The following is a 57,671-nucleotide window of genomic DNA, read 5'->3' on the forward strand; positions in this document are numbered from 1 at the left end:
ATCAATGTTCGTTGTTGTTATTTCCAACAGCTTGTATATTTTATCATATCTTCAAGTCGTTGTCAACAACTTTTTTATTTTTTCTTTGTTGTCGTTCTTTCGCGGCAACTCTGATATCTTATCACGTCTGTCGCTTTTTGTCAACAACTTTTTCTCGGCAATTTATTCTGTCGGAGCTCAATATCACTTGGCTTTATCCGATCAGAACTGCTCTGCACGAGTCAGCTTTGTTATAATACCACCCAGCTCGAATTTTGTCAATCAGAAATTACAAATTAAATTATATTCAGACAATTTATGTTGTATTCTAAAATTGTTATATCATGCTTTTTATTTTTCACACAATACAAGAAATTCATATAACATAGCCTATGCCTGAATTGCATCCAGTGCCTCCCTGACATTTGCCACCCCGATCAGCTTCATTGCATACTTCTTCCCTACAGAAGGAAGGGATACTTTTGGCAGAATGCATACTTCAAAACCAAGTTTGGCTGCCTCTGCCACACGTTGTTCTGCCATGCTTACACCACGCACTTCCCCGCTTAATCCCACCTCGCCAAAACAGATGGTCTTCTCATCAATCGTCAGATCCAGTTTGCTTGACATAATGGCAAGCACAATTCCCAGATCAATTGCCGGTTCATTCATACGGATTCCGCCCGCGATATTTACATAAGCATCACAATCCGACAACTGCATTCCAATACGTTTTTCCAAAACTGCCATCAGCAGATTCACGCGGTTAAAGTCCGTTCCGGTCGCAGTTCTCCTCGGATTGTTGAAATAGCTGTGACAGATCAGCGCCTGAATTTCCAAAAGAATCGGACGGGTACCCTCGATGGAACATGCCACGACAGAACCGGAAGCATCCTTTGGTTTGCCGCTGAGCATATACTCGGACGGATTCTCCACCTCAACCAGTCCCTCTGTGCGCATCTCAAAAACACCGATCTCGTTCGTGGAGCCAAAACGGTTCTTCACGCCACGCAGAATCCGGTAGCTTTCATGACGGTCTCCTTCAAAATAAAGAACCGTATCCACCATATGTTCCAGTACACGTGGACCTGCCACGACCCCTTCCTTTGTCACATGCCCGACAATAAAGATCGAGATATCCATTCCTTTTGCGATCTGCATAAGAACACCTGTAGACTCACGCACCTGTGACACGCTGCCAGGCGCCGAGGAAACGTTTTCGTTATACATGGTCTGGATACTGTCGATCACCACAATCTGTGGCTTATTCCGTTCAATTACCGTGCGTATGGTGTCCAGACTGGTCTCACACAACAGTTCCAGATGATCACTGAATGTGCCAATCCGCTCTGCACGCAGTTTGATCTGCTGCAGGGACTCTTCCCCGGACACATACAGTACCGAAAGATTCTGCCCGGACAGATTCCGGCAGACTTGTAATAAAAGCGTTGATTTACCGATTCCCGGATCTCCTCCAACCAGAACGAGGGAGCCTTTTACAACTCCCCCGCCCAATACACGATCCAGCTCCGGCATGGATGTGGAAATCCGCTCCTCATCCGATGTCTTTATTGCAGAAAGCGGAACAGGTTTCGCTTCTGTCACCGGTTTTATTTTTCCGGAAGTACTGAGTGCTTTCCGGTCCACCAGTTCCTCTACGAACGTGTTCCACTCTCTGCATGCCGGACACTGGCCCATCCATTTGGATGATTCATATCCGCAATTCTGGCAAAAAAACGCACTGGTTTTTGCTTTTGCCATATATTATCTCTTTTCTACGCGGATTGCTACCGCATCTGCTCCTTCTAATTCTACGCTCAGGCTTAATTTGCCTCCAAGATTGGTCTTCATTGTTCCTGCAGACTTGCCATTGATATCAATCTCGTACTCTGTCTCTTCTGCCAGCTCCAATGTGATCTGTGCATCTTCCGGTCCCTCTACCGTAAAGCTGACAGTATTCTCATCCTCTGTAAAATTGGTGACAGCTGTACCCGGTACAGATTCATATACAAACAGTCCGTTACGCTCCAGCTTTGTAATCTCCTTGAACGTTTTTACTTTGTATTTATCTCCATGAAATTCGTAGTTATCAAGCTTTGCTTTCGCTCCCAGAGTGTAATCGCCGAAACTAAGGGTTCCGTTTCCTTCCGTACGAATTAATTCACTGATTGCAGCCATGATTTTTCCTCCTGTGTGGTTGATTATTTGGTTCTTAAATTATATCACTTTTTATCTTTTGATACAATGATTTCCTTGTTCTTCGTCGTCACGATCACACGGTCTTTCGCATGGATTTCTCCACGGATCAGTGCGTCTGCCAAACGGTCTTCCACCTCATCCTGCAGCTTTCTGCGCAGAGGTCTGGCACCGTATTTGCGGTCATACGCTTTTTCAACAATAAATTCCTTTGCAGCTTCCCGTACCACCAGATCAATCTGCAGCTGTTCCTTACAGCGTTTCTGTAAATCACGCACCATAATGCCGATGATTTTTTTCATATCGTCTTTGTTCAGCGCACGGAATACAATTGTCTCATCAATACGGTTTAAAAACTCCGGTTTAAAAATACGTTTGACTTCTTCCATCACGCTGGCTTTCATCCGCTCGTGATCCTGCTTTTCATCTTCTTTTGCACCAAAGCCAAGCTTCTTCGGCTCGATGATCGACTGTGCGCCCGCATTACTGGTCATGATGATAATGGCATTCTTGAAATCTACTTTGCGTCCCTGGGAATCTGTAATATGCCCGTCATCCAGCACCTGAAGTAAGATGTTAAACACATCCGGATGGGCTTTTTCAATTTCATCAAACAAAATCACAGAAAACGGATTTCTGCGGACTTTTTCCGAAAGCTGGCCCCCATCCTCATGGCCCACATATCCTGGCGGGGAGCCAATCATTTTGGATACACTGTGCTTTTCCATATACTCCGACATATCCACCCGGATCATGGATTCCTCGTTGCCAAACACAGCCTCTGCCAGTGCTTTGGAAACTTCCGTCTTTCCGACACCGGTTGGTCCCAAAAACAGGAACGAACCGATCGGACGCTTCGGGTCTTTGAGTCCCACGCGACCACGGCGGACAGCCTTGGAAACTGCAGATACTGCTTCTTCCTGTCCAATCACGCGCTTGTGCAGTGTTTCTTCCAGTTTCTGCAGACGGGATGCCTCGCTTTCTGTCAGACGGCTGACCGGAATCTTTGTCCATCCAGCCACCACATCGGCAATCTCATTTTCGCCCACCACCGGAACTTTGTTTTTGGATACGCGGCGGTTCTTTTTTTCGAGTTTTTCCCTGGATGCCTGCAGGTTCTCCCGTGTCTCTTTCAATGTGCGGGCTTTCTCGATATCTCCCTCCTGCAGCGCATGTTCCATATCCAGTTCCGTCTGATGAATCTCACGGTTTAACTGCATCATCTCATCCGATCCATGCATCATTCCAAGCCGTGCTTTTGCAGCTGCCTCATCCATCAGATCAATCGCCTTATCCGGCAGAAAACGGTCATTGACATAACGGGCAGATAAACGCACGGATGCTTCCACTCCCTCATCCGTAATCTGCACATGATGATGCTTTTCATACAGCTTTCGCAGCCCTTTTAAAATCTCAATGGATTCTTCCTCTGTCGGTTCCTCCACCTGTACCGGCTGGAACCGCCGCTCGAGTGCTGCGTCTTTTTCAATATACTTGCGATACTCTTCGATCGTGGTTGCACCGATCACCTGCACATCTCCGCGTGCAAGTGCCGGTTTTAAAATATTAGACGCATCCAGTGCACCTTCTGCTCCACCTGCGCCAATAATCGTGTGCAGTTCATCAATAAACAGCAGCACGTTCCCAGCCGTTTCCACTTCATTTATCACTTTTTTAATACGGTCTTCAAATTCCCCGCGGTATTTGGATTTTGCAACGAGTCCGGACATGTCCAGAGATACCAGACGTTTATCTGCCACAATATCCGGTACGTTTCCGTTTACCAGACTCTGTGCAATTCCTTCAACGATCGCTGTCTTACCGACACCCGGCTCTCCGATCAGACACGGATTATTTTTGCCTCTGCGGCACAGGATCTGGATCACCCGTTCGGTTTCCTTTTCCCTGCCAATTACCGGGTCTAACCGTCCGGCCCGCGCCATAGCTGTCAGATCGCGGGAATACTGATCGAGCGTAGGGGTAAGTGTTGCCTCCTCATTTCTTCCACGCTGGATTTCTTCCCGGTACTGTGCCGGGTCCTCTCCCATCGCAGCAAGAATATCCACAAAAAGTTTCTGTGGGTTGGCTCCCATTGTATTTAAAAGCCGGGAAGCTGCACAATCCCCCTCTTTTATGATGGCAAGCAGCAGGTGTTCGGTTCCGATCCGTTCACTGTCAAAACGGTCTGCCATCTCCCTGGCACGATCCAGAACCATCTGGGTACGCGGAGAATATCCGTCACGGTCTGCCACCGTCACCTCCTCACCTGCCGCAACCAGTTCATCAATCAGCTTAAGCAGCGCTTCCAGTTCCACATTATTGGCTGTCAGTACTTCTGCTGCTACACCGGTTCCTTCCTTGAGCAGTCCCGCCAGAATATGTTCGGTTCCGACATAGTTGCAGCCGGACGAACGGGAAAGGCGGTTCGCATAATTCAGAGCTTTTTTCGCCTTATCTGTATATGGAATCAAAATTTATACCTCCTGTTACAATTCTACAAATCAATAAATTCGATATCGTCATCGGTATCTTTTTTGGTTGTTTTCTTCTTTCTTCCGAGCATGGAGCTTCGAACTTCTTCTGCCAGTTCTTTCTGCAGCATGATATCTTCATCATCTGCATCCCGGTAATGGTCCTCCCGCTTCTCCCGCTCTTTTTCCCTGTCATCGGTATCTTCTTCCGGATCATCCAGGTCATCCTCCAGATCATCCTCAATACCCTCTAACAGTTTATGCATAAATCCGCCTTTTCTGCGGAATGTTTCCTTTCCGTAACGCTTGGATATCCCGGTGTCATCCGGATCATCCGTTTCATACAGTTTTTCATCGTCCGGATCATCGTAATCCTCATCGTCGTCATCATCATCGTCATAAAAATCATCATAAGGATCGTCATCATCTTTTTTTCTTTTGACGATCAGAACCACTATGATAATCAGAAGAATCAGTACAACCACAACGAACGCACAGAGAATCAGCCGCATCTGGCTTTCCGTACTCTGGAACAGGCCCGTTTCCCCTTCCTGGGTAGAAGCTTCTGCAGATGTTGTCTCTTCTATGGTATGCTTATACTGGTTATAGTTCATACATACAAACGGATAAATTTCTTCCGGATCATCCAGATCCAGCATATACAAAGCACCGTTTTGTCCGTTTTCATCCACCAGATACAAAAGTCTCAGCGGTGTGTCTATTCCGTCTTTGCGCATGCACGGATATTTATTTTCCCACAAAGTCACTGTATCTTTGACAAAGCCATCCAAAACATAGCGATCCGGAATACTGTCTGTCAGATAGAGATTTGTTCCGTCAATCGTAAAATACTGCTGCCCGTCTGCCGGAGCCTGTGTCTCTCCTTTTTGCTGTGTATCCTGTGATTCCTGCTGCGCAGCTCCTCTGGTCACCTGAATGGTATAGGTCTTTTTCACACCATTTTCCGCCTGCACGACGATCTGTACTTTATTTACACCGGTTTTCAGTTTGTCTGCCCCACTGACCGAGATCACAGATGCCTTAGCATCATTTGGCTGTGCGCTGACTGCCAGCGATGTCACCTGATCTCCCACTTTTGCCTGATATTCGGTAACTTTCGACTGAAATTCCGGAGAAAGGGTTCCTTCGGAAATCGTCAGGGATGCCAGCGTATTATCTTTTGATTTGTCATCTGCTGCCGCTGCCGAATTTTCAACAGCTACAGATACACTTGCACCTCCCACATCCACGCGGTCCCCTTCCTGATTGCCCGCAGATGGTGCGGATGCGGCAAAACTTGCAGTTCCCGCCGCATCTGCTTTAAATTTAACAGTTCCGCTTGCACGTTTGTTTCCGGAACCGTAACTTCCCAGAGTCATAGAAACCGTGCCTGCATTTACACTGGTTTCCGCTGTTGCTGACTGATAAGTAAAAAGATCTTTGGAATATGTCAGATTTACCGTTCCCGTCACCCCTGCCGGAAGTGTCACTGTCACTGCCAGAGTATCTCCTATTTTCACGGATCTGGCGCTTAAAGCAATGATCATGCTCTCCGCCTGTGCATGCACATCCGGTGTCATGATACAACTGATCAGAAATACCAGTGCCAGTACCACTCCCAGTATCCGTTTTCCTTTTGCTTTGCTTTTTTGTCTCATATGTTCTGCCTTTCTTTTACTGCTGAATGGTGATCTTCCCCTGAAGATGTTTGTTCAGATATACCAGATCAAGCACATTGACCCCGTCTTTTTTGCGGTTTGTATCTGCGGCCTTAAGATAACATCCGGTAAGCTTTTGGGTACCATTCAGATGCCTGTTCAAACGGTTCAGATCTGTTTTGTTGATCTTTCCATCTCCGTTTACATCTCCATAAATCACAAGCGTATAGGAAGAAACTTTCTTGTTTTTGCTGTCATACACCTGCAGAACATTGCCGGTTGAAACGATTCCGGTAACACTCTTTTTGGATGCACTGAACAGTTTGACCGTTCCCGCGGTCACTTTAAGTTTTTTCAAAAATGTTGCCGCCTTTGTTCCCGGCGCAATCCCCGTAACCATTTTGTTTTTCAACTGATATGTTTTCGAAGTCACGGAAGTCTTCTCGGTCTCTGCCGCTGCACCAGCTTTCTTTACAATGGTAAGCGTATAGGTTTTGGATGCTCCGCTCTCCGATTTGCAGGTAACTTTACACGTATTGGTTCCCGTCTGAAGTTTTTTGGTGCCGGTTCCCGTCACAGAAGATTTCGCAGCTACCGGTGATGCACTTATGGTAACGGAGGAAACTTTGCTGTCCACGACGAGGGAATACGAAGTAGTATCTCCGCGAAATACCGGTGTCAGTGTCTGTCCGGTTACGCTGAGCGATTTCAGATAGTTATTCGGATTTCCACTGGCTGTAAATGTCACTGCAGATGCCGGCATACCGGAATAAACCGGAATACGGAATACAAATGCCTGCTGCTTGTCCGCATACCCCTGTCCTAGCTTTCTGCCCTCGTTGTAAGCAGCCGCAAGGTTTGCCATATACTGGTGGCTGTACAGATTCTTCTGATTCACTACATTAAACTTCTGGAAATACAACGTATCCTGGCCCACGCCAATATAGTTTTTCGCCAGAATTTTCGCTCCTCCTTCGAGCGCTGCATAACGGGTATTCCATCCCGCTTTTTTTGCATATGCCAGTCCGTTTTTGATGACCAGTGTGGAGGTAATGCCCGCTGCCCCCACATTAAAATAGTTATAGTAACCCTCATAACCGCTATAAGTTCCGGAAATCAGGGAACTGGTTCCTTTTAACCCCTGCTCCTGACGCACTCTCGATGCAAGATGATACGGGCTGACCCCGGTTTCCTCACCGATATCCATAAATGCCTGCGCATAATCCAGCTCAGATCCGTCGCTGTCCTCAACCATATTCTCCATAAAGGTTCCTTTCAGGATAGAAGAAACTCCCTGTCTGGTCTGCACCTTGCTGAAACTTAAACTTTCAAATTGAAAAATATCGGTTTCATTGAGAAAATTCCGTGGGTCTAAATAATAAGCGATATAGTCTGCATCAGCACCGACCCACGAAGATCCGTCATAGACCGTCCACACATTGGTGGTCCAGTCATATGCACCGTCTGCGGTGGATTTGGTTGCGTCATTTCCAGTCTTCGGAACAAGATTGACTCCGTTTACGCTCTCTTTGCTGACCACGGTATTCCAGTCAAGCCCGGTCTTAACCGCCTGAAACTGCCACTGCGGATATGCTGTGTGAAGCGCGGAAAGTGCACGGATGTAACTATCCGGAAATCCTGCCGCACGCAGCTGCACGGCATAACTGCTGGCTGCTGCATCTGTACGCACACTGACTCCGGCAAGTGTTCCTGTTATAAGAATTACCCCACAAAGCAGGGCACTCAAAAAGCGTTTTATCTTTCGCATATTCTTCCTCACCTGTTATGATCTGACTGCGCGGCATCCCAAATGCAGTGCAGTCTTTCTGTATCATTATATAGAAAAAGCATATCTGCGTCAATTCTGTGCGTTGTTCTTTTTGTTCCGGGTACAGTTACTCTCCTTTATGATATAATGCGGACGTCTTTTGACTTCCATATAGGTTTTTGCAATATACTGTCCCATAATTCCCATACAAAACAGCTGGATTCCGCCAATGCATGTCACGATACATACCAGCGACGGCCAGCCGGCAACCGGATCCCCGAATACCAATGCGCGTACGATTTCCGCGATGATTGCAATAAAAGAAACCACGGTGAGCACCAGCCCCAGATACGAGGAAATCTTCAGCGGAATATCCGAAAAATTGATAATCCCATCAAACGAATAACGCACAAGTTTCCAGAAACTCCACTTGGTTTCTCCCGCAGACCGTTCTACATTTTGAAATTCCAGCCATTTGGTATCATATCCGACCCAGGCAAAGATTCCCTTGGAAAACCGGTTGTATTCGCTGACGGAAAGAATGGAATCTACCATTGCACGGTTCATCAGACGGTAATCCCTTGCCCCATCTGCAATCTCAATGTGGGAAAGTTTCCGCATAACTTTATAAAACATGCGTGCAAAAAACGAACGGATCTTCGGCTCTCCCTGCCGGTTCACCCGCCGGGTTGCCACATTGTCACAGTCTCCGGCTTCTAACATCGCAGCCATCTGTGGCAAAAGAGTGGGCGGATCCTGCAGATCCGCATCCATCGTCGTCACATAATCCCCCTTTGCATAGGACAATCCTGCCAGCAGCGCCGCTTCTTTTCCAAAATTGCGGGAAAAAGAAAGATAGTGCACGCGCTCATCTTCTGCTGCAAGTTCCCGGATCTTTTGCAGTGTTGCATCCTTCGATCCGTCATTGACAAATAAATATTCAAAATCATAATCGCCCATTTCCCGTGTCACGCGGTTTAATTCCCGGTACAAAATCTGCAGAGATTCCTGCTCATTGTACATCGGTACGACGATACTGATGCATTTTTTCCCCATGTTTCCCCCTTGTTTTATATCTTATCCACATACTAAACAGGAATAATAAAAGTGCTGCTATGCTGATGACAGCTCCGATCTGTACGCCCGGTGTGGTATAACGCAGCTCGATTTTGTGCGTTCCTTCTTTTAAGTGTACACCAATAAGTGCATCCGCGAAAGGCTTTATTTTCGTCTTTTTCCCATCCACATACAACGTCCATCCCTCATCTGCCGGCACTGACAGAATCAGTCTTCCCGCCTGCCCGACATCGATACTTCCAACAATCCTGCGATCTGTCATTTTTTCGAGTGACATGGTCTGTTCACTGAGCGTCTCATACGCGGTGCACATGGCCTTGAAATTCAGGCGGTACACATGATATTCAATCGTTTCCGCATTCAGATTGGTAATATGGACCTTTGTTCCGGCTTTGCACTCTCCCAGATCCAGCAGATAGCGGTGGGTGGTCTTTCCATACTGCTGCGTCCATCCGTCATCTCTTGATACTGTCAGGGAATCCGCATTGCAGGTCACATAATCCGCATAATAATATCCATCCTCGGAAATATCAATTGTCGTATCCCCGGCTGCCTGCGACTGTGTACAGGTTGCCGGATAAAGCATGTCTCCTTTTGCTCCCAGCTGCTGTGCCAGGGAATTCAGGGAACCGATCCTATCAAGCATGGAAGATTCCCAGCCTTTTATTGCCTTCTCGCTCATCATATAGCCAAGTGGCAGGCAGTAGTTATTCCGATAAAGATAATTTCCATTGCTGCTTCCCACAAGTGTCCGCAGTGGACTTTCATCCACCGGATTAGAGGAAAGCATATACTTCACCGAAAACATGGCTGACGGAAGCGGGGAAGCACCATTGTAACAGTAGAAATTTTTTCCGCCCTCCATATACAGGCTCTGGAAGAGATGGCTGACATCCAGATTCATCAGGGAGGAAAATATGGTTGCCGAACGGTATCCGTACAGGCTGTCATCGTTTTTGGTTTTTCGCCCACTGTCCTCCACCCGGTAAAATCCGTCATTTCCGTTATCCTCTTTTGCCTGTTGCAGCAGATCTTCGTAGTACCCCTGTTTATCCGTATATGCCACGCGGCTGGTAACGCCAAGCCCGGTTACCGCCATATTGACTGCCAGTTCTGCAATGGCAACACAAAAGGCAGCTTCCCGCAGGGCTATCCGCATTTTCTTCGGGGCAATTTTAAGCAAAAGAAGCAGGATTCCATAAACTAAGATAAACAGCATGGTAATCACAACTGCCATGTACTCTGTCACCAGTTCATCCCCGTAATATCCGGAGAGAACCATCAGTGTCAGTGCGGCAAGCACTGCTATGATGATATGGCAGCATCTGGTTCCTTTCCATTTGCGGATCGTTGCAAATCCCATGACCAGAAGCATAAAAATGTAAAGGAATGACTGTCTGCCCGGCAACGCCTGCGGAAAATGCATACCATGCCAGATATAATCCAGCTGATTATCCGCAAAGCTCACAAGGAAAAAGACAAGCATCAGCATACGCGGAACTTTTTCCTTCCAGGAGATTCTGCGGTTCAGCACATACAGCCATACCAGTACCAGGGTAAATGCCCCGGCATACAGATTCGGCCAGTGATCATTTCCCGTATAACTTGTAGTGACGGCTGCCGCACGCCCCAGCTCCGCAATAACAGAAAAATACCACTCCAGCGTTTTCGGAAAGCTGTCTTCAGCAGACCCGGAAGCAGAAAGCACGGCGATCTCCGGCAATAGCAGTACCATCGAGACAGACCCTGCCAGCAGGGAATACCATGCAAACCGTAAAAATGCTTTCAGTTTTCCTCCTTTCTGCGTAAAAAAGAGAAGAATAAAATAAAACACCAGAAAGATACAGATCATGATGGAAATGTAATAATTTGCAAACACCGACAATGCAAGTGTCACAAAATACAGTCCCGGTTTCTGCTCCCGTACCAGTTTTTCCAGTCCCACCATGATCAGAGGAAAAAGAAGGATGCAGTCCATCCACATGATATCCCAGCTGTAGGCTGCCACAAATCCGGACAATGCATATGCCGTAGAAAATACAAGTGCCGGAATCACCTGATTTTTATGGAGTTTTGAGTCTTTTCCAATCAGATGAAAATGATATTTTAAGAATAAGAAAAAAGTCAGTCCGCACAGGGCAATCTTTGCCAGCACCAGTATCGTCATAAACTCGATCACATAATGTTTTGGGCAGAGCACGATCAGAAAATTAAGCGGACTCGCCAGATAATAGGCATATAGGGAAACAAAATCCGATCCCAGTCCCAGATTCCAGGAATACTGCAGACTTCCGCCGGTTCTTAATTTATGAAGAAACTCTGTAAAAAACGGACAGTACTGATGATACATATCGATATGCAGAATACAGTTATCCCCGAAAGGATATACCCCGTTTCCGATACAGATGACCACACAGATTATAAATGGCATAAGAAATGCCATCACATAAGGAAATGACCGGTGCGACACCATCCGCGAAATCATTTTTTTCATGTTCTTACTCATCCTTTTCCTTGTTTTTTTCAAACAACTGATAATACTGAAGCTTCTTGTAAGTCTGAAGCTGTTTTTCATCGGCTCCGATCCCTTTTGTCTGCCCTGCTGCAGAGATCACCGGGTAAGTTTTGCTCAGACTTAAGAGGTAATTCTGGTATGCATTCGTCGGCACTCCTGCTGCGGTAAGTACCTGCGCCGCAAGATAATTCAGACTCGTATTTTTATCTTTCGCTCCCTCGATCCCATAATTACTCCACACCAGATAAGGTACGAGATAACGTTTTTGTGTCTCTACCTGTGCCCCGTTTTCCACGACAGAAGCCACTGTATCATTCGGCTGATGATCCCCGAAAAATACGATGATCGTCCTGTCATCCACTTTGGAAAAATAATCAATCAGATTTTCGAGTGCCTGATCGGTCTTGTGGATCAGTGTCAGGTACTGATTGAGCGGTTCGCTGGCATACTGTGACTGGATATCATTCGTCAGATTCATATAGGTATCGGTATATCCGCCATGATTCTGCATCGTCACATTGAAAATAAAGGCCGGTTTGCCGGAGGCTTTGTTTTTCTCATAAGTTTCTATCATGTGCTCCATATCCGATGCATCGCTGATATAATTGCGCACATAGGAGACATCCCTGTAATCTTCCATAAAATCCAGATTGTCAAATCCAAGCAGAGGATACACTTTATCCCGGTTCCATCCGCTGGCCTGATACGGATGCTGTGCATAGGTCGCATATCCTAAGGATTTCAGATAACCTGCTAAAGACGGTGTCCTGCTCTTGATGTACTGCTGATACGGAATACTTCCGTTCGGAAGGAATGCCATCGTATTGCCTGTCAGAAATTCAAATTCCGAATCCGCAGTGTTTCCCCCACACACAGATGTCTGGACATATCCCGTGACCGTGTTTTTCTCCCCCTGCTGCATCCGGTGCATAAACGGCATGTAATCCTCATTGGTTTCTAACGGTCCCAGCACTTTTAAATCCGAAAATGCCTCATCCATGATGACAATGATGTTGGGCAGATCCTGTGTGTCGGTTTCTGTTGTTTTAGTTTCGTATTTCGCCAGCGTCTCTTTTGCTTCATCCGCATCGTATCCTGCCGGACGCTCCACTGCCACATAGGCAAGATCCATGGCAAAGGTCACCGCCATGCCGTTTACTTTTGTCATATATGCCGGTGTGAACAGAAACGGATACAGATAATGTTTTGTCTGAAACGATTCCTGCTGCAGGGCATTGACAAATGTACACAATGCCAGTCCCACCAGTACGATACTCCCCAGCCTTATTTTCCAGGAAAAACGCGGACCTTTTTTAAAAAACCGGGCCAGCACAAATAATGCAATAAAAACAAGTGTAACAATCACCATGCGCCGGTCCGGTGTAAAATCATAGTTTCCAGCCACACTGGCTGCTGTTCCGGCCGAAAACAGATCCCACGGAACAAACGGTGTGGAACGGAATTTCATCACATAATGATTGGTAATTCCAAACGCCACAGCAAGTCCGTACAGCACTCTGGACGCAAAACACATTCTTCCGGTCAGAAAATATAACATCCATCCGATCAGCTCAAACAAAAAAATATTAAAAAGCTGTGCTTCCACACGCACTTCCGCAAATGGATTGTGTTCATAACATTCCATCAGGTAAAAAGCAAACACCGGAACCACGGCATACCAAAACAGCCATATGCCCTTCTGTTTCCACCCTTCTGTCCGTTTTTGTGTGTTGTTTTTCTCCCTTTTTGTCTGCTTACGTGCGACTGTCTGCTCCATGTTTCCTAACATAAAAATGAGTATGGCTCCTTCCATTCCTTCCATTTCCATCGCTTTTCATACGATTTTATCTGAATAGAATTTTACCACACTCATTCTGCTTTTAAAACGCATTTCACATTTTTATCATAATTTCATTCTAGTAATTGGATAACTCCAGATGCTCCCGGTATGCACGATCCATACCATCGATCACGCGGCGTGCCTGCCCGTATCTGCGTGGATTGATGGTGATCACCCAGAGGGTATCTGCCCCCTGGTAGGTTTCCCTCTTGAAAAAAGGAATCTTTTTACTGTTCTTTGTAAATGGAATGTGCTGTTCAAGCAGTGCCTCCGCCGTATGTGTACTCACTCTGGAATTGGTGGTACGGCACAGTTCCACGTCGTTATCCTTATAATTTCCAAGTTTCATCGTCATGCTTTTTGCATCTTCCTCCTCACGTGACTTTTACCTCAATCTCCCTGCCAAGTCCTCCTGCAACTTTTTCCAGAAAGTCCAGACTCGGATTATATCTCCCGCTCTCCAGACGGGAAATATTTGACTTTCTGGTACCGACTTTTTCTGCGAGCCGTTCCTGTGTCATCCCCTGCTCCTTTCGCACCTGCCGAAGCTGGGCTGCAATTTCCTGTCTGGCGTGATTACGTTCCTGCATATCCGCCCCCTTACACCTTTATAAATCGTGCTCATGTATTCTAAAGTTATCATATATGATAACTTCTGTCAATGAACCAAAAGTCCTATTCCCGAAATCATAAAAAGGCTTGCAAATGCGTCTTTCATATGTTAATATAATATTTGTTCGCGCCGGCATGTCGGAATTGGCAGACGAGGCAGACTCAAAATCTGTTGATGGCAACATCGTGTGGGTTCAAGTCCCACTGCCGGCATATAAAAGACCTCAGGTTTCCAATCGGAAATCTGAGGTCTTTCTTTTTGCGGCACATCGTTTTCTTAAACCAACAGAGGACGCATCCCGTTCCCCCGGGATTGCGTCCTCCATTATTTTACCTGTACATCCTAACTCTTTTATTTTGTAATCCTGATATCATCAAAACAGTCAAATGTTGCAAAGTAATCTTCCGGTGTCTCTGCACGGCGGATCATCTTCACACTTCCGTCTTCTTTGAGCAGTAATTCTGCAGAACGAAGACGTCCATTGTAATTATATCCCATGGAAAATCCATGTGCTCCGGTATCGTGGATCACAAGATAATCTCCCATGTCGATCTCTGGCAGTTTCCGGTCAACCGCGAACTTATCGCAGTTCTCGCAAAGACTTCCTGTCACATCATACACGTGATCGCATGGTGCATTTTCTTTTCCAAGAACCGTAATGTGATGATATGCCCCGTAAATTGCCGGACGCATCAGGTTTGCTGCACATGCATCCACACCAATATACTCTTTGTAGATATGTTTCTCATGGATGGCCTTCGTCACAAGGCATCCGTAAGGTCCGAGCATGAAACGTCCCATCTCGGTATAAATGGATACATCCCCAAGTCCTGCCGGAACTAAGATCTCATCGAACTTTTTGTGCACACCTTCTCCGATGACAGCGATATCATTCGGCTCCTTGTCCGGTGTATAAGGGATTCCCACACCACCGGAAAGATTTACGAATCTGATATCACATCCGGTCTTTTCTTTTAATTCCACGATCAGTTCAAACAGTTCTCCTGCAAGCTTCGGATAGTATTCGTTTGTGACGGTATTGCTGGCAAGAAATGCATGAACACCGAAATGCTTTGCTCCCTTATCCTTTAAAATCTTAAACGCTTCGATGAGCTGATCCTTTGTCATGCCGTATTTGGAATCTCCAGGGTTGTCCATGATTCCGTTGCTCAGTTCAAATACTCCACCCGGATTGTAACGGCAGCTAATGGTCTCCGGAATATGACCGATCGTTTCTTCTAAGAAATCAATATGGGTGAAATCATCCAGATTGATGATTGCCCCGAGTTCATCCGCATAGGCAAATTCCTCTGCCGGCGTATCATTTGAAGAAAACATAATATGCTTTCCGTCAAATCCACAGGACTTTGCAAGCATCAGTTCTGTGTAAGAGGAACAGTCACATCCCATATCATATTCCTGTAAAATTTTTAAGATATATGGGTTTGGGGTTGCTTTCACTGCAAAATACTCGCGGAATCCCGGATTCCATGCAAAAGCTTCCTTTACTTTTTTTGCATTCTCACGAATGCCTTTTTCATCATATAAATGAAACGGTGTCGGGTATGTTTTAACGATCTCCTCCACCTGACTCTTTGTTACAAACGGCTTTTTCTCCATAATCTGGCTCCTTTATCTACACTTTTTCGTCTGATGTTATGCTACAACAACTCTTTTACAAATTCAAGCAATTTTCTCCTTTTCCTTTTATTTTTCCACAGATTATGATATGATATGCATGATCGAATGTTAGATTAAGCGAACGAAAGATGAGGAACATCATGGGTGTAACAGTTTTACCTTATATTGATCAGACACAGACAGCCAGGCTGCAGGAAGCAGCTTCTGCCAATATACAGACACCGAAAAATACGGATGAAGCCGTCACCACATTTAAGGAATGTCTGGCTTCCGCTGAGCGCAGCGTACAGGCCATGGCAGTGGACGCACTGCTTGCCGCCAGCAACAGTGGTGCCGTTTCCCTGGATACGGTACAGCAGATCCTTGGATTTACCCCGCAGACCGATGCACCGGTTGATACGTCTCCGGTCACGGATACCCCGGCAATTTCCAGTTCTTCTGCAACAAATAGTACCACCTCCTCCGGCAGTGTTTCTTCTCCGGAGAACCTCGAAGAATATTTCAAAGAAGCTTCTGAAACATACGGTGTGGATATCAACCTGCTCAAAGCCATTGCCAAGCAGGAATCCAATTTCAATCCATCCGCAACCAGCTCTGCCGGTGCCATGGGTGTCATGCAGCTGATGCCGTCCACCGCAAAAGGACTTGGTGTCACAAATGCATACGATGCACAGCAAAATATTATGGGTGGTGCCAAACTGATGGCGCAGAACTTAAAGAAATACAACGGAGATGTTTCCCTTGCGCTTGCCGCATACAATGCCGGTGGTGGAAATGTCGACAAGTACGGTGGTATTCCACCGTTTAAGGAAACACAGAATTATGTCAAAAAAGTGCTTGGTTATTATCAGAATTCCAACGCTTAATTTCTAAAAAGAACCCGTGAAGATGAACAGTCTGCTGTTCATCTTCACGGGTTTTTTACTGTCTAAAGAAAATTTGATTATAATTTGAATCTGGAAAGAAGATCTCCAAGACTTGTTCCGGCCGTTTCATTTGAGCTGTACTCGATTGCCTCTGCCTCTTCTTCCTCCTGCGGCTTTTCCATAATATCTTCCAGCGCTTTCATGCTCAGGCTGACTTTTCCATCGTTGGTATTTAAAATCTTCGCCTTTACTTTCTGTCCCTCTTTTAAAACTTCATGAACGGAAGAGATCCGCTTCTGGCTGATCTGTGAAATATGAACCAGACCGCTGATGCCATTCCCGATATTGATGAATGCTCCGTATGGCATAATGGATTCTACGGTTCCCTCTACCACAGATCCAGGCACAAGCATGGCAATCCGGTGATTTCTTTCTTCCTCGCGCTCCTGTCTTGCCACAACTTTTCCGGACAATACCAGTTTATTCTTCTCAGGATCTACGGTAATCACAACGACACGCACATCTTTTCCGATCCATGCATCCGTGTCTTCCACATAATCTGCGGACAACTGGGATGCCGGAATGAATGCACGGATTCCTTCTAAGAATGCAACCACACCACTCGGCACACTCTCTTTGATCCGGACAGTCACAACCGTCTGCTGCTCCATCATCTCCCGGAGTTTATCCCAGGCAAGCACTTCGTTTGCTTCCTTTTTCGACAATTCGATGTTTCCATGTCCGTCATCTGTACGCACAACCGTTGCCTCGATGATGTCTCCCGGCTGTAATTCTTCCTTCGCATGAAAATCCGGATCATTGCTCAGATTTTCAATTTTGATAATTCCCGGTGCATAATAATTCAGGTCAAGTGTCACTTCTTCATCGGTTACTGCTACCACAGCTCCACTGACAATATCTCCTTCGTTAATCGTGCGGAAAGAACGTTCCAGCTCCTTTTCATAATCCTTCATTGATTCCATCTGCAAAACCTCCTTTAAAATATCTGAAAAATTGCAAAACGGCAGAACCCCAAAGGATTCCACCGTTTTATGAAGCGAGCTGATGACGGGAATTGAACCCGTGACCCCTTCCTTACCAAGGAAGTGCTCTACCTCTGAGCCACATCAGCATCTCGTTGACCGCGTCAACTCCTACATCATACATGGTATTTTCTAAATTGTCAAGAATTTTTTAATTATTTTATCAAATTACAGTTCCCAGCGTGTTGCCGTTTTCTCCTGATGTGATCCGCAATGATTACAGCCCGGAAAACATGCCCCTATGGGTCAGGGCTGTAATCATGCAATCATTTGCACCGCAGTGCAAAGCCTGACAGTATAACGCGTGGTTATCAGACAATTTTTAAATTTCAATTACATATCTCTCATATGCATTGATCACTTTGGTATCTCCGATGAAATCCTCCCGCGGAATATCCCTTCCATAATTCATATGCATATGTCCATGTACAAAATATTTCGGATGGTATTTGTTAATCACACGATAAAATGCATCAAACCCTTTATGGCAAAGATCTTCCCCATCATGCATACCGCCTGCCGGGGCATGTGTCACCAAAATATCAATGCCCCCTTTTCGGCGTATTTTCCAGAAAAGTCTCCGGATGCGGCGTTCCATCTGCACTTCCGTATACTGGTTCACCCCTGGTTTATAACGGTAAGATCCTCCCAGTCCGAGAATCCTTATCCCATGAAACATATACACGGTATCTTCAATACAGATACATCCCTCCGGTGGCTTTCTTTCGTACTTATCATCATGGTTTCCATGCACATACAATACCGGAACTGCAATCATCGTTGCGATAAATGACAGATAATCTGCTTTCAGGTCACCACAGGAAATTACCAGGTCAATATCCGCATAGTCTTCTTTTCGAAAGAAATCCCAGATTTTCTGAGATTCTTCATCTGCTATTACTAGTATCTTCATTATTTCATTTTTTCCTCTACACCTTTTATCTGGACAACCGGACGTGCCTCTGCACGTAATTCTCCCATTGTCGGTATCTCCCCAATGACATTATCTGTCAGCCAGTCCATCTCCATGATGGCTTCCGGTTTCATGGCTTTATCCTTCTTGTTTTTGAGTGTCCCGTCCTGTGCACGGATTTCTCCGTAAAACGGCACAATATCTCCCTTTTTAATATCACTCTTTAAGTGATCCACCAGACGCTTGACCCCGGTCGGTACATTCTTCGAACAGATCAGGTCAATCACACCCGCAGACATTCCCCACCAGTAGTTGAGTGCCCTGCCCTCAGAATTTTCTTCCGACTGGTAAGATCCCGCAAGAATACTCTGGATCATTTTTTCATAGAATACACCCCAGTTCCAGAGTGGCATCACCAGATTCAGTTTCCTTCCATCCTCCGAACACTCATACAGCCCAAACTGCCTGCCCGGATCGCGCGGTGTAATCATATCCTGATCCGATACCACCTGAATATTGTTGTCCTTTAAGAACCGTTCCCTGTCATAATTTTCACTGGTGGACCATGCAAGATAAATCCTTGCCCGTGGATTGGTAAAACTTGCTCCCAGCGCAAAGGCATTAATATTTGCGATCATTCCGTATATCGGGTAATCTGCAATATATGCAATCCTGTCATTTTCTGCCAGTGCACCCGCAATCATTCCCGAAAGGAATTTTGCTTCATACATCCGGGCATAGTACGTGCGGATATACTTATGCGAAGTATTCAGACTGCAGTTTAAAATCTTTACATCCGGATGATCCACAGCCACTTTCAGACTGTCTTTCATCATCTGCGGTGCCACCTCAAATATGATATCTGCCCCCTGACGGATCACGTCATTCAGCACCTGCTCCGTGCGTTCCTCCGTCACATCATTGACACAGATGGTCTTCATCTGATCCGGGAACGTCTCTTCCAGATAATTGCGCCCAAGGTCATGCGCATAAATCCAATCGGATGTATCCGGTGATTTTGGATACAGGAATGCCACGGTAAATTTCTTTGCTGACGATGGCATAAAGTAACTGAAGATGTTTCTTCCCTTACGCTCTTCTGCCGCCAGCGGATCCATGACCAGACCAACACTCTGTTTCTCTGTGAGCATGACAAACTCATTCCAGCATTTCACAATATTTAAACTCAGCTCATCATCCGACATGCCAAGAACCGTATTGTAACCGTATACATTGATAAATGCAGTCAGCGCATCCCCCACCCGGATCGGAAGCTTGCGCCCTCCGCGGAACTCATATGCCTTTGTGAAATGATTGACCAGACTGTTAAATTCCATTCGGGTATCCGCATCCCATATGGCAGTGGATCCCATCAGTGCAAGCAGTTTATCCACCATACCGATTTTGGAAAATTCGATATTGTTCAATCCCGAAATCTGATTAAACTTCATATATTCATAATATAATTTTACGTCCTCATCCTCGGAATACTTTGGAATCTTACGTGTCACGTTGGCGACAATGGAATCTGCCTTAAAATACTTCAGTACACTGACACGCTTGTTTCCCTCCACCACATAATAACGGTTCATATATTCATAAGCAACAATCGGATCCCGGATACCTTCGTTTACCTGTGCATCGGACAGCGCAATCCATTTGCATGCAAACTCTGTATCCGCATCGAGGATCGGCATAAAATTGGCTGCAAAAGAATACGTTCTTCCTTTCGTCGCCGTACCAACCACAAAATCCAATGGTATCTGCATCAGCCCCATATTCTGTTCCGTCTGGATATTTTCTCTGGATAAAATATCATCCAGAACCGGCAGATAGGGAAAGCGCCCCTGCGAAACGCATGCCTTATATTCTTTTTTTCCAAGTTTGAGTGCTTCCTGATATTCGTTATCTCCCATTTTTTCTCCTTTCTACGGTTATTCCATGTTTTGTTATTCCAATTTTACCACATCTGTGTTATGATACCAATGAAAAGTGAAAAAAAGCAAAGATTTTCTTTCTTTATGTGCTAAAATTTGCTATAATCAAATGTAGTAATAGGTACTATGGAGGAAATTCTATGGAGAATATCACGAAAGAACAGGCTGATATCATCGGTGAAGTTGCAAATATCTGTACAGGTACTGCGGCTACCGCCCTCAGTATGATCATCAACCGTTCAACAAACATTACCACTCCGCTTGTAGAAGTACTGGACAAAGAAGACACGCTGGAAAGTGACAACCATATTCTGGTCAAGGTTCCATACACAAGCGGCTTAGACGGGACAAATCTTATGGTCCTGGATGTTCAGGATGCGCTGGTCATTGCAAGTCTTATGATGGGCGGTGACGGTCGTAATCTTTCCAATCTGCAGCTCGATGATCTCACGTTATCAGCAATTGCAGAAGCCATGAACCAGATGTGTGGATCCATTGCCACATCTATGGCGTCACTGTTATCCAGACCGACGGATATTGGATTTCCGCTTATCAATTCAAAGAATCGCAAGACTTTCGAGATTCCGGATGAACTATGTAATGGAACGGATATCGTCAAGGTCACTTTTCGCCTGACCGTGGAAGACTTGATCGATAGCGAGCTGATACAGTTATACCCTATCAGCATAGTAAAACAGATTTTAAAACAGGAGGATATATAAATGGCAAAGATATTAATCGTTGATGATGCAGCATTCATGCGAATGATGCTCAAGGACATTCTGACAAAGGGCGGATTTGAGATCGCTGGTGAAGCAGCAGACGGTGTAGAGGCCGTTGCAAAGTATAATGAGTTGAAACCAGATCTGGTTACTCTTGACATCACGATGCCAAACAAAGACGGTATTCAGGCACTCAAGGAGATCAAAGCAGCTGATCCAAACGCTACATGCGTTATGTGTTCTGCAATGGGACAGCAGTCCATGGTTATTGAGGCAATCCAGTCCGGCGCAAAGGATTTCATTGTTAAGCCGTTTCAGGCAGACCGTGTATTAGAGTCCATCCGAAAAGTATTAGGATAAATCTTATCGTATTAAAAAAGGAGCACCATATATGGATGCTCCTTTTCTATTTCTTGTTTTTGCAATCGTCTATTCTTATTTTCTGACAAAATACAGTTCTTTTACAATTGCCGGAGTTGCTGCAGGGCATCATTTTTCAAAATACAGATGCCGTGTTCCTGTATGAACGCTTTCCGCTCCGCTCCGACAAGAATATCCTGTGCATATTCATCCGTCAGATTCGAGAGTCTCCTTAAACTGCCCTCTTCCATACCGGAAAATGTAAGGATCAGCATATAGCGATCCTCGTATTTATAAAGCTGACCCGTAGGCAGATCCGGTGGCATAATGTTTTTTGCATAACGGAGCAGCCTATCAAAATCCGCAAACACTATCGTGGCATAAACAGGAACCTGATCCGGATTTCCCTCGTTTTGCCGTGCTTCATTAATCTGTGCCCACTTCTGCTGTGGAATTGCATTCATCAGTCCATTGACAATATCTTTCAGATGCTCCATCATTTCATCCGATCCCGGATGCTCCGAAAACGTAAGTGCCAGCGTATGGTCTGACATAAAATCAGCACGCACTGTCTTGATGCCCAGTTCAAATTTTGTTTCAAAACTCTGTTCTGCCATATCAAAAATCTGGTTCATAAATTCCTGCGTCCGCTCTCCATTGCTCATAATTTCCTCAATGGTGTATCCCAGATCCTGAATTTCCTGTTCTGATATTACACAACGAATGGTATGTTTTCCAATTTTTGAAAACTTCATACGCTCACCCTCTTTCCTCCAGATGATTCATCTGCCTGATCTTTTGACGTATTCTCTGTAATGCATTGTCGACAGATTTCGGGCTTTTCTTCATCAGCCCTGCGATCTGCATATAGTTATTTCCGTCCAGATAAAATTGCAACACCTGTTTTTCCATCGGACTTAACCGGCTGTTCACCCGGTTCCACAAATCCCTGGACACTTCCTGTTCGATCACCAGCTGCTCCGGGCTGCTGGTAAACCCAATACTGCCTTCTGCCCCCTGCTCAAAAAAAGATAAATAGGAATTCAAAGGCTGATGCTTTTTTCTGTTGGATGCCTCTATTGCAGAATACAGCTGACGATGAATACACAACCCTGCAAAATGGAAAAAACTGCTGTCTTTGTCCAGACAAAAATCCCGGATGGCCTTAAACAATCCAATCATGCCTTCCTGAATCAGATCATCGGTTTCTCCTCCGATCAGATACATGGCATTGGCATATTTGCGGACAAGCGGCTTATATTTTTCGAGAATATAGTCCGTGATCTCTGTTTCTCCCTGCCGGAGTCTTTCAATCAATTTCTCATCCGTACAAGCATCATACTTCATTCTTTTCTTATCCCTTCTTCATCCTCTGACGCACAATCTCATACGAGAGAACTCCTGCAGCCACCGATGCATTTAAGGAATCAATATCTCCCTTCATTGGAATGGAAGCCACCATATCACAGTTTTTCTTTACGAGCGGACTGACTCCATCTCCCTCATTTCCGATCACCAGACCGATCGGTCCGGTCAGATCCATATCGTACATTAAGGTTCCATCCATATCCGCACACACAAACCACATACCGCGGTCTTTGAGTTCTTTCATGGTATTGGAGATATTTGTCACTTTTGCTACCGGTACATAATTAACCGCACCTGCCGATGTACGTGCGACGGTCGGTGTCAGTCCTACGGCACGGCGTTTTGGAATGATTACACCATGTGCCCCTGCCTGATTGGCGGTACGGATAATTGCCCCCAGATTATGTGGATCTTCGATTCCGTCTAAAATCAGGATAAACGGTGGTTCTCCCTTTTTTTCTGCAAGTGCCAGAATGTCTTCCACCCTGGCATAATCATATGCTGCACTGACAGCAATCACACCCTGGTGCTTTCCCGTCTCGGAAATCTGATCGAGGCGTTCTTTTGTCACATAATTGACGATTGTATCGTGCTTTCTTGCCTCTCTGGTAATGGATCTGACCGGTCCATCCTGACAGCCGTCCAGAACATATAATTTATCGATTGTCTTGCCAGAACGAAATGCCTCAAGGACAGCGTTGCGTCCTTCGATATGATTTTCTTTCATTCCGGTAAATGTTTTTTTTTCGTCTTCCATAATTTTTTACCTTATAAACGCAGATGCAAACCATCTGCTGCTTCCTTAATCAATGAAACCAGTCGGTCGAACCGGTCCGTCAGATACAGATATCCCACCAGTGCCTCCAGCCCCGTTGCCTTACGGTAATCCGCCATCGTTGCATTTTTTGCCATGGTTGCCGACTTGGCATTGCGTCCTCTGCGATAGATGTCCGCTTCTTCCTCCGTAAGCATCGGTTCAAGATATTGTATGATAACTGCCTGCGTATGTGCTTTTACAATCTGACTCGTCCGGTGATGCAGCTGGTTGGGACGGGTATTTCCCTTGCCCACAACAACCGACCGGATCACCAGATCAAAAACACCATCCCCGATATAAGCCAGTGTCAGTGGGGAATAGGTCCGGATATCGACATCCGGAACCTCAAATTTTTTCTTGATGTATGCGTCAATTCCTTCACTCATGCATTGCGCTCCCATACGACACCTTCGCGGGTATCTTTGATGGTGATGCCCCGTGCAAGAAGCTCGTCGCGGATTGCATCTGCACGGGCAAAATCTTTCGCTTTCTTTGCCCCGGCACGCTCCGCAATCTTTTCATTGATGAACTGTTCCAGTTCTGCATCCACGCTCGTTCCCGCGTCCAGTCTCTCCTGACCTGCAGTTGTCAGATTCAGTGCCAGCACCTGGTCAAAATCATTCAGCAGTGCCAGCTTTGTCTTTTCACTGATATCTGCCTTTACCACGTCATAGACGATGGTCAGTGCCATGGAAGTATTCAGATCATCACGGATTGCATCTGCAAACTTTTTACGGAATGCTTCAAATGCTTCCTGCTCCATCTCTCCCTCATCTTTGAAGGTGGCAATCTTTTTTACTAATTTTTCGTATGCACTCTCTACGTTGTCCAGATTGTCATAAGAAAATACGAGTGGCTTACGATAATGAGACTGCAGACAGAACATACGGTATGCCAGAGGATCGTATCCTTTGCTCTCCAATAGAGATACCGTCAGGAAATCGCCCTTGGACTTACTCATTTTTCCGGTCTGGTCATTCAGGTGGTTTACATGGAACCAGTATGGGCACCATTTGTGTCCCAGATAGCTTTCGGACTGTGCAATCTCGTTTGTATGGTGTGGAAAAATATTATCTACTCCGCCACAGTGAATATCCATATACTCCCCCAGATGTTTGATTCCGATGCAGGAGCACTCAATATGCCATCCCGGATATCCAACACCCCATGGGCTGTCCCACTTCAATGCCTGATCCTCGAATTTGGATTTTGTAAACCAGAGAACAAAATCGTTTTTATTCCGTTTATTTTCATCTTCCTCCACATCGTCACGCACGCCGACCTGCAGCTGTTCCTTTTCGACTGCGGAAGAAAATACAAAATAATCCTCCAGTCTGCTGGTATCAAAATAAACATTTCCACCGGCCTGATAAGCATATCCCTTTTTAAGAAGTACCTCGATCATGTGAATAAATTCCGGAATGCAATGGGTTGCAGGTTCTACCACATCCGCTTTTTTGATATTTAATTTCCGGCAATCCTCAAAAAATGCATCTGCATAAAATTTTGCCACTTCCATAACGGTCTTGTGCTCACGCTTAGCACCTTTTAACATTTTGTCTTCCCCCGTATCCGCATCGGAAGAAAGGTGTCCCACGTCCGTGATATTCATGACGCGCTTTACATCATACCCCACATAGGAAAGTCCACGCACAAGAATATCCTCCATGATATAGGTACGCAGATTCCCGATATGCGCAAAATGATAAACGGTCGGTCCACAGGTATACATTTTGATTTTGCCATCTTCGTGCGGTATCACTGTCTCAATCTTTCTTGTCAGTGTATTGTAAAAGCGAAATTGATTCTCCATTGTGTCTGTCCTTCCATCTGTTTCTTCTTATATATTTTAAGTGTACAATATTTTCCGGCAAAAGTCACGTCTTATCTATGATCTGCTGCACCCGGAACATCCTGCACATTTACTCCCGCCCCCGACAACCATACTGCTCTCATAAAATCCGTTCAGCATACAGATTGCCTGTGACGAAATTCCTTCTTCCGTTCCGGTAAACCCAAGTCCTTCCTCGGTCGTTGCCTTGATATTGATCTGCTCCTTTGCAATGCCAAGGGTCTTTGCAATATTCTTCTCCATCTGCGCAATATACGGACGCAGCTTTGGCTTCTGTGCAATCACTGTCGCATCAATATTTTCTACCACATAACCATTCTTTTCCAGTAAAAGACGCACATGTTCGAGCAGTTTCATGCTGGAAATTCCCTTATACTGCGGATCGGTATCCGGAAAATGTTTTCCGATATCCCCGAGTGCTGCAGCACCAAGCAGTGCATCCATGATTGCATGCACAAGCACATCCGCATCCGAATGTCCGAGCAGTCCCAGTGTATGCGGAATCTCCACACCTCCGAGAATCAGTGGCCGTCCCTCCACCAGTTTGTGTACATCATAACCCATTCCTACACGCATTTTTCTTCTCCTGTCTTTTTATGATGTTGCTGATTCCAGTTCCCCCTGCAAACAGCTTCCTTATAAATTCTAATGATAACATGCCACCAGGCAAAGCCTGATGACCTTCACAGGCTTCAAGCCTGTTTTATTATAACACAAATTCGGGGGCTGTATCAAACAGTCCCCGAACGAAGTATCACATCAGTTTTCAACTATGCAAGTGCTGCTGTAATGATTGCCATGGAATATACTTCTGATGCATTACATCCACGGGACAGATCATTGATTGGCGCATTCAGACCTAACAAAATCGGACCGTAAGCTTCGAAATTACCAAGTCTCTGTGCAATCTTGTATCCGATATTTCCGGCATTGATATCCGGGAAAATAAAGGTATTTGCATGTCCGGCAACTGAAGAATCCGGGCACTTTGTTCTTGCAACTCTTGGTGATACTGCTGCATCAAACTGTAATTCTCCCTCGATTGGAAGATCCGGGTATTTCTCACGTGCCTTATGTGCTGCATTGCGCATCTTATCTACATCCTCGCCCTTTCCGGAACCAAGTGTAGAGTAGCTTAAAAATGCAACCTTCGGATCTACACCGAAAATTCTTGCACAGGCAGCTGACTCACCGGCGATCTCTACGAGTTCATCCTCGGTCGGATGGATGTTGATCGCACAGTCAGACATTGCAAGAACCTCGTTCTCACCTGTCGCAGACGGACGAACCAGAATAAAGCAGGAAGATACGATGCTGTTGCCAGGTTTTGTCTTAATCAGCTGAAGTGCCGGACGAACGGTATCTGCCGTAGAGTATGTAGCTCCGCCAAGCAGTGCATCCGCAATGCCCATCTTTACAAGCATGGTGCCAAAGTAGTTTGCCTGGGAAAGAATGCCTCTTGCCTGCTCCGGTGTTACTCCCTTGCTCTTTCTTAATTCACAGAACAGATCTACCATCTCATCCATACGGTCAAATTTCTTTGGATCAACGATCTCTGCCCCACGGATATTAAATCCGCTCTCCTCTGCTGCCTTTTCAATTTCATCCGGATCGCCTACAAGGATTGGATGTAAAAAGTTGCTTGCAAGAAGACGGGAAGATGCCTCAAGAATACGAGGATCGCTTCCTTCTGTGAATACAATTTTCTTTGGGCTTTTCTTTAATACTTCAATCAGTTGTCCAAAACCAAACATAATAAATCTCCTTTATCTATACTTAATTTTATTATTAGCTACCACTAATTGTATACTCGTTATTCACGAAATTCAATGCATTTACGTGTTCTAAAATGAGAACATTTTGCACAAAAAGAGACCCCATGCTGATTCTCCATGGGGTCTCCTGTAAAATGAAGGATTTATCACAAATGACGTTTTTACTGTATTTTCTACTGAATTGCCTTAAATGCCTCATCCAGATCCTCAATGATATCATCGATATTTTCTGTACCGATAGAAAGACGGATCGTGTTTGGCTTGATTCCCTGATCTAAAAGTTCTGCCTCATTGCACTCGGAATGTGTGGTGCTTGCCGGATGAATGGCCAGGGACTTCACATCTGCCACGTTTGCAAGCAGTGAGAACAGCTCAAGGTTATCGATGAATTCCTGTGCTTTTTCTGCACCACCCTTGATCTCAAATGTAAAGATAGAACCTCCACCATTCGGGAAATACTTCTTGTAGAGTGCCTGCTGTTCCGGGTCTTTGGAAATGGATGGATGGTTTACTTTTTCTACCTGTGGCTGGTTCTCTAAGTATTTAACAACCTTTAATGCATTCTCCACATGACGCTCTACGCGAAGGGAAAGCGTCTCTAATCCCTGCAGGAAGATAAATGCGTGTACCGGAGAAATGGTAGCACCTGTGTCACGCAGTAAAATTGCACGAATATAAGTAGCAAATGCTGCCGGTGCGCAGTCCTTTGCAAAGCTTACCCCATGGTAAGATACGTTTGGCTCTACCAGCCATGGCCACTTGCTGCTCTGTGTCCAGTCAAATTTTCCGCTGTCGATGATCACACCACCAATGGTAGTTCCGTGTCCACCGATGAACTTTGTAGCAGAATGTAACACAATATCTGCGCCGTGCTCAATCGGGCGAACCAGATACGGAGTCGCGAATGTATTGTCAACAATCAGCGGAATTCCATGCTTGTGTGCAATTCCTGCGATCTTTTCAATATCAACTACTTCAGAGTTTGGATTTCCAAGTGTCTCTATCTCGATGGCTTTGGTGTTATCCTTAATTGCAGCTTCAATCTCTTCATAGTTGAACGGATCTACAAATGTTGCCTCAATGCCATAATCCGGAAGCGTATGTGCCAGAAGATTGTAGGTACCACCGTAGATATTCTTTGCAGCTACAATGTGATCCCCTGCATGCGCAACAGCCTGAAATGCATAAGTTAATGCGGCTGCTCCCGAACCTACCGCAAGTGCCGCAACGCCGCCTTCAAGTGCTGCAATTCTCTGCTCGAAGATATCCTCTGTCGGATTGGTCAGACGTCCGTAAATATTTCCGGCATCCTTTAATCCGAAACGGTCAGCAGCATGCTGGCAGTTATGGAATACATAAGAAGAAGTCAGATAAATCGGAACGGCTCTTGCATCGGTAACTGGGTCTGCCTGCTCCTGTCCTACGTGTAACTGTAATGTTTCAAATTTTAAATTTCTGTCTGCGTAATGTTTTTTGCTCATTTTAATACTCTCCTTTTTCTGCTATTTTTGGAATCACATTTACCTGATCCGGTAAAGTGTGGGGTTTTCGTTTGAACTGGTTATATCATACCACAGAGGTAGGAAAAGTGTTAGTCTTTTATTTTTATAGCTGGTTATAAGTTTTGCTTATAGCCGATTCTACTACAGTACTTTTTGTCATTTTATCAAAAATTCAGAAGCTGGAGAATGCGCTCACTCCCCTGTTCATCCCGGTTATCAATAACAAAATCGCAGATCTCCCGATTCCGTTTCTCCGCATCCAGTGACAACAGGCGAAGTGTTTTCTCCTCGACAGAGAAATCCGACTGCACAATATCCGCAATCATGTCTTCTTTATCTTTTGCCACATAGATAATTGCGGTCGGAAAATGCCGCTTCATGGCAATTGCGCCACACATATCCAGGGACATGACGGCATACTTGCCATCGTCAAGCACCGCCTGGATATCTTCCTTTTTTGTTCCGTAATGCACCCCGGCGTACATGGTGCGTTCAAAGAAATCCTGCTGTGCAAACTGTTCTTTTGTCAGATAATGATGCTTGCTGCTTTTCTTGGTGCAGTAGGTTTTCGGATTGACAAAGCGATCCTCCTGACATAATTTTTTGGTCAATGCGTCTTTTCCGGAACCGGACGGTCCTACCAGTGCCAGAACCGATGGATTTTTTATTTCCATCGTGCGCGTCTGCGAGGCATGGATGATCTGCCTGACCAGAGAAACAAATTCACTCATCTGATTCACGGACAGGAGTCCTGTCATCTTCCAGTTCCACGGCTTACGCATCAGCACCGGATACGTGGCCGGTGTCTCAAGCACATTATGAATGGCATCATCCAGGATGATATCAAACTGCACCAGATTCTTGGCATTGCCCAGAATAATATTCTCCGGCGGGAATTCCGGAAATGCTGTAAGAATCTGTTTTGCACGGATTCCCATAAATGCCGGTGCTACCGCAGTGATAAAATAAACATCCGCAATTTCCATCAGACGGTACACAGCTTTTTTGTTTTTCTCCGGAACCTGCTGGCGTGCATAGAGTTCTTCGTCCTCGTAAAATTCCCTGATAATACCTGTACGTCCACGGTTTTCCCAGGTATCAATCTCCTCAAGCCGAAGCGGCGGATCGATATGATATTTTTCATTTGCCATGGCAATTGCGATACTGTTAAACGGTGCTGTTACATCATCCCAGTCCAGTCCGATCTTCGGTCTTAACATCCACCCGTGCCCCCTTCTTTGTTTCTAAATCTGCCGATTTACTCCTCGACAGAAACCAGTTCAATGGTAAAATTCAGCTCTTTTCCTGCCATCTCGTGGTTTGCATCAAATGTGATGGTAGTATCATCCTTTGATACTACTTTTACCGGGAATGGCTGTCCGGCTGCATTCTGCAGATAAACCTGCTGTCCGGCTTCGAGTTCTTCAGCTCCCGGAAGCTGTGCCAGTTCCACTGTAAAAATGGCGTCCGGATCTGGCTGTCCGTATGCTTCCTCCGGCATCAGGTGAACCTCTGTCGTCTGTCCGACCTCCATGCTGGCAACTGCTGCATCAAATCCTTTGATCATCATCCCTGCACCGCATACAAATTCCAATGGCTCTCCTCTGTCATAAGAGGAATCAAACTGTGTTCCATCGTTAAATGTGCCGCGATAATGTGTTCTGCATTTCTTTCCAACATTCTTTCCTTCAATGGTAGTGCTTTTTATATTTTCCATATCAATTCTCCTGTTCAGGTTTTTATAATATAACAAAAAGCTTGTGATCCATGACCACAAGCCTGTATAGTAGCGAGGGAGAGACTCGAACTCTCAACCTCCCGGGTATGAACCGGACGCTCTAGCCAGTTGAGCCACCTCGCCATATTTAGTTCCATCAGTTTTTCTGATGAATGGGACCTACAGGGCTCGAACCTGTGACCCTCTGCTTGTAAGGCAGATGCTCTCCCAGCTGAGCTAAGATCCCATTTCGTGTTGGCCGCTCTCGCAACCGACTTCGTTAGTATATCGTACGAGAACAGATATGTCAACACTTTTTTTGAATTTTTGTATTTTTGTATTTGTTGTAACTATTCCAAACAAATTTCCATGCAGGATTGTCCCACACATGCTATGCAAGCAGCCGCTCTACCAGGCGCACACACTCCGCGGCATCCTTTGAATACCCATCGGCTCCGATCTCATCTGCAAAACTCTGTGTGATGCAGGCTCCTCCAATGATCACCTTGCTCTTGCAGCCTTTCTCCTTACAAAGCTCCACAACATCCTGCATACGCATCATCGTGGTAGTCATCAGCGCGGACAGCCCGATAATCGCAGCATTTTCACGAATCGCGGTATCCACGATATCTTCACACGGCACATCTTTTCCCATATCAATCACGTTGTAGCCATAATTTTTCAGCATCAGTACGACAAGATTTTTTCCGATATCATGGATATCCCCCTCTACCGTTGCAATGACAAGCGTCGGCATCTCCTGTCCATCGTTCTTCTTCTCCAGCATCGGCTCGAGATAATCAATGGCAAGTTTCATGGTATTTGCACTGGCAATCAGCTGCGGCAGGAAATATTTTTTCTGTTCAAAAAATTCCCCGACTTTATTGATGGCTGCAATCAGCTGGTCATTGATGATCTCCTCCGGCTTTGCGCCGTCTGCAATTGCCTTTTTCACTTCATCTATAATGCTTCCTTTATTTCCTTTTAAAACCGCTGTCGTAACAGGATCTGCTTTTTCTTCCACAGATGCCGTGCCACCCGCAGCACCTTCTTTTTTCACAACAACCGTCTCATATTTTGCCTTTTCCTCTGCCAGTTTATTCATACGCTCGATGTAGCGGATGTCACTGTCCGGACGGTGCAGCAGCATGTCCGAAGCAAATGCGGCATTCATCAAAAGTTCCTGCGACGGATTGGCAATCGCCATGGTAAGCCCCCGGCAGATGGCCATGGTAAGAAATGCCGTATTGACAAAACTCCGCTCCGGCAGGCCAAACGAAATATTCGACAGACCACAGATCGTCGGAAGCTTCCTGATATCCTTACAATAAGAGATGGTATCATAACATTCTTTCGCAGCCTCTGGATTGGCTCCGATTGTGGCAACCAGCCCATCCACGACAATATCCTCGTGTGCCATTCCCAGCTCCATGGCACGGTCATATACGGTATCGATAATCTCATGCTTTTCTTTGGCATCCTTTGGCAGTCCCTCATCGGAAAGCGGAAGCAGGACAAACATAGCCCCGTACTTTTTTGCCAGCGGAAGCATATGCTCGATTTTTTCTGTCTCAAGGGAAACGGAGTTGATCAGTGCTCTTCCCGGATAGACACGCAGTGCCTCTTCCATAACATCAATATGGCTGGTATCGAGGCAAAGCGGACAATCTACCGTCGCCGCAACTTCATAGATCACCTGCTTCATCATTTCTTTTTCGTCAATGCCGTTCATTCCCATATTGATGTCAAGGATGGCTGCCCCGTTTTCCTCCTGCGCCATTGCCATCTCACGCACAAGATCCAGTTTTCCTTCGCGCAGCTGGGCCTGCAGTTTTTTCTTTCCGGTCGGATTGATCCGTTCCCCGACCACCAGGAAATTGCCATCCAGACCAACTTCTACATTTTTGCGCTCAGACGCAAGAATCCTGCGATGCGATGCAAGCGGCCTGTGAAGTTCCATCCCCCGCGTTGCATCCGAAAGTGCCTTGATATGCTTTTCCGTTGTACCGCAGCATCCACCTACAATGGCTGCTCCCGCTTTTACCAGTGCCACACCTGCCCCGGCAAATTCTTCCGGTGTCATGCGGTACACCGTTTTCTTTCCCTCGAGTTCCGGGAGTCCGGCGTTTGGCTTTGCGATGAGCGGAATCGTAGCATATTCTGCCATCTTTTCCACCAGAGGTACCATCTCCATCGGACCGGTAGAACAGTTTACACCGATCGCATCCACACCCAGAGACTGCAGTACGACCACAGCCGTCTCCGGAGGTGTTCCAAATAATGTCCGTCCGTCTTCGTTGTAGGTAAGTGTCACCATGATTGGAAGATCACAGACTTCCCGGATCGCAATCACTGCCGCACGACATTCCTGCAGACTCATCATGGTTTCTACCACAAACAGGTCCACCCCTGCTTTTGCCAGCACCGATGCCTGCTCCTTGTATACGTCCACCAGTTCTTCAAACAACAGCTCTCCCATCGGAAACAGCTGCTGGCCGGTCATCGTCATGTCACCTGCAACCAGTGCCTGATCGCCCACCGCCTGCCGGGAAAGTGCTACCAGCTGCGTGTTGATTTCTTCCAGCCTCTCCTGCAGACCATATTCTTCCAGTTTGATCCGGTTTCCGGTAAACGTGGAGGCATATACGATATGGCTGCCGGCTTCTACATACCGCCTCTGCAGATCGAGCAGTACCTGCGGATTTTCCAGCACCCAGCTTTCCGGACACACTCCAATCGGCATACCTGCCTCCATCAGATTCGTTCCCGTTGCACCATCTAAAATAACCGGACCATGTTCCCTGATAAATCCGGCAAATTCTGTCTTTGTCATTTTGCATTCCTCACTTGCAGTTTCGTTTCGTTCTATTTATAATAATACCGCAGATTATTTCTACGTCATGCGTAACAATATCATACCTTATCACAGAAAAAAAAGAAAGTGAGAATCTATCATGAAAGACATAAAATTAGTTGCACTGGATCTCGACGGTACGCTGTTTGACAACAGCAGCCGCATCAGCAAACGCAATCTTACGGCAATCCGCAGCATTACAGACAAAGGCATCCATGTCGTAATCTCCACCGGCCGCCCATTTGAGGGAATCCCGTTTGACCAGATCAAAGGCACCGGAATCAACTATGCCATCACCGCAAACGGCAGCGGAATCTATGAGATTTCCACCGGAAAATGCCTGTATGAAAATGCCATGGATGAAGAGCTGGTCACCCCGATTTTAAACTTCCTTCTCACACGTGATATCCATATGGATGCATTTATCGGCGGAAAAGGCTACACCCCGGTCCAGTGCGTAGAAACAGCACAAAAACTGACCGTGCCTTCTTCGATCAAAAACTATATTATCACCACACGCACACGGCTGGACAATATCCTGCAGTTTATCCATGAAAATCAGTTAAAGGTCCAGAAAATGACTCTGAATTTCTATCCAGCAGCCGATGGAACACTCATTGACCGCGAAACCGTCCGCAAATTTCTCGTGTCCAATCCGTCAATTACTACCGTCTGCGGCGGATACAACAACCTGGAATTCACGCGTGCAGATGCAAACAAGGGCGTTGGCTTACGAAAACTTGCCGAAATTCTCGGTGTCAATCCGGATGCCACCATGGCAATCGGTGACACCGAAAATGATCTTGCCATCATTGAGGCTGCCGGTATCGGTGTGGCAATGGGAAATGCCACTGATGCCGTCAAAGCCCGGGCAGATTACGTCACCACAACGAATACCAAGGACGGGGTGGCAGCGGCCATCGAACATTTTATCCTGTAATTTCACTCACCGCGCAACAACCCGATATTTTTCTTTAAAGATGCAATGACTGCATCAACCTGCCGGCGGTCGGTCTCCCTTCCCATGGTAAAACGTACACTGCCTGGTGCATAATTTTTTGGTACGTGTATGGCTTCAATCACATGGGAGATCCGTGTCTGTCCGGTATTGCACGCAGATCCTGCGGAAGCACAGATTCCGTCTTCTTCGAGAAGCACCAGAAGGGATGTCGCATCAATCCCCTCAAAACTGAAATTCACATTTCCCGGCAGGCGCTTATGCGGATGCCCATTTAACCTTCCCTGCGGAATCTCCCGTAATACCCGTTCCACAAAATAATTACGCAGCCGCACAATCCGCGGACGCACGACCTGCATCTCTTCCACTGCAATTTCAAGTGCCTTTGCCATCCCCACAATTCCTGCCACATTCTCGGTTCCTGCCCGTTTGCCGTTTTCCTGACTGCCTCCGTGAATATACGACGGCAGATCCCGGTCTTTTCTCACAAACAAAAAGCCAACCCCTTTCGGACCGTGGAATTTATGTGCACTTGCACTCAGATAATCCACCGGAAGCTGGTTCATGGAAAGCGGAATCTGCCCGATGGCCTGCACCGCATCGGTGTGAAATAATGTTCCCGTCCCCCGCAGCATGGATGCAACCGCATCCAGCGGTTCGATCGTTCCAATCTCGTTATTTCCCGTCATAACGGAAACCAATGTGGTATCTTCCCGCAATACTTCCCGCAACTGTGCCAGATCAATCACTCCGTATGCATCGACATCCAGATAAGTCAGTTCATATCCCAGTTTCTCCAGATATTCACATGAGCGCAGCACCGCATGATGTTCGATTTTGCTTGTGATCACATGTTTCCCTTTTTCCTTTTTCTCCGCCGCCACATTTTTGATTACCCAGTTATCCGATTCGCTCCCCCCGGATGTAAAAAAAATCTCCTCCGGCTTTGCCTTAATCAGCATGGCAATCTGTTCTCTTGCCCCTTCTAATGCCTCCCGTGTGCGGCGCCCCATTTCGTAAGATGTGGAGGCGTTTCCATATTCTTCCATGAGATACGGCTCCATAGCCTTGCGCACCTGCGGAAGCATTTCGGTTGTGGCCGCATGATCCATATAGATTTTACAGCTCATATTCTGCACCATCCCCTCATACAATAGTTATCAAGTTTTCCATTTGGAGTTCCCATTGAACATTTCCCGATTCCTAAAAAATCCTCTGATTACCGGCACCCTTCTGATGACGGCTTCCGGTATTGCCAGCCGTATCATCGGCTTCTTCTATAGGATATTCCTGGCACAGACAATTGGTGCAGAAGCGCTCGGAGTCTATCAGCTGATTGCACCCGTTTTTGCAATGTGTTTCGCCCTGACTGCCTCCTCCATCCAGACATCCATTTCCAAATTTGTCGGCGATGCCTGCGGCAAAAACGCAGGAACATCGCAGGGAGAAATAACTGCACGCGGATATCTGCTGCTCGGTCTGGTCATCTCCTGCACAGCCTCTGTAATCGTCGGTATTTTTCTTTACACACAGGCAGACTGGATCGCCCTGCATTTTCTCGGAGAGCTCCGCTGCGCTCCCCTCCTTTCGCTCCTTAGCTTTTCCATGCTTCCCTGCTGCATCCACGCCTGTATCAACGGTTATTACTATGGAAAAAAGCGGGCAGGAATTCCCTCGTTCTGTCAGCTGGTGGAACAGCTTGCACGCGTGGGAAGTGTATGGCTGATCTATCAGTACACGCTGGAAAAAGGCATGGAGCTGACGGCGTTCCACGCGGTTGCCGGTCTTGTGGCCGGGGAATGTTCCGGTCTTATCACCAGTCTGATTGCCATGTCTTTGGAAAAACGGCTTCCCGGACACTCCTACCACACCCTTTCCGGTCAGTGGAAAACGATGGGCAAACTGTTTTCTTCCATGGCGGTTCCGCTTACCATCAACCGGGTGACGACAGCTCTTTTCAACAGCCTGGAGAATCTTCTGATCCCGCAAAAACTTCAGGCATTTGGTTACAGTGCTTCGGATGCCCTGAGTATTTTTGGTATCCTGACCGGTATGACCATGTCCATCATTCTGTTTCCCAGTGTACTGACCAATTCCTTTTCCGTCCTTTTACTTCCGGCTGTCTCGGAAGCCCACAGTGCACACAACCACGCACAGATTGCGCGAGCGATAAAAAAAGCAATCCTGTACGGACTGCTTCTTGGCTTTGTTTTTACGATTCTGTTTCTGGTTTTCGGTGACCGGATGGGCGAAGTTCTGTTTCACAATACGCTGGCCGGCAATTTTATCTGCCAGCTCTCCTGGCTGTGTCCCCTGCTGTATGTCACCAGTCTGCTGAACAGTATTCTGCATGGACTCGGCAATGCCCGGCAGGTTTTGTTTGTCACACTGCTGGCATGCATGATCAGGATCTGCATGATTCTATTTCTCGTCCCACAGTACGGAATCGATGCATATCTGTGGGGGATGCTGCTGTCCTATGTATTTGCTGCGATTGCAGACATTCTTTTGCTTATGCCTTATTCCCGTGCCGGATGATTCCTCACTTTTTGATCTCCCTCAGGCAGAAAAAACGCCGGTTTCCACAGATCACTCTGCCGGAACCGGCGTTTCTTTATCAAGACTTTTCTATTATAAGGTGCGATTATACACGGGACAGATACTCACCTGTTCTGGTATCAATCTTGATCTTGTCTCCCTGCTCTACGAACAGAGGAACGTTTACGTTTGCACCTGTCTCAACAGTAGCAGGCTTGGTAGCACCTGTAGCGGTATCTCCCTTGAATCCCGGCTCTGTCTCTGTAATCTCAAGCTCTACGAAAAGAGGTGGCTCTACTGCAAATACATTGCCCTTGTGAGAACAGATCTTAACCATCTCGTTCTCCTTAACAAACTTCAGTGCATCACCGACACTGTCCTTTGTCAGGTCAATCTGGTCATAAGTCTCTACATCCATGAAATGATAGAAATCATCATCGGAATACAGATACTGCATGTCCTTACGATCAATGTGAGCAGTCGGACACTTCTCTGTCGGACGGAATGTCTTTTCTACTACACCACCACTGACGATATTTTTTAATTTTGTTCTAACGAATGCTGCACCCTTACCTGGCTTTACATGCTGAAATTCGATAATCTGATAAATGTTACCTTCAAGTTCGATGGTAACACCATTTCTGAAATCTCCTGCTGAAATCATTCGATCTTCCTCCTTAAATTACGAGTATAAAGTCTCTCGACTTACAATTTTACTATAAAATGGAATACTTTTCAAGTATTTTATTTGTTCCGTTTTTCGATGTCCGCAAGCATAGCCACGCGTGTCGCATGACGTCCACCAAGAAATTCCGCATTCAGATAAGCCTTCACAATATCCTTTGCCAGCTCCACTCCGACAATTCTTGCACCAAACGCGATGATATTTGCATCGTTGTGCTCTTTTACCAGATGCGCGGTTGTCACATCCGAGCAGACAGCTGCACGTACTCCGTTTACTTTATTGGCAGCAATGGAAATTCCGACACCCGTTCCACAGATCAAAACTGCACAATCCACTTCTCCGTCAGCCACTGCACGTCCTACTTTTTCTCCGATCTCCGGATAATTACAGCTTTCTGCGGTATCCACCCCATAATTTACAACCTCATGTCCCATGCTCTCAATAAATTCTTTGATCTGCATTTTCAGTTCTACTGCTGCATGATCATTTCCAATCCCGACTTTCATCACAACTCTCCTTTTCGTTTTTGCACTTCTTTTATCTTACTGCTTCAACGAACTTTCGTCAAATAGAAAACGACCGGCTGTGTACGGTCACGCATAGAAAATTCTGCAAAAAGAAAATTTATCCTACAAAATGGATGAATCCTCCTTTTTTGCAACAGATGGGTACTTTGGTTTTACGATTTTACGGTGCAGACGATAACATAAAAGCACAATTGCCTCCAGCCGGCGCTTTAACACGATCTGGATTTCTTCTTTCGGGTGGATCGGTTTTACAAGGATCGTGCGGATTCCTGCTAAATTTGCCCCACACACATCCGTAAAGATCTGATCTCCCACAAAAAGTGTATTTGTCGTGTCCGTGCCAAGGATCCCCATCGCTTTGCGATACCCGGACGGCTTTGGCTTTCCTGCTTTGTAAATATAATTGACATGCACGGCATCATTGAACATTTTCACACGCGGCTCCCTGTTGTTCGAAAGAAGCATACAATGAAAACCCAGTTCCTTTAAATGTGCAAACAAAGAAATCGCCCGCTCATCCGCAGGCGCTCCATGTGGTACGAGGGTGTTATCAATATCAAATATAATTCCCCGGTATCCTTCTTTATATAATTGATCAAAATCTATGCTGTAAGTGGAATCCAGATATTCATCCGGATATAGAAATGCGCACATAGGTCTCTCCTTTGTGTGTTATGTACTAAAGGGAAAAATTCTCTCCGGAACGCAAAGCAGAAATCCCGGTATCCAACGGGGTCTTCTTCACTCCGGTATCCTGCGTTCCCACAAAATACTGATACTGCTGCAACACCTGATCCTTTTCCATATCGGAAATTGCTTTCTGCATATCCTGAAATATTCATAAGCACCTCTGGTTACAAATTCATCCGAGCATTTTTTTCAGCTCATTCATAAATGTGTTTACATCTTTGAATTCACGGTATACCGATGCGAAACGCACGTAGGCAACCGGATCTAAATCCTTTAACTTATCCATGAGAATTTCACCGATCAAAGCACTTGGTATCTCTTTTTCCTCACGGTTAAAAATTTCGATTTCCACATCATCCACAAGCTTTGAGATCTGTTCTGCCGAAATTGGCCGCTTGTGACATGCAAGCAATACGCCTTTTTCGATTTTTGTCCGGTTGTACTGCTCACGATTGTTATCTTTTTTTATAATGATCAGGGGAATGGTTTCCACCTTTTCATAGGTTGTAAAACGCTTTCCGCAATCATCGCAAAGTCTTCTTCTGCGAATCGAATTATTGTCATCCGCAGGACGCGAATCAATCACTCTTGTATTTTCACTGCTGCAATACGGACATTTCATAGGATTTCTCCTCCTGCATCCAATCCCAATCCGGAAATATATGACTATTTTTATAATACACAATTTTCCTGTTTTCTGTCAATCTGCAAATTTTTATCCTTTTATCCGGTGTTTCATTTCTTTTTCATCAAACTCTACGAGTATTATATCGGGTCCTATCCGGATAACTTTAGCCCATGGAATAAAAAATTCGCTGTCCCTGCAAAAACAACCCAGATATTTTCCCGGTCCTGGAACGATCAGTGCCAGAATTCTCCCACACTCTTTGTCAATATCCAGATCCCGGACACTGCCAAGGCAGCGGCAGTCTTTTACATTGACTACTTCTTTTTCACATAAATCAGAAAAACGCACAGAACACTCCTGCTTTTCTTTCTTGGAATATTCTATGCGTCTTAGCTGTATTTTATGTTTATGCACGCTGCTTCATTTTATAATATATAAGCTGTGCCACTTCTGCGGCACAGCTTATAAAAAGGGAAGATTTAAGTTTTATTCTTTTACGCCACCAAGCGTAAGTCCTGTTACGAAATACTTCTGTAAGAATGGATAAATACAGATGATCGGCAGAATCGTAATAATCGTTGCAGCTGCACGAACCGATGTCGGTGTAACCGTTCCCGCTGCATTCTTCATTGCCTCGACACTACTGCTCGTATTTGTTACGGATGACAGTAGTTTCATCAACTCATACTGTAAGGTTGTCAGTTTGCCGTTCATACGGTTATATAACATTGCATCAAACCATGAATTCCACTGACCAACTGCAACAAACAATGCAACAGTTGCATATACCGGCTTACAGAGCGGTGAATAGATTTTCAGGAAAATCGTCGTATACCCAGCACCGTCGAGCTGTGCCGACTCCTCTAAGCTGTCCGGGATACCGTTCATATAAGTACGGATAACCAGCATGTTAAACGCACTGACCATTCCAGGGATAACATATACCCAGAAGCTGTTGGTAAGTCCCAGTCCCTTGTACAACAGGAATGTCGGGATCAGACCTCCGTTTACATACATGGTGATAACCCAGAATAAAGAGAGCTGCTTTTTAAACATAAATCTTTTTCTGCTGACGATAAATGCTAGGATTGCATTGGAGATCAGCGCAAGAACTGTTCCGATCACAGTTCTTGCAACCGTAACATAAGCACCTGTGATCAGGTTGTCTTTCTGAAGTACCGTAATGTAGTTCTTCCATGTAAATTTTCTCGGTAACAGATAGATACCTCCACGAAGGGAATCCGTACCGTCATTTAATGATATTGCTAATGTATTTAACACAGGATACAGTGTAATGATTACAAACAGGATCATAATGATCGTATTGACAATCGGAAAAATCTGCACCTTTTTTTTCGCTTTTTTTGCTGCCATTGTATAACCTCCTTAGAACAATTGTTCTTCACCATTACGCTTTGCAATCTGGTTTGCAATCACGATCAGAATAATACTTACGAAACTCTTGAAGATACCGGCTGCAGTTCCGATTGCGAAATCGCCCTGACTGATTCCCCATTTTAATACGTAAATATCAATTGTCTGTGATACTTTCTGAACCAGACCGTTTCCTAACAAATACTGAACTTCAAAACCGGCGTTCAGTACATTACCTACATTCATCAGAAGAAGAATGATAATGGTTGGTTTAATACCCGGAAGTGTAACATGCTTGATTTTTGCCCATCTGCCTGCACCGTCGATAGCTGCAGCTTCGTAAAGTGACGGGTCGATCGAAGTAATTGCTGCCAAATAAATAATTGCATTCCATCCTGTTTCTTTCCAGACATTGGCAAATGCAACGATTGGCCAGAAATAACCCGGATGAGCAAAGAAATTGATCGGCTGTGAAATAATATGGAAGTTAAGTAATAATTCGTTCACAATTCCGCCACCGGATAACATATCGTGTAAGATACCGGTTACAATGATCCATGAAAGGAAATGCGGAAGATAAGAAATTGTCTGAACGACTTTTTTACCGCCTTTGCTTTTAATTTCATTTAATAAAATTGCAAAAACAATTGCTGTAATAAATGTTACCACCAGATTGATAACACCCATTGCCAACGTATTTCTGATTACCCGGATAAAAGTCATATCCGAGAATAATGTCCGGAATTTATCCCATCCTACAAATTGCGAATGAAAGATACCAAGTCTCGGTTTATAGTTTTGAAACGCCATAGTCCAGCCTGCAAGTGGGAGGTAATAGAAAACCACGCCATACACTACCATGATTGCCGCCCAGAACAATAATACTTTCTGTCTTTTAATCTCTTTCCAGGTAATTTTCGTCTTCGGTTCTTTCACTTTCTGTTTGGATTTTGTTCTCTCTATAGACATGACCTCACTCCTTTTTTAAACGGGCAGATGGAGTTTTCACAACATCTGCCCATCTAAAACCTCATTCTCTATGTATTATTCGTATTTTGCTGCGTCTTTCATCCGCTTATCAAGCTCTGCCTGCAACTCGCTAAGGAAAGCGTCCGGATTGCATGCATTGTATGCATCCATATAAGTTTTCCATGCACTGTCAAAGTCTTTTGCCATTACAACCTGCGGAAGCTGCTCATGCTTAACTTCGCCAATCTTGGTCCATGCCATTCCACCCTCTGTGTCTGTTGTAAAGTTGTTTGAGAATGACCACATCGGATACCATGGACCAGGTGCCTCGTTTGTTCCAAGCATCTCAACGTATGTTTCAACACCATATGCCTGGAATGCTTTCTTAACATCCTCATTTAATCCGTCAAAGAATTCTTTTGCCTGTCCACTCGGCTTTGTTGCATTCAGACCGTCATCACAGGTTCCGTCATACTGTGGAAAATAGGAATAAGAACATGCGTGAGATGCCTTATAATCCGTCTCTGCAGCCTTTGCTCTCTGCTCCTTGGTTCTATAGAAAAGTCCATCGTCGCCAACCTGATAATCTTCACCTTCAACGCCCCAGAAACGAAGGTTGTGAATTTCCTCTGAAAGAAGATCATCTACAAACTGTAAAGCTGCTTCCACATCATCACAATCCTTTGTGATTGCAAGTCCATCACCGGAATTTAAAACTCCGCCGGAGTTGTGCCACTGGTTCTTACGTCCATCAATCGTTACAGGTACCGGAATGTAATCGCATCCCTGTGCATCCAGTCCTGCAGACTTAATTGCATCACCTGCTGAGAAGGCGAAATCCCACCACTGGTCGATCATACCAAGTACACGTCCGGAAGAAAGCTTTGCAATGTACTCATCATAAGTCTGTGTGAATGACTCAGGATCAACAATACCCTTCTGATATTCCTCGTTCAACTTCTTGAAGTACTTTACAGCAGTATCAGATGTATTATAATCCATTACCTTTAATGTATCCGGATCAACCATACATGAACCATCATTTGGATAACCATCTAAGAACTGTGGAGCATTCTCAAGACAGAAATATCTCCAATCCTCGCAAAGGATGGTATATGGAATATTCTCCGTTCCATCTTCCATGGTAGGATTTGCTGCATTATAATCTTCAATCAGCTTGAAATAATCATCCATCGTCTTGATTTCCGGATAATTAGCCCACTCAAGAACTCTTGCCTGAATCCAGAATGCCTCATCGTTATGCGTACAGGTTTTCTCTTCTCCCTTAATATTGGAGAACTGTGGAATCCAGTAAATATGTCCGTCGTCCTGACGAAGCTGATCCCATTCCTGTTCGGTGAAGTAGTTCTTGATATTCGGATATTTGTCAATGTAATCATCTAATGCTACCAATGCACCTGCATCATATAACTGCGGCATACCATTTCCACCACAGATGAAATCCGGATATTCATCACCGGCTACCAGCGTTCCGATTGCTTCTTCTGCCGTCTGGCCTGTCAGCCATGTCTCTTTTACCTTTACGCCGGTCTTCTCAGCGATGATCTGCTGAACTTCGTTATCATCATTGATCTCGGATCCCGGAACAGCAAAGAAAGCTGTAAACTCTTTAATATCTCCATCATTTGCTGCTTTTCCACCCTGTGTGGAAGAATTGCTGCCGCCTTTATTTCCGCAACCGGCGAACATGGTTGCTGCCATCGCTACTACAAGCAAGGCACTTAGCATTCTTTTTCTTTTCATAGAATGTACCTCCTTCTTTATATTAACTATTTTACTTTTTTTACCATTTCAAACAATCCGACGAATTATAGTCAAAAACAGGGTAAACTATAGTTCATTCTGCCGGACTATAATTTACCCTGTTTTCCATCTCTTTCTATTCCATTTTACTGCTGCATCTGCTTCCGGAATTTTGCCGGTGTGCATCCTTTTACCTGAATAAAGCGGTTGACAAAATAATCCAGATCATGGTATCCAACCTCTTCCGCCACCTGAATAATCTTCTTATCGGAATGCAGAAGAAGATCAACAGCCTGATCCATCCGGTAATTATTCAGATAATCCTTAAACGACTGACCGTATTTCTTTCGGAACAGTTGTCCGAGATAGGCGCTGTTGACATAATATTTCTCGCTAAGCCCCTTGAGTGTGAGGTTATCCGCATAATGTTCCTTAATTTCTTTCTCTACATTTCCGAGAACACCTCTGGATACATTCTTGCGAAGCTGGGACAGATAGTCTCCGTACTCACAGGCGAAACGCATCAGATGTGTCTTACTGCCGCGCATCGTTCCTGTTTCAAAGCTGCTCTCCGAAATCAGACGCAGGATTTCTTCCTGATTGACCTCATCATCCTGCTCGCTTGCAAGATGGATCAACTGAAAAAGCAGATAGTTAATATTAAGCGTCATGGATTCCCCACGCAGGCCTCTCTGACTCATTTCTCCATAGAAACGGTCCACCGCCGCCCGGATTTCCATATGATTGTTCTGCTCCACTACCTTCAGCAAATCATCAAGACTCTTCTTGCACAAAACCATACCGTCATTGGACACCTGCACTTCTTCCTCGTAGAAATAGATGTCCTTTTTGCTTCGAAATCCCTGAAAGGAACGAAGCATACAGGCATTCCCGTATGATCTTGCAATAAGGCTGATATCCTGCACCTTTTTCCCGACCAGCATCGTAACCGGGCGCGACAGATTCTCACCCAGATATTCCACCAACCCGTTCAGATAAGCGTTTTCATCGAGTCCTGCCTCTTCCGCCATATATTGAAAAAAGATCAATCCCACATCATATATTTTTTCATCTGCCGATGCGTCAAACACACAATTCTCCGCATAATCTTTCAGGAATGCAGTACAGCATTCATACATCTGTCTTTGGAATTCGCGCATCTCCTGATCCGTCACATCTTCGTCCGCATCACATCCCGCCATCTGAATTTCAACGTAGCGGACACCTTCTTTGCATTTCATCTGTGATGTGACATATTGCAGATTGGAATCATCGTATTTTCCCTTGATCAAAGCAATCTGATTTCTTGCAAGATATGCCTTTTCCATTTTATTGTTCTTCTGCCTCATCCGGTCATCTTCATCACGCATCGCAGATACCCTGTTAAGCAGTTTCAGCAGCATATCACGGTCAACCGGCTTTAAAATATAATCCGTACATTCATTTTGAAGCGCCCTTCTTGCATACTCGAAATCCGCATATCCGCTTAATATGACAAAATATGCATTCGATAGATTTTCTTTTCGTATCGCTTCCTGCAGATCCAGCCCTGTCATGACTGGCATCTGAATATCTGCAATGATCAGGTCTACACTCTCTTTTTTCAGAAAATCATATGCCTCTTTTCCATTTGATGCAGTCCCTGCAATCATATAGCCTTCCTGTTCCCAGTCGATCAGCACTTTTAATCCCTGAATAATAAAAGGCTCATCATCTACAAGCAAAACCTTTAACATATTTCTTTCCCCCTTTTGCACACCGGTCCATTAACACAGCCTTCAGCAAATGATAAATACTCCATCGGAATGCAGATCGTAATCCATGTTCCCACACCCTCTTCGCCTTCAATTTCAAAGCACACATGATCTTCTGTGTACATTTTAAGCCGCAGGCATGCATTGAGCATTCCCACGCTTTTCTTGTTTTTCAGCATCTCAATATCCGCATTCTGCATATCATGCTGCATCTGATACAACTTCTGCTCCTCAATTCCGCTTCCCGTATCCTCAATCTCGATGTATAATTGTTCTTCCCTTTTATAAGCTCTTACGAAAATCCATCCCGGTGATGCCTTACTTTCGATTCCATGTACACAGGCGTTCTCCACAAAAGTTACAATCGTAAGTTTCGGTATCCGGATCTGCGCACATTCCGGATCAATCTCGAGATTGTAATTCAGCCGGTCACCAAAACGATATTTCTGCAAGGACAGATACGCTTTTACAAATTCAAGTTCCTGTTCAATCTCTACCGAATCATTTCCCCAGTCCACATATTGTCTTTGCATGATCGCCAGTTTTTCGACCATATCTGCCGTCTCGTTTTCTTCCTTCAAAAGGCTTCTCATGCGGATACTTTCCAGCGCATTAAACAGAAAATGCGGATTGATCTGGCTTTGCAATGCCAATAGTTCTGCATTTTTCCTGCCGACAAGGATTTCCTGTTCTTTGATCTTGTTCTTGTATACGGTCTGGATTAGTTCATTGGTCCGTTTGACCATCCGATTGTAATTCCGGATCATGCTTCCAATCTCATCCCTACCGTCTTCGTGTGCCATCTGAACAAGATGCTCACCGTTGACAGACTGGAACACTTTGCTCAGCCCACGGATTCTCTTTGTAAACGAATGATTGAGAAGCAGCACAAATCCCATCGGGAGAACCACATTGATGATCACCAGAAAACCAAGAATCGGAAGAAAACGCACAATCTTACTCCGCACTCTATTATCCGCTTTTAAAACATAAATATCAAGTTTAGCTCCGTGAAGTGTAATGGTCTGTTTGTATCCCATCTTCTGCTGTACACTGATCATGTCAAATTTTTTACCGACACCACTGAAAGGTCCGTTACTCAGTACGATCGCATCCCCTTGACAAATAAGAACTTCATTGTCAAACTTCATTCGTCTCAGCATCCGCATCATACTGTTATAATCAAATTCGATTTGCAGCATCTTTTCCTTATTCTTGGAAAAAAAATCAAGATTCTGCAATAGGATGATCTTACGATGATAGGAATTGGCATATCTCTTACGCTCATATACAAAAAAAAGTCCTTCATTTTCGCCTCGTTCCTTCCACGCTTCATACGCTGCCGTTTCCTTCAGATTTGACATAGTATCAATCTTTCCACCCTTTACCACGGTAGGATTATCCGTATACAGGGTAAAGACGATCTGATTCATGCCGAGTACGTTTTCCAACGTCGAATCCTGAAAAAAATTCTGATATTCCGCGTAATAATCTGAGTTACTCTCATATTGTTTTTCCAAAAAAGAATTCATCCTTCTATTTGTATACATACTTTTAGCAATTTCTCCCGCATTCTCCACCAGTGCACTGATATTATAGCTGACTGCATTCGCAACGTTTGCCATCTCATGATACTGCCGCTGCGATTCCATGCTGTCTTCAATATATAAGACGACACTGTCCGTAATGATCAGCGGTAATAAAACACAGAAAATGTATAACTGTATAAATTTTTTCTTAATAGAAAGATTATCCATATATCTTTCCAATACCTTGATGAACTTTTCGATGATATTCATACCAACCCCTCTAAATTCACACACAACAAAGCGATAAAGGAGCAGATTTTTCGACCTGCTCCTCATTCGTACAACCGATTAAATTCATTATAACATATACGAGACTATATTTAAAATTGTTTCTTGATATTTCTGCACGCTAATACTCAACCGGTGTCTGCGCACCCTCTCTGCGGACCACCAGCGCAGCCACGTCACTTCCGGTAAGTTTTGCACTTCTTGCATCCGGCTGCTGACCTCCGATTGCGATGCGGTAAGATCCCGGTCTTACAACGCATTCTCCCTCCTGCGTGATAATCGCAAAGTCACGTGCCTTAAGAGATATGGTCACACGCTTCGTCTCTTTCGGCTGTAATGTAACCGTCTGTATTCCTTTCAACTGATATCCCGGTTCATACGCATCCGCTTCCTCATGCTGAATGTACGCCTGAACACTCTCATGGATCGTGTAGGAACTCTCATTTATGACATCCACACTCACATCGACGGCATCTCTCACACTGCACTGCGCACAGGAAATCTGTGCATTCTCGTAACGGATCGTTCCATAATGCAATCCGTAACCGAACGGATAGAGCACATTCTTGTCCGTATAACGATATGTGCGATCGGACATATCATAATCTGTAAACTCCGGAAGATTTTCCGTTCCCTGATAAAAGGTGACAGGCAGCTTTCCGGATGGTGAAAAATCACCGAAGATTGCTTCTGCGACTGCCTTTCCGCCACGGGCTCCCGGATAAAAACTGTCAATAATCGCAGCAACATGCGCATCCGCCCATGAGAGATCGAGTGCACTTCCCGCCGAAATCACGAGCACAACCGGCTTTCCGACAGCCGTAACCGTCTCGAGCAGTTCTTCCTGAAGTCCCGGAAGATTGAGTCCCAGTTTATCCCCGCTGGCATATTCGTTACCGGCATCGCCTTCCTCGCCTTCGATCGTTGCGTCAAGACCAAGGCACATAACTACAACATCTGCCTGCTCCGCCGCAATGACCGCTTCCTTGAATCGATCCTTCGTCTCTGCCAGAAATTCCACTTTGTCTTTGTACAGATGACAGCCTTCTGCATATAATACACGCACATCATCCCCCACATACTGCTGAATTCCCTCCAGTGGAGTAATGTAACGGGAAGAGGTTCCGACATAGTTTCCGACCAGCGCATCTCTTGAATTCGCATTCGGACCGATGACTGCGACGGTCTGTATCTTATTTTTATCCAACGGCAGGAACGCATTCTCGTTTTTCAACAGAACAAGACTTCTTCTTGCCGCTTCAACAGACAACTTCACATGTTCCGGACATTCTACCTTATCATAGGTAATGTCTTCATACGGGGACGGATAATCCTTCATCATACCCAGACGAATACGAACTTCCATCAGGCGCTCCACCGCTTCTGTGATCTCCTCCTCGGAAACAAGTCCCTTCTCGTAAGCTTCCTGCATATCCTGCAGGAGAGTTTTGCTTCCACACGCCGGCTCTTGCAACACCATGCAAAGCCTCATTCCACCAGTTATATGCCGGAATATTAAGTCGCTCGATCGCCGGTGACTCATAGAGCATCTGGCTCATTTTTTCCTCAACCGTCATCTGTGCAACCAGTTTCTTTGCATATTCTTTTGTCTGTCTACTCATTATTTCATTTTCTCATCTTAAACACTTTCTATCAATCCATCGACTGGCATGTCAGCCATTCAAAATCAGCATAATTTGTACTGTCACTGCCGTTGGAAGACGCATATACACCGACTGTGCATCCTACAAAGCCTCCGGCTTCCTCTGTCGTGTAAGCAAGAAGATCCAGATTTTCCGCAACGGATACATATCCTTTGCCTTCCGAAATCCAGACACGGGCACACTGATTGCGGCACTGCAGGCGGATCTTTAATTTTCCTTTCTTCTCCAGCCGTGTTGTTGCCAGCGTCTGCTCATCTCCGTGAATACAGCTGGTAACCACAAAACAAACTTCTCCATCCACGCGCACCACTTCAAACCGGAGATGATTTTCATTATTCTGGTAAAGCACAAGTCCCGCCGTCTCCGACTCATTTTCCGGATAGAATTCCATTCCGGTCTCTGCGACAAAGCGGTAACTCTTCTGTCTTACACCAAGATATGCACAGTTTGCTCTCTCGGAAATCTTTTCTTTGCGAAGGTACATCCGAAGTGCACCCTCACGTTCAGTCAGCGAATAAATTCCGGATGTCCAGTCCTCGATCGCCACCAGCCGCTGATCCAGCTGTTCTCCCCAGAAATGAATGACATCGGAATTCGTAATTTCTTCCGCAAAGCGATGCTCAGGCATATCGATCGTAAATTCGTCCTCCAGATGTCCGACTCCCGGAGCGATCACCGGCCAGCCGTTCTCCCAGATTACCCTGGCAAGGAAAGTCTCACGCCCCATGCTGCTATGCTTTTTGCAAGGTCTTGATGCAAGCATTACAACATACCAGTTTCCCTTGCCATCATCAACCAGATCTCCATGTCCCGCATAGATGACCGGATAATCCATACCGAGATTGCGGTGTGTGAAAATCGGATTGCGCGGACAGCCTTCAAACCACTGGAACAGCTTCTTACTGCGTGCCACCGTAATACTATGTTCCGGACCGGTTCCGCCTTCTGCGTGGAGTAGATAATAATAACCATCGATCTTGTAAATATGCGGACCTTCCGGCCAGATACATCCCTTTACCGCACCTTTCCAGATTGCCATGCTCTCACCGACCAGCTTCATGGTCTTAAGATCCAGTTCCTGAATCCAAATCTCCCAGTCCCCGTTATAGCGAACGCCCTCCGGATTCGGACGGGTTCCGCAATAATAACATTTGCCGTCATCGTCGAAAAAAAGGCTCGGATCGATGCCCGGGGCATCGTCGCCGAGATAATACGGCTCGGACCACGGTCCTTCCGGATTCTCCGCTGTGACGATAAAATTGTTGCCGTGCGTCACATTGGTCGTGATCATATAAAACAAACCATCATGATAGCGGATCGTCGGCGCATAAATACCATCTGAGATGTCCGCTCCCGCCACAGGAAGCTGCGACGGACGGTCTAAAATATTACCGATCTGCTCCCAATGTGCGAGATCTCTGCTGTGAAAGATCGGCACTCCCGGTGCATACACAAAACTTGAATTGACGATATAATAATCCTCTCCCTTTCTGCAAATGGAAGGGTCCGGATAAAATCCCATTAAAATCGGATTCTTAACTGTAACCATTTTACTCCTCCTTATAACACGTAACCAAATCCTAAAATTGTAAACTTCTTGTCTCTGTCTTCTTCTGCGACTTCAATGCGTACCGTATGGTCGGCGCCTTCATCCTCATTGAACACGATCATCGCGTTGCAGTGCTGCCAGTTGTTAATATGCGGATCCGCCGTCATGCGACGCTCACCGTCCACATCGACATACGCCTTTCCAACGTCCACTTCTCCGGAATCCTTAAAGATCAACACAAGCGCTTTGCAATGGATGCGGATTGTAAAGGCAGCATTCTCCGGCATCGTTGCATCGTACATCCAATTGTACGGAAACTCCGGTGTCAATTCTAACCGGTCATCCATCTCCACACTCTGGAGCTGATCATCCGTTGCACAGAAACCACCGGCATCGATTTTGGCCTCGTCATAGACATCTTTCTTATCCAGAAGCCGTACATGCTCAAAGCTTTTGCCGATTGCCGGCTTCATCTGCAGCTGCTGTGCAAGCATTCCCTCCTCGGTCAGGCCGCTCTCAAAAGCGTCAAGTCTTGCATGTTCGCTCAAATCACAGCACTCAAACAGATACTGTAAACAGTCTGCCATAATGGTATGGCCGAGGTTGCTCGGATGAAACATATCGTAAAAGAACTGATTTTTTGTCAGAACCCTTCCCTCGTTCGGTTTCTTTGTAAACTGCTCCACCACGGTATCCTTGATACTGACCATCGGCAGATCATACAGTCTGCCGACCGGACTTAAGCGATCCTGCAGATTCCAGTCATTGGCAAATACGGAAAAAAGCAGAACGACCGCCGGATTCCAATCCAGCTTTAAGATCTTGCGCACAAGGCTTTCGTAGCAATCGCCCTTCGTCTCGTCGCCCTCATCGTTGACCGCAAATTCTACGACTACGATATCCGGCTTCTCGCCGTCTCTTAACACATCTCTGTCAAAGCGGAGCATTCCAAGCTCCGACGGGGTTCCTCCAACTCCCGCTTTCACAAATTTAACGTTATCTCTCATCGCAAATCTGCTTTTGAAAAGCTGATAGGACTTATAGGCATAACACTCGGTATTGATCGGTGTTGCTCCCGCCCCCTGCGTGATCGAACCTCCGATATAGGCAAGCGTTACTTCTTTTCCGGCTCTCGCCTTCTCGATCGCTTTGCGGATACGGTAGGTGTTACCCAGATTCATGAGAGAACGCTCGATCATCGTGCAGTACAGTTCCGATTTCGTATCCACCGCTTCTTCTTCCACCTCTTCCGGAGCCGTATATCCGTCGTTCAGATAAAACCGAACGCTGGCTTTTCCTATCTTTTCCGGTACGCTCATGATGAACTTGATCTGTCCCGGAATATAATCATCCTCTGTCCAGGTATAATCCGACAGATAAATGCGCCGTTCCATTCCGTCTCCGGTCAGGCTGCATCGCAGATTGGTTCCACCTCCGTAGAGATCTTTTTTCCCGTACATCTGGAAGATGAACTCCATCTCCTCCTTTGGATTGTCGGTCTCAACAGACACCCCGATGCTGTGTACAAGCTTGCCGAATCCCTCCACCGTCTCCAATAACCGAAGCATGTTCTCATCCGTAATATTTCCGACGATCTGTGCGCTGTTGATCAGTCTTCCGTCACTTTCATAGATAAAGTGGATCGCACTTCCGTCTTCCTGTTTTGCTCCGAAGATTTCTTTATCCTTCATAATGTAAAAATATGGTCTTTTCTTCTCCGGATCCTTTGGTGCTGCCGGTCCATTCATAATCATTACCTCCTTGCCTTCTTGACCTTCTTTTCTTTATACAGATCATACATTGTCTCGGTTTCCCGGATTCCAAATGAAGTCAGGAAAACAATATTATAATCGCATTGTTTTGCCGTCTCGGTCAGCGATCTGCTGAGCACCTGCTGGAATTCCAGTTCTGCACGGTTCAAAAAGACCCCGATCGTTTTTCTTTTGTTATAGAACATCCAGATGCCCCCTTTTATTACTGCTTTATTTCTTTTGGGATTATGCTTTTCTTGTGATTTGATTATAAAAAAAGCCCCCGCTTGCGTCACGAGGGCTTTTTATGGAATAATTACCGACAAACTATAGTAATTGTATTCCTGTCAATATTTTCTATCGAACGGCTATCTTCATGGATACTGTTTTTGTTTTTCCATTCTTTAAAGTCACGATTGCCTTGATCTTTACCGTTCCTTTCCTGTTTGCTTTGATCTTACCGTTCTTGTTTACGGTAGCAATCGACTTCTTGGAAGTTTTGTAGGTTACCTTCTTTACATTGTTCTGATTCAGCTTGCTGTCAAGCTTAAACTCCGTTGTTTTTCCTTTTTTAACCGTTGCCTTTGTTTTCTTCGGAGCGATGGTCTTAAGGATTTCTTTTTCAATTCTGGCTGCTTCCTTTGTCGTCAGAAGTACATAATCGCCCTTCTTTCCAAAACTTGCATTCAGCTTTCCGTCCTTAGCCTTATAGGTCTTGCTGTTGATCAGTTCATATTCACCCGTCTTACGGTTGACAACAAATGCCTTCAGTGATTTATTATTTTTCACATTCTTTGCGGAAACGGAAACCGTGTATTTCACATCACCATTCGCATTCTTAACCTGCACGATGATCGTAAGATCTTCGGTTCCTGCCGCCTCGGTAAGCTGCTTTACCACATCTGCGGTAAGTGTTCCCTTTGATCCCGATACCGTTGCTTTTGCGCTGGTCACATTTCCCTGCGCATCCTTTGTTATAGTTACCGATGCCTCAGCCTTCTTATCGCCGGAAACTGTAATTTCCACTTTGGATGTCTCAATGGTCGTATCCTGTTTTCCGTCCGGTTTCACATCCGGCTTCGTATCCTGTTTTCCGTCCGGTTTCACATCCGGCTTCGTATCCGAAGTTCCCGAATTTACAGACGAGCCACCGCCATTGCTGCCGGTCTTTCCGGTTAATTCGACCGTACCATATACGTTTGAGCCTGACCAGCCCATTCCGGTCTCATCATACCAGCTTAACGTACCGATACGCTTGCCGTCTTTTGCATCGTTGATCTGGAATTCCAGACCAATCTTGGTTCCGTTTGCCGGCTTGATATCCGTCCACTTGAAAGCAGCCTCAACGACGTATCCGCCATCGATTGTTTTTGTTGCAGACTTGACATTCTCTGCCAGACATTTTTTACCATTGAAGGACTGCTCATTGTTATAATTGATACGATACTGCTTATCGTCCTCCCCATAGGAAGCGGTCTTGCCGTTGTCCTCGTCGATGAACACTTCAAGAGAATCCTGCTCATGCGTCTGAGCGCCTGTTTTATCCAATGCCGCGTCTTTTACGGTTGCATATACATAGAGATTGTCATCATCCCAGAGAACCTTTGCATTGGCAGAAGCCTCGGAGCCTTTGTTGATCGTAAGCGGGATGTTTACCGCATTGCCCCATGCAGCATCTGCATCTGCGTCAACCGAAATTGTTCCGTACGGGATCTTCTCGATGCCCGGCTTCATGGTTGCCACTGCATAATACTTGCTGCTTGACTCCTGCTTTCCGGTCAGATCATTAAAGCTTCCTGTCTTCCCGTCATTGTTTACAACAACATCGAGACTGATCTGCTGTGCAACTTTCAAATTCTTCATCGAAACCTTGACGGTTGCCTGATATCCGCCTGCGATCGCAGCAGCAGCTGTTCTTGCAACCGTCACCTTATGCGGTGTGATATCCGATGCCGAATTGTCCGGATCTACATATACCGTAACGGCATCTGCGTCATTTACGGTTGTATCCTTTACTTTTACCTGTACGGTAAGACCGTCTGCATCCCAAACCGGGATAAATTCTGCCTGTACCGCACCCTGATCGATCGTATAGGTTTCTCCTGCAATATTGCCATCCTTCGCCTCTGTAATAGTAACCTTCTGAATCGCCGGCTGAAGTTGCGATGCATCCACATAAGCCCAATAAGCAGGCTTTGCTTTATAGTTTCCGTCAAAAAGCAGTGGGCACTGTGCAGAGCCGCTTGCTCCGCCACCGAGATCCGACTGGGAATGCAGCCATGAATTCGGCTCAATGACACCCCAGACGGTAATGCCGGATACGTTTGTTCCTTCCTTCTTTAACGCCTTGATCGCCTCATACAGATTCTTATGGCAGTATGCCATCTTGGTGTATTCGCTTTCCTTTGTAGCCGCTGTACCGTCGTAGGTACTGCTTGCCTTAAAATCCAGCTCAGTCAGCTGCACTTTGCCGGCTGCCGCTGCATACTTCTTCGCTACACTCTTAAACTGTGCAGCCGAGAAACCGTCCACATTGTAATGTGCCTGCATACCAAAAGCATCCAGTCTGGTTCCGTCTGCAGACTTCACATCGTTGATCAGTTTTACGATACCCTCACACTTGGTGTTGTCTGTCTCTCCGAAGTCATTGTAGTAAAGTTCTACATCATTTGGCGCATATTTGTTTGCATACTTGAAAGCATTGATGATGAATTCGTTGCTCTTGTATACTCTCCACCACATGGAATTGCTTCCATGACGGGTATCCGATGTACTTGTATCACTTGCATCAGAAATAACCTTATCATCACGGTATGTATTGCCATTGACCGCCTCATTTACAACATCCCAGCCATAAAAGAGTCCGTCATACTTTCCGTTTGCAGCCTTTCCAAAATAATGATCAAACACACTGAAAATAAACCACTCCAGTCTGCGGTTCATAGTTTCCTTATCTGCGTATGGCTTTGCAACATCATAGTCCTCGTGGAAGAACCATTCCGGAGTCTGTGAATGCCATACCAGCACATGACCGCGGACGCGAATCTTATCGTTCGGATTAGCATTATTCCACTCAAGAATTTTGTCCAGCATTTCATCCGCGCGTGAGAAATCTAAATTCTCTTGCTTATCATTAACAACCGGCACCTTCAGTTCCTTCCCTTGGAACGTAATTGTTGTAGAATCAACAGACTGTCCGATCTGATAGTTAAACAGTGCATCCGGCTTTAACTCGTTTCCGAATGTCACCGCATTGAAATGCTTCTTGACAAGTGCCATCAACGTATCATCTGAAATCTCACTTGACATGATGGCAGTACCTGCGATCGAACCAGTTCCAAGACTTCCTGTAACGGATGCTTTCCAATCCGGAATGTTCTCTTCGATCTCCGGTTTTGGTTTTGTGATCTTTTTCATGGATACATTTGCCACATAGTATTTTCCCATGATACAGGAACCTGGTTCCTGCCAATCTCCCTGTTCCAAAATACGAATCACAACCTTCTTCGCACCTGATGGAATCTTGTATGTTCCTTCGAATTTCGTCCATTTTCCAACTTCAAGGACCTGCACGGATGTACCGGAAATCAGTCCTGTTGTATCATACACCTCCTTATCATTTCCATTCACATAATACGGCTGAAATTGAACAGTTTTCTGAGAATCTTTCAATTTTTTATTTTCAGAATCCTTATAATCATCCGACAATTTTGCCCAAAAAGAAAACTCATATTCTTCGCCTTCGCTTACGTTTTCCGTGATGTCCTGTGCAAAACATTCATATGATTTTGACGGATCCTGGGATCTTGTAATAGCACCACATGTTGTAACACCAATATCAGCTCCATTTTCAACAGGTTCCGCTGTAATCGTAGCATCTCCTTTTGAAGCACTCCAGGATGAGAAATCCTGATTTGAAAAATCTCCATTATCAATGATGTTCTCGCCATGAGTAATCTGGCTTCCGCTTCCTTCTTTTAACGTTACAACCACACTGGTCAAACAAAATGACGCATCATTCTGGGTTGTCATAATTACGACTTTATCAAACGTTCCTTCCGTCTTTTCCGGAACGATCGTATATTGTTTCTGTCCATTCTGACCATAGCATGCTTCCACATCATCATACCAGCCCGATGCATTTGTCATTCCAAGCTTCAAAGCAATAACGCCTTCCTGACTTTTAACATTGAAGGTAACAGACTCTACATTTGCAAGATCAAAGGACTCAGACAAATTCCATACTGCCTGTGGATACTTGTGCTCTGCATCATCATGTTTCAGCACAACATTCCAACCTTCTTCCCCTGATTCACAGGAAGTTCCATCAGCGCCACCTGCAAAAGCCTTTGTCAGCTGGTTCGCGGCGAACGTCTTGGTTGTTGTCTGTGTCTCATCCGCATATACCGTATCAATCCCCCAATCCGACGGCAGCATACCGCCTACACTCGTGAGCATCATTGCCGCGGATAGTGCAATACACGCCCCCATTTTCCACATTTTTCCCACTCCTATTTTCCTCCTTAAATAGATTTTCGTGTACCTTAATAGTAGCAAAATCAAAGCCGACAAAAACAGGGAAAAACTATAGAAGAACAGCCGACAAATTGCAGTAAAATAATTCAGGTTTGCCGGCTTGGATTTTGAACAAGGCGTGTAATTTGTTGTGATGTTTTAGTGATTTTTGTCCCGCATGCTGGGACACTTCCAATCCTTATTCTGCTTGTTTTAACGTTGTACATAAAACAAATCACGCGCGGCGAAATTTTACATTTACTGGTAAAATAACACCGCGCGTCAATTTACTTAAAGGCTATCTGCGCAAAATTAAAAAAGCCGAGATACCAGATATGAAAATCATGCATGCCTTTTAATTCCTGCCACATGAAATTATCAGATTCCTTTAATTTATCGCATAAATCAGGAAGATTCTTTGCAGCTGCTGCCGCGCTGTCATATGCGATCTCATCCTCCGTTCCGCAGATATTGTAAAAATAATCAACGGTATATGGAGTATCCTCTAATATTTTTGCCGTCTTCTCCGCCAGATTGCTGGTCGGTGCTGCGGAAAATGCACCAAAATAACTGAACAGATCCATACATTCTCCGATTCCGATGTTAATCGTCTGCATCCCTCCCATCGAAAGTCCCGCCATCGCTCTGTGCATTCTTGAAGCACTTGGATCGCCTTCCACCGCATAGGTCGAATAGTGCGCTTCCATATACGGGATCAGATCCGAACGCAATTCTTTGCCAAACACATAAAACGAGTTATAATCCGAACCTTCTCTTGCACAGTTTTCGGTGGAGCGTCCGTTTGGTGTCACCACGATGAACGGCTCGATTTCTTTGTAATAGATCAGATTGTCCATCATTCTTTTTACCAGCGAATCCTCATCAACCATTCCCCACTCGGCTTCATCTCCGCCGATTCCGTGCATCAGGTAGAGCACGTTGTACTTTTTATCCCGGCTGTAACCATACGGAAGATAAACATTTGCTTCCTTTGTGATTTCTTT

The 57,671-nt window shown here is 45.4% G+C and carries 48 protein-coding genes, 4 tRNA genes and 1 pseudogene (1 of these 53 running past the window's edge); 6 read left to right on the top strand and 47 right to left on the bottom strand.

All coding sequences use genetic code 11. From position 1 onward, the window contains the following. Nucleotides 1-369: 369 nt before the first annotated feature. The 10 genes from radA to M72_RS01050 form a co-directional block, all read right to left on the bottom strand. Nucleotides 370-1,740: a DNA repair protein RadA gene (gene radA, locus M72_RS01005; RefSeq protein WP_055066862.1), complete on the bottom strand. Its 1,371-nt coding sequence runs from the start codon at nt 1,738-1,740 to the stop codon at nt 370-372. Nucleotides 1,741-1,743: 3 nt separating this feature from the next. Beyond that, on the bottom strand, nt 1,744-2,157 hold the full coding sequence (locus M72_RS01010) for a hypothetical protein (RefSeq protein ID WP_055066863.1): 414 nt from the start codon (nt 2,155-2,157) through the stop codon (nt 1,744-1,746). A gap of 44 nt (nt 2,158-2,201) precedes the next feature. Beyond that, on the bottom strand, nt 2,202-4,649 hold the full coding sequence (locus tag M72_RS01015) for an ATP-dependent Clp protease ATP-binding subunit (protein WP_055066864.1): 2,448 nt from the start codon (nt 4,647-4,649) through the stop codon (nt 2,202-2,204). 20 nt (nt 4,650-4,669) lie between these two features. Then, nucleotides 4,670-6,304, bottom strand: coding sequence for a cadherin-like beta sandwich domain-containing protein (locus M72_RS01020; RefSeq protein ID WP_055066865.1), 1,635 nt, complete (start codon nt 6,302-6,304; stop codon nt 4,670-4,672). 16 nt (nt 6,305-6,320) lie between these two features. Next, nucleotides 6,321-8,072 (bottom strand): dockerin type I domain-containing protein, encoded by a 1,752-nt coding sequence (locus M72_RS01025; protein ID WP_055066866.1) that lies wholly within the window; start codon nt 8,070-8,072, stop codon nt 6,321-6,323. Between the two features lie 90 nt (nt 8,073-8,162). Further along, entirely contained in the window at nt 8,163-9,128 is a 966-nt protein-coding gene (locus M72_RS01030; protein WP_055066867.1) for a glycosyltransferase family 2 protein, read from the bottom strand. Next, a complete protein-coding gene (locus M72_RS01035) occupies nt 9,085-11,643 on the bottom strand; it encodes a YfhO family protein (RefSeq protein ID WP_261291772.1) in 2,559 nt (852 codons plus the stop codon). The genes M72_RS01030 and M72_RS01035 overlap by 44 nt, the downstream gene beginning before the upstream one ends. Before the next feature lie 4 nt (nt 11,644-11,647). Then, on the bottom strand, nt 11,648-13,453 hold the full coding sequence (locus M72_RS01040) for an LTA synthase family protein (RefSeq protein WP_261291773.1): 1,806 nt from the start codon (nt 13,451-13,453) through the stop codon (nt 11,648-11,650). A 127-nt stretch (nt 13,454-13,580) separates the two neighbouring features. Continuing rightward, nucleotides 13,581-13,859: a hypothetical protein gene (locus tag M72_RS01045; RefSeq protein ID WP_055066868.1), complete on the bottom strand. Its 279-nt coding sequence runs from the start codon at nt 13,857-13,859 to the stop codon at nt 13,581-13,583. A 19-nt stretch (nt 13,860-13,878) separates the two neighbouring features. Beyond that, nucleotides 13,879-14,094 carry a helix-turn-helix domain-containing protein gene (locus M72_RS01050; protein WP_055066869.1) on the bottom strand — a complete coding sequence of 72 codons (216 nt, stop codon included), beginning with the start codon at nt 14,092-14,094 and terminating at the stop codon, nt 13,879-13,881. A gap of 151 nt (nt 14,095-14,245) precedes the next feature. Here M72_RS01050 and M72_RS01055 point away from each other — a divergent pair. Continuing rightward, nucleotides 14,246-14,329: transfer RNA gene (locus M72_RS01055), tRNA-Leu, on the top strand. Between the two features lie 139 nt (nt 14,330-14,468). On the opposite strand, the gene M72_RS01060 is transcribed toward M72_RS01055, so the two are convergent. Further along, nucleotides 14,469-15,737, bottom strand: a complete 1,269-nt coding sequence (locus M72_RS01060; protein WP_022046069.1) for a diaminopimelate decarboxylase — start codon at nt 15,735-15,737, stop codon at nt 14,469-14,471. 161 nt (nt 15,738-15,898) lie between these two features. Here M72_RS01060 and M72_RS18165 point away from each other — a divergent pair, with 161 nt between their 5' ends. Further along, nucleotides 15,899-16,624 carry a lytic transglycosylase domain-containing protein gene (locus M72_RS18165; protein WP_055066870.1) on the top strand — a complete coding sequence of 242 codons (726 nt, stop codon included), beginning with the start codon at nt 15,899-15,901 and terminating at the stop codon, nt 16,622-16,624. A gap of 77 nt (nt 16,625-16,701) precedes the next feature. On the opposite strand, the gene M72_RS01070 is transcribed toward M72_RS18165, so the two are convergent. From M72_RS01070 to M72_RS01085, 4 genes are all read right to left on the bottom strand, one after another. Next, nucleotides 16,702-17,607 carry a 30S ribosomal protein S1 gene (locus tag M72_RS01070; RefSeq protein WP_022046067.1) on the bottom strand — a complete coding sequence of 302 codons (906 nt, stop codon included), beginning with the start codon at nt 17,605-17,607 and terminating at the stop codon, nt 16,702-16,704. Nucleotides 17,608-17,684: 77 nt separating this feature from the next. Next, a tRNA-Thr gene (locus M72_RS01075) sits at nt 17,685-17,756 on the bottom strand. A 233-nt stretch (nt 17,757-17,989) separates the two neighbouring features. Then, nucleotides 17,990-18,580, bottom strand: coding sequence for a metallophosphoesterase family protein (locus tag M72_RS01080; protein WP_055066871.1), 591 nt, complete (start codon nt 18,578-18,580; stop codon nt 17,990-17,992). Further along, nucleotides 18,580-20,496, bottom strand: a complete 1,917-nt coding sequence (locus M72_RS01085) for a BMP family ABC transporter substrate-binding protein (protein WP_055066872.1) — start codon at nt 20,494-20,496, stop codon at nt 18,580-18,582. Before M72_RS01085 ends, M72_RS01080 begins: the two co-directional genes overlap by 1 nt. 161 nt (nt 20,497-20,657) lie before the next feature. Between M72_RS01085 and M72_RS01090 the strand changes: the two genes are divergently transcribed. Both M72_RS01090 and M72_RS01095 read left to right on the top strand, forming a co-directional pair. Further along, entirely contained in the window at nt 20,658-21,239 is a 582-nt protein-coding gene (locus tag M72_RS01090; RefSeq protein WP_055066873.1) for a chemotaxis protein CheC, read from the top strand. Further along, on the top strand, nt 21,240-21,599 hold the full coding sequence (locus M72_RS01095) for a response regulator (RefSeq protein WP_022046063.1): 360 nt from the start codon (nt 21,240-21,242) through the stop codon (nt 21,597-21,599). 101 nt (nt 21,600-21,700) lie between these two features. Here M72_RS01095 and M72_RS01100 read toward each other — a convergent pair whose 3' ends face one another. The 13 genes and pseudogenes from M72_RS01100 to M72_RS01160 all read right to left on the bottom strand — a co-directional run bounded on the left by M72_RS01100 (nt 21,701) and on the right by M72_RS01160 (nt 33,463). Then, on the bottom strand, nt 21,701-22,354 hold the full coding sequence (locus tag M72_RS01100; protein WP_055066874.1) for an adaptor protein MecA: 654 nt from the start codon (nt 22,352-22,354) through the stop codon (nt 21,701-21,703). 4 nt (nt 22,355-22,358) lie between these two features. Beyond that, nucleotides 22,359-22,946: a sigma-70 family RNA polymerase sigma factor gene (locus tag M72_RS01105; RefSeq protein WP_055066875.1), complete on the bottom strand. Its 588-nt coding sequence runs from the start codon at nt 22,944-22,946 to the stop codon at nt 22,359-22,361. Between the two features lie 7 nt (nt 22,947-22,953). Continuing rightward, entirely contained in the window at nt 22,954-23,724 is a 771-nt protein-coding gene (gene rlmB, locus M72_RS01110) for a 23S rRNA (guanosine(2251)-2'-O)-methyltransferase RlmB (RefSeq protein ID WP_055066876.1), read from the bottom strand. 11 nt (nt 23,725-23,735) lie between these two features. Then, a complete protein-coding gene (locus M72_RS01115; RefSeq protein ID WP_022046058.1) occupies nt 23,736-24,170 on the bottom strand; it encodes a Mini-ribonuclease 3 in 435 nt (144 codons plus the stop codon). Beyond that, nucleotides 24,167-25,597 (bottom strand): cysteine--tRNA ligase, encoded by a 1,431-nt coding sequence (gene cysS / locus M72_RS01120; protein WP_055066877.1) that lies wholly within the window; start codon nt 25,595-25,597, stop codon nt 24,167-24,169. The genes M72_RS01115 and cysS overlap by 4 nt, the downstream gene beginning before the upstream one ends. Before the next feature lie 75 nt (nt 25,598-25,672). Further along, nucleotides 25,673-26,212 (bottom strand): 2-C-methyl-D-erythritol 2,4-cyclodiphosphate synthase, encoded by a 540-nt coding sequence (gene ispF / locus M72_RS01125; protein WP_055066878.1) that lies wholly within the window; start codon nt 26,210-26,212, stop codon nt 25,673-25,675. Between the two features lie 194 nt (nt 26,213-26,406). Next, the gene (pta, locus tag M72_RS01130) at nt 26,407-27,390 is read right to left on the bottom strand and encodes a phosphate acetyltransferase (protein WP_022046055.1); all 984 of its coding nucleotides are present in this window, start codon (nt 27,388-27,390) and stop codon (nt 26,407-26,409) included. A 194-nt stretch (nt 27,391-27,584) separates the two neighbouring features. Next, entirely contained in the window at nt 27,585-28,892 is a 1,308-nt protein-coding gene (locus tag M72_RS01135) for an O-acetylhomoserine aminocarboxypropyltransferase/cysteine synthase family protein (RefSeq protein WP_055066879.1), read from the bottom strand. 185 nt (nt 28,893-29,077) lie between these two features. Beyond that, the gene (locus M72_RS01140) at nt 29,078-30,133 is read right to left on the bottom strand and encodes a 5' nucleotidase, NT5C type (RefSeq protein ID WP_022046053.1); all 1,056 of its coding nucleotides are present in this window, start codon (nt 30,131-30,133) and stop codon (nt 29,078-29,080) included. A gap of 38 nt (nt 30,134-30,171) precedes the next feature. Further along, nucleotides 30,172-30,606: pseudogene (locus M72_RS01145) on the bottom strand (FKBP-type peptidyl-prolyl cis-trans isomerase); the annotation flags it as partial. Between the two features lie 94 nt (nt 30,607-30,700). Further along, a tRNA-Met gene (locus tag M72_RS01150) sits at nt 30,701-30,774 on the bottom strand. 30 nt (nt 30,775-30,804) lie between these two features. Beyond that, nucleotides 30,805-30,877 (bottom strand) — tRNA-Val (locus tag M72_RS01155). A 144-nt stretch (nt 30,878-31,021) separates the two neighbouring features. Then, entirely contained in the window at nt 31,022-33,463 is a 2,442-nt protein-coding gene (locus M72_RS01160) for a homocysteine S-methyltransferase family protein (protein ID WP_055066880.1), read from the bottom strand. A gap of 121 nt (nt 33,464-33,584) precedes the next feature. Here M72_RS01160 and M72_RS01165 point away from each other — a divergent pair, with 121 nt between their 5' ends. Further along, nucleotides 33,585-34,424 (top strand): Cof-type HAD-IIB family hydrolase, encoded by an 840-nt coding sequence (locus M72_RS01165; RefSeq protein ID WP_155176944.1) that lies wholly within the window; start codon nt 33,585-33,587, stop codon nt 34,422-34,424. Nucleotides 34,425-34,426: 2 nt separating this feature from the next. On the opposite strand, the gene M72_RS01170 is transcribed toward M72_RS01165, so the two are convergent. After that, nucleotides 34,427-35,572, bottom strand: coding sequence for a cysteine desulfurase family protein (locus M72_RS01170; protein WP_055067117.1), 1,146 nt, complete (start codon nt 35,570-35,572; stop codon nt 34,427-34,429). Nucleotides 35,573-35,627: 55 nt separating this feature from the next. Here M72_RS01170 and M72_RS01175 point away from each other — a divergent pair, with 55 nt between their 5' ends. Beyond that, nucleotides 35,628-36,980, top strand: a complete 1,353-nt coding sequence (locus tag M72_RS01175; RefSeq protein WP_141652674.1) for a polysaccharide biosynthesis protein — start codon at nt 35,628-35,630, stop codon at nt 36,978-36,980. 106 nt (nt 36,981-37,086) lie between these two features. Here the strand turns inward: M72_RS01175 and efp are convergent, their stop codons facing one another. The 18 genes from efp to M72_RS01255 form a co-directional block, all read right to left on the bottom strand. Further along, nucleotides 37,087-37,644, bottom strand: a complete 558-nt coding sequence (gene efp / locus M72_RS01180; protein ID WP_022046047.1) for an elongation factor P — start codon at nt 37,642-37,644, stop codon at nt 37,087-37,089. An 80-nt stretch (nt 37,645-37,724) separates the two neighbouring features. Further along, nucleotides 37,725-38,171: a ribose 5-phosphate isomerase B gene (gene rpiB, locus M72_RS01185; protein ID WP_022046046.1), complete on the bottom strand. Its 447-nt coding sequence runs from the start codon at nt 38,169-38,171 to the stop codon at nt 37,725-37,727. A 123-nt stretch (nt 38,172-38,294) separates the two neighbouring features. Beyond that, nucleotides 38,295-38,846 carry a YqeG family HAD IIIA-type phosphatase gene (locus tag M72_RS01190; protein WP_022046045.1) on the bottom strand — a complete coding sequence of 184 codons (552 nt, stop codon included), beginning with the start codon at nt 38,844-38,846 and terminating at the stop codon, nt 38,295-38,297. A gap of 25 nt (nt 38,847-38,871) precedes the next feature. Next, on the bottom strand, nt 38,872-39,018 hold the full coding sequence (locus tag M72_RS17005; RefSeq protein WP_155176946.1) for a hypothetical protein: 147 nt from the start codon (nt 39,016-39,018) through the stop codon (nt 38,872-38,874). A gap of 36 nt (nt 39,019-39,054) precedes the next feature. Further along, on the bottom strand, nt 39,055-39,504 hold the full coding sequence (gene nrdR, locus M72_RS01195; protein WP_022046044.1) for a transcriptional regulator NrdR: 450 nt from the start codon (nt 39,502-39,504) through the stop codon (nt 39,055-39,057). A gap of 93 nt (nt 39,505-39,597) precedes the next feature. After that, nucleotides 39,598-39,858: a YlmC/YmxH family sporulation protein gene (locus tag M72_RS01200; RefSeq protein WP_022046043.1), complete on the bottom strand. Its 261-nt coding sequence runs from the start codon at nt 39,856-39,858 to the stop codon at nt 39,598-39,600. A gap of 138 nt (nt 39,859-39,996) precedes the next feature. After that, nucleotides 39,997-40,884: a carbohydrate ABC transporter permease gene (locus M72_RS01205; RefSeq protein ID WP_022046042.1), complete on the bottom strand. Its 888-nt coding sequence runs from the start codon at nt 40,882-40,884 to the stop codon at nt 39,997-39,999. Nucleotides 40,885-40,896: 12 nt separating this feature from the next. Next, the gene (locus M72_RS01210) at nt 40,897-41,853 is read right to left on the bottom strand and encodes an ABC transporter permease (RefSeq protein ID WP_022046041.1); all 957 of its coding nucleotides are present in this window, start codon (nt 41,851-41,853) and stop codon (nt 40,897-40,899) included. 75 nt (nt 41,854-41,928) lie between these two features. Then, nucleotides 41,929-43,617, bottom strand: a complete 1,689-nt coding sequence (locus M72_RS01215; protein WP_022046040.1) for a type 2 periplasmic-binding domain-containing protein — start codon at nt 43,615-43,617, stop codon at nt 41,929-41,931. A 146-nt stretch (nt 43,618-43,763) separates the two neighbouring features. Further along, nucleotides 43,764-45,353 carry a response regulator transcription factor gene (locus M72_RS01220; protein ID WP_022046039.1) on the bottom strand — a complete coding sequence of 530 codons (1,590 nt, stop codon included), beginning with the start codon at nt 45,351-45,353 and terminating at the stop codon, nt 43,764-43,766. Further along, nucleotides 45,347-47,170, bottom strand: a complete 1,824-nt coding sequence (locus tag M72_RS01225) for a sensor histidine kinase (protein ID WP_022046038.1) — start codon at nt 47,168-47,170, stop codon at nt 45,347-45,349. The genes M72_RS01220 and M72_RS01225 overlap by 7 nt, the downstream gene beginning before the upstream one ends. A 139-nt stretch (nt 47,171-47,309) precedes the next feature. Continuing rightward, on the bottom strand, nt 47,310-48,620 hold the full coding sequence (locus M72_RS01230) for a glycoside hydrolase family 3 protein (RefSeq protein WP_330378080.1): 1,311 nt from the start codon (nt 48,618-48,620) through the stop codon (nt 47,310-47,312). Beyond that, nucleotides 48,502-48,810: a hypothetical protein gene (locus tag M72_RS17880; protein ID WP_319638240.1), complete on the bottom strand. Its 309-nt coding sequence runs from the start codon at nt 48,808-48,810 to the stop codon at nt 48,502-48,504. Before M72_RS17880 ends, M72_RS01230 begins: the two co-directional genes overlap by 119 nt. A gap of 31 nt (nt 48,811-48,841) precedes the next feature. Beyond that, on the bottom strand, nt 48,842-50,401 hold the full coding sequence (locus M72_RS01235) for a glycoside hydrolase family 43 protein (protein ID WP_022046036.1): 1,560 nt from the start codon (nt 50,399-50,401) through the stop codon (nt 48,842-48,844). Between the two features lie 11 nt (nt 50,402-50,412). Beyond that, nucleotides 50,413-52,149: an SGNH/GDSL hydrolase family protein gene (locus M72_RS01240; RefSeq protein WP_022046035.1), complete on the bottom strand. Its 1,737-nt coding sequence runs from the start codon at nt 52,147-52,149 to the stop codon at nt 50,413-50,415. Nucleotides 52,150-52,154: 5 nt separating this feature from the next. Next, nucleotides 52,155-52,358, bottom strand: a complete 204-nt coding sequence (locus tag M72_RS01245) for a hypothetical protein (protein ID WP_022046034.1) — start codon at nt 52,356-52,358, stop codon at nt 52,155-52,157. Nucleotides 52,359-52,509: 151 nt separating this feature from the next. Continuing rightward, nucleotides 52,510-56,652: an endo-1,4-beta-xylanase gene (locus M72_RS01250; protein ID WP_022046033.1), complete on the bottom strand. Its 4,143-nt coding sequence runs from the start codon at nt 56,650-56,652 to the stop codon at nt 52,510-52,512. A gap of 302 nt (nt 56,653-56,954) precedes the next feature. Further along, nucleotides 56,955-57,671: the 3' portion of an alpha/beta hydrolase gene (locus M72_RS01255; protein ID WP_022046032.1), read on the bottom strand. It continues 165 nt past the right edge of the window; only the last 717 of its 882 coding nucleotides appear in the window; its start codon lies off the right edge, out of view; the stop codon is at nt 56,955-56,957.

The organism is Roseburia faecis, assembly GCF_001406815.1.
Lineage (GTDB): Bacteria > Bacillota > Clostridia > Lachnospirales > Lachnospiraceae > Roseburia > Roseburia faecis.

Excerpts from the sequence above, each read along its gene's own strand:
- radA (WP_055066862.1), bottom strand. The coding sequence starts at position 1,740 with ATGGCAAAAGCAAAAACCAGTGCGTTTTTTTGCCAGAATTGCGGATAT.
- M72_RS01115 (WP_022046058.1), bottom strand. The coding sequence starts at position 24,170 with ATGAGTGAAGGAATTGACGCATACATCAAGAAAAAATTTGAGGTTCCG.
- M72_RS17880 (WP_319638240.1), bottom strand. The coding sequence starts at position 48,810 with ATGAGTAGACAGACAAAAGAATATGCAAAGAAACTGGTTGCACAGATG.
- M72_RS01025 (WP_055066866.1), bottom strand. The coding sequence starts at position 8,072 with ATGCGAAAGATAAAACGCTTTTTGAGTGCCCTGCTTTGTGGGGTAATT.
- M72_RS01190 (WP_022046045.1), bottom strand. The coding sequence starts at position 38,846 with ATGTGCGCATTTCTATATCCGGATGAATATCTGGATTCCACTTACAGC.
- M72_RS01085 (WP_055066872.1), bottom strand. The coding sequence starts at position 20,496 with ATGGGAGATAACGAATATCAGGAAGCACTCAAACTTGGAAAAAAAGAA.
- M72_RS01050 (WP_055066869.1), bottom strand. The coding sequence starts at position 14,094 with ATGCAGGAACGTAATCACGCCAGACAGGAAATTGCAGCCCAGCTTCGG.
- M72_RS01160 (WP_055066880.1), bottom strand. The coding sequence starts at position 33,463 with ATGACAAAGACAGAATTTGCCGGATTTATCAGGGAACATGGTCCGGTT.
- rlmB (WP_055066876.1), bottom strand. The coding sequence starts at position 23,724 with ATGGAAGACGAAAAAAAAACATTTACCGGAATGAAAGAAAATCATATC.
- M72_RS01225 (WP_022046038.1), bottom strand. The coding sequence starts at position 47,170 with ATGAATATCATCGAAAAGTTCATCAAGGTATTGGAAAGATATATGGAT.
- M72_RS01245 (WP_022046034.1), bottom strand. The coding sequence starts at position 52,358 with ATGTTCTATAACAAAAGAAAAACGATCGGGGTCTTTTTGAACCGTGCA.
- pta (WP_022046055.1), bottom strand. The coding sequence starts at position 27,390 with ATGTTTGGTTTTGGACAACTGATTGAAGTATTAAAGAAAAGCCCAAAG.
- nrdR (WP_022046044.1), bottom strand. The coding sequence starts at position 39,504 with ATGAAATGTCCGTATTGCAGCAGTGAAAATACAAGAGTGATTGATTCG.
- M72_RS01090 (WP_055066873.1), top strand. The coding sequence starts at position 20,658 with ATGGAGAATATCACGAAAGAACAGGCTGATATCATCGGTGAAGTTGCA.
- M72_RS01165 (WP_155176944.1), top strand. The coding sequence starts at position 33,585 with ATGAAAGACATAAAATTAGTTGCACTGGATCTCGACGGTACGCTGTTT.
- M72_RS01080 (WP_055066871.1), bottom strand. The coding sequence starts at position 18,580 with ATGAAGATACTAGTAATAGCAGATGAAGAATCTCAGAAAATCTGGGAT.
- rpiB (WP_022046046.1), bottom strand. The coding sequence starts at position 38,171 with ATGAAAGTCGGGATTGGAAATGATCATGCAGCAGTAGAACTGAAAATG.
- M72_RS01215 (WP_022046040.1), bottom strand. The coding sequence starts at position 43,617 with ATGAAAAGAAAAAGAATGCTAAGTGCCTTGCTTGTAGTAGCGATGGCA.
- M72_RS01010 (WP_055066863.1), bottom strand. The coding sequence starts at position 2,157 with ATGGCTGCAATCAGTGAATTAATTCGTACGGAAGGAAACGGAACCCTT.
- M72_RS01240 (WP_022046035.1), bottom strand. The coding sequence starts at position 52,149 with ATGAATGGACCGGCAGCACCAAAGGATCCGGAGAAGAAAAGACCATAT.
- M72_RS01135 (WP_055066879.1), bottom strand. The coding sequence starts at position 28,892 with ATGAGCAAAAAACATTACGCAGACAGAAATTTAAAATTTGAAACATTA.
- M72_RS01230 (WP_330378080.1), bottom strand. The coding sequence starts at position 48,620 with ATGCAGGAAGCTTACGAGAAGGGACTTGTTTCCGAGGAGGAGATCACA.
- M72_RS18165 (WP_055066870.1), top strand. The coding sequence starts at position 15,899 with ATGGGTGTAACAGTTTTACCTTATATTGATCAGACACAGACAGCCAGG.
- M72_RS01035 (WP_261291772.1), bottom strand. The coding sequence starts at position 11,643 with ATGAAAAAAATGATTTCGCGGATGGTGTCGCACCGGTCATTTCCTTAT.
- cysS (WP_055066877.1), bottom strand. The coding sequence starts at position 25,597 with ATGGAGAATCAATTTCGCTTTTACAATACACTGACAAGAAAGATTGAG.
- M72_RS01205 (WP_022046042.1), bottom strand. The coding sequence starts at position 40,884 with ATGGCAGCAAAAAAAGCGAAAAAAAAGGTGCAGATTTTTCCGATTGTC.
- M72_RS01040 (WP_261291773.1), bottom strand. The coding sequence starts at position 13,453 with ATGTTAGGAAACATGGAGCAGACAGTCGCACGTAAGCAGACAAAAAGG.
- M72_RS01070 (WP_022046067.1), bottom strand. The coding sequence starts at position 17,607 with ATGGAATCAATGAAGGATTATGAAAAGGAGCTGGAACGTTCTTTCCGC.
- M72_RS01210 (WP_022046041.1), bottom strand. The coding sequence starts at position 41,853 with ATGTCTATAGAGAGAACAAAATCCAAACAGAAAGTGAAAGAACCGAAG.
- M72_RS01105 (WP_055066875.1), bottom strand. The coding sequence starts at position 22,946 with ATGAAGTATGATGCTTGTACGGATGAGAAATTGATTGAAAGACTCCGG.
- M72_RS17005 (WP_155176946.1), bottom strand. The coding sequence starts at position 39,018 with ATGCAGAAAGCAATTTCCGATATGGAAAAGGATCAGGTGTTGCAGCAG.
- M72_RS01100 (WP_055066874.1), bottom strand. The coding sequence starts at position 22,354 with ATGAAGTTTTCAAAAATTGGAAAACATACCATTCGTTGTGTAATATCA.
- efp (WP_022046047.1), bottom strand. The coding sequence starts at position 37,644 with ATGATTTCAGCAGGAGATTTCAGAAATGGTGTTACCATCGAACTTGAA.
- M72_RS01030 (WP_055066867.1), bottom strand. The coding sequence starts at position 9,128 with ATGGGGAAAAAATGCATCAGTATCGTCGTACCGATGTACAATGAGCAG.
- M72_RS01170 (WP_055067117.1), bottom strand. The coding sequence starts at position 35,572 with ATGAGCTGTAAAATCTATATGGATCATGCGGCCACAACCGAAATGCTT.
- M72_RS01060 (WP_022046069.1), bottom strand. The coding sequence starts at position 15,737 with ATGGAGAAAAAGCCGTTTGTAACAAAGAGTCAGGTGGAGGAGATCGTT.
- M72_RS01045 (WP_055066868.1), bottom strand. The coding sequence starts at position 13,859 with ATGACGATGAAACTTGGAAATTATAAGGATAACGACGTGGAACTGTGC.
- M72_RS01250 (WP_022046033.1), bottom strand. The coding sequence starts at position 56,652 with ATGTGGAAAATGGGGGCGTGTATTGCACTATCCGCGGCAATGATGCTC.
- M72_RS01140 (WP_022046053.1), bottom strand. The coding sequence starts at position 30,133 with ATGTTAAGACCGAAGATCGGACTGGACTGGGATGATGTAACAGCACCG.
- M72_RS01220 (WP_022046039.1), bottom strand. The coding sequence starts at position 45,353 with ATGTTAAAGGTTTTGCTTGTAGATGATGAGCCTTTTATTATTCAGGGA.
- ispF (WP_055066878.1), bottom strand. The coding sequence starts at position 26,212 with ATGCGTGTAGGAATGGGTTATGATGTACACAAACTGGTGGAGGGACGG.
- M72_RS01235 (WP_022046036.1), bottom strand. The coding sequence starts at position 50,401 with ATGGTTACAGTTAAGAATCCGATTTTAATGGGATTTTATCCGGACCCT.
- M72_RS01020 (WP_055066865.1), bottom strand. The coding sequence starts at position 6,304 with ATGAGACAAAAAAGCAAAGCAAAAGGAAAACGGATACTGGGAGTGGTA.
- M72_RS01095 (WP_022046063.1), top strand. The coding sequence starts at position 21,240 with ATGGCAAAGATATTAATCGTTGATGATGCAGCATTCATGCGAATGATG.